General features: G+C 70.7%; 49 protein-coding genes and 1 riboswitch (1 of these 50 only partly in view). Of the genes, 23 read left to right on the top strand and 26 right to left on the bottom strand.

Translation table 11 applies throughout. The features are described 5' to 3' along the window. Positions 1–92 precede the first annotated feature (92 nt). The 3 genes from ACJMNC_RS11360 to ACJMNC_RS11370 are packed head-to-tail and all read right to left on the bottom strand — an operon-like array spanning position 93 to position 2181. Complete coding sequence (locus ACJMNC_RS11360) at positions 93–1298, bottom strand: ArsA family ATPase (protein WP_408948178.1); 1206 nt, start codon at positions 1296–1298, stop codon at positions 93–95. 20 nt (positions 1299–1318) lie between these two features. Continuing rightward, positions 1319–1756: an SRPBCC family protein gene (locus ACJMNC_RS11365; RefSeq protein ID WP_408948064.1), complete on the bottom strand. Its 438-nt coding sequence runs from the start codon at positions 1754–1756 to the stop codon at positions 1319–1321. A gap of 2 nt (positions 1757–1758) precedes the next feature. Then, entirely contained in the window at positions 1759–2181 is a 423-nt protein-coding gene (locus ACJMNC_RS11370; RefSeq protein WP_408948065.1) for a hypothetical protein, read from the bottom strand. A 134-nt stretch (positions 2182–2315) separates the two neighbouring features. Between ACJMNC_RS11370 and ACJMNC_RS11375 the strand changes: the two genes are divergently transcribed. Beyond that, positions 2316–4124 carry an AMP-dependent synthetase/ligase gene (locus tag ACJMNC_RS11375; protein ID WP_408948066.1) on the top strand — a complete coding sequence of 603 codons (1809 nt, stop codon included), beginning with the start codon at positions 2316–2318 and terminating at the stop codon, positions 4122–4124. 42 nt (positions 4125–4166) lie between these two features. On the opposite strand, the gene ACJMNC_RS11380 is transcribed toward ACJMNC_RS11375, so the two are convergent. The 5 genes from ACJMNC_RS11380 to ACJMNC_RS11400 form a co-directional block, all read right to left on the bottom strand. Further along, entirely contained in the window at positions 4167–5285 is a 1119-nt protein-coding gene (locus ACJMNC_RS11380; RefSeq protein WP_408948067.1) for a glycosyltransferase family 4 protein, read from the bottom strand. Beyond that, on the bottom strand, positions 5285–6838 hold the full coding sequence (locus tag ACJMNC_RS11385) for a peptidase MA family metallohydrolase (protein WP_408948068.1): 1554 nt from the start codon (positions 6836–6838) through the stop codon (positions 5285–5287). The genes ACJMNC_RS11380 and ACJMNC_RS11385 overlap by 1 nt, the downstream gene beginning before the upstream one ends. Before the next feature lies 1 nt (position 6839). After that, a complete protein-coding gene (locus ACJMNC_RS11390; protein ID WP_408948069.1) occupies positions 6840–7865 on the bottom strand; it encodes a C40 family peptidase in 1026 nt (341 codons plus the stop codon). Between the two features lie 88 nt (positions 7866–7953). Beyond that, positions 7954–8541, bottom strand: a complete 588-nt coding sequence (locus ACJMNC_RS11395) for a C40 family peptidase (protein ID WP_408948070.1) — start codon at positions 8539–8541, stop codon at positions 7954–7956. A gap of 17 nt (positions 8542–8558) precedes the next feature. Continuing rightward, positions 8559–8763: riboswitch (cyclic di-AMP (ydaO/yuaA leader) on the bottom strand. Between the two features lie 104 nt (positions 8764–8867). Beyond that, positions 8868–9149 carry a hypothetical protein gene (locus ACJMNC_RS11400; protein ID WP_408948071.1) on the bottom strand — a complete coding sequence of 94 codons (282 nt, stop codon included), beginning with the start codon at positions 9147–9149 and terminating at the stop codon, positions 8868–8870. A 164-nt stretch (positions 9150–9313) separates the two neighbouring features. Here ACJMNC_RS11400 and ACJMNC_RS11405 point away from each other — a divergent pair, with 164 nt between their 5' ends. Both ACJMNC_RS11405 and ACJMNC_RS11410 read left to right on the top strand, forming a co-directional pair. Then, the gene (locus ACJMNC_RS11405) at positions 9314–11143 is read left to right on the top strand and encodes a DEDD exonuclease domain-containing protein (RefSeq protein ID WP_408948072.1); all 1830 of its coding nucleotides are present in this window, start codon (positions 9314–9316) and stop codon (positions 11141–11143) included. Between the two features lie 10 nt (positions 11144–11153). After that, the gene (locus tag ACJMNC_RS11410; protein ID WP_408948073.1) at positions 11154–11432 is read left to right on the top strand and encodes an Lrp/AsnC family transcriptional regulator; all 279 of its coding nucleotides are present in this window, start codon (positions 11154–11156) and stop codon (positions 11430–11432) included. 45 nt (positions 11433–11477) lie between these two features. Here ACJMNC_RS11410 and trpD read toward each other — a convergent pair whose 3' ends face one another. Together trpD and ACJMNC_RS11420 are read right to left on the bottom strand one after the other, a co-directional pair. Beyond that, positions 11478–12545, bottom strand: a complete 1068-nt coding sequence (trpD, locus tag ACJMNC_RS11415) for an anthranilate phosphoribosyltransferase (RefSeq protein ID WP_408948179.1) — start codon at positions 12543–12545, stop codon at positions 11478–11480. 61 nt (positions 12546–12606) lie between these two features. Beyond that, positions 12607–12996, bottom strand: coding sequence for a hypothetical protein (locus ACJMNC_RS11420; protein ID WP_408948074.1), 390 nt, complete (start codon positions 12994–12996; stop codon positions 12607–12609). Between the two features lie 226 nt (positions 12997–13222). On the opposite strand from ACJMNC_RS11420, the gene ACJMNC_RS11425 reads away from it, so the two are divergent. The 4 genes from ACJMNC_RS11425 (at position 13223) to ACJMNC_RS11440 (ending at position 17636) form a co-directional block, all read left to right on the top strand. Further along, positions 13223–13834, top strand: a complete 612-nt coding sequence (locus tag ACJMNC_RS11425) for a heme-copper oxidase subunit III (RefSeq protein ID WP_408948075.1) — start codon at positions 13223–13225, stop codon at positions 13832–13834. Positions 13835–13912: 78 nt separating this feature from the next. Further along, positions 13913–14851, top strand: a complete 939-nt coding sequence (locus ACJMNC_RS11430) for a c-type cytochrome (protein ID WP_408948076.1) — start codon at positions 13913–13915, stop codon at positions 14849–14851. Further along, entirely contained in the window at positions 14848–16020 is a 1173-nt protein-coding gene (locus ACJMNC_RS11435) for a ubiquinol-cytochrome c reductase iron-sulfur subunit (RefSeq protein WP_408948077.1), read from the top strand. Before ACJMNC_RS11430 ends, ACJMNC_RS11435 begins: the two co-directional genes overlap by 4 nt. Further along, positions 16017–17636, top strand: coding sequence for a cytochrome b (locus ACJMNC_RS11440; RefSeq protein ID WP_408948078.1), 1620 nt, complete (start codon positions 16017–16019; stop codon positions 17634–17636). The genes ACJMNC_RS11435 and ACJMNC_RS11440 overlap by 4 nt, the downstream gene beginning before the upstream one ends. A gap of 243 nt (positions 17637–17879) precedes the next feature. Here ACJMNC_RS11440 and ACJMNC_RS11445 read toward each other — a convergent pair whose 3' ends face one another. The 3 genes from ACJMNC_RS11445 to ACJMNC_RS11455 form a co-directional block, all read right to left on the bottom strand. Beyond that, on the bottom strand, positions 17880–18485 hold the full coding sequence (locus ACJMNC_RS11445; RefSeq protein ID WP_408948079.1) for a TetR/AcrR family transcriptional regulator: 606 nt from the start codon (positions 18483–18485) through the stop codon (positions 17880–17882). 175 nt (positions 18486–18660) lie between these two features. Then, positions 18661–19077 (bottom strand): cytochrome c oxidase subunit 4, encoded by a 417-nt coding sequence (locus ACJMNC_RS11450; protein WP_408948080.1) that lies wholly within the window; start codon positions 19075–19077, stop codon positions 18661–18663. Beyond that, on the bottom strand, positions 19074–20252 hold the full coding sequence (locus ACJMNC_RS11455) for a cytochrome c oxidase subunit II (RefSeq protein ID WP_408948081.1): 1179 nt from the start codon (positions 20250–20252) through the stop codon (positions 19074–19076). Before ACJMNC_RS11455 ends, ACJMNC_RS11450 begins: the two co-directional genes overlap by 4 nt. Before the next feature lie 326 nt (positions 20253–20578). On the opposite strand from ACJMNC_RS11455, the gene asnB reads away from it, so the two are divergent. After that, positions 20579–22504, top strand: coding sequence for an asparagine synthase (glutamine-hydrolyzing) (gene asnB, locus ACJMNC_RS11460; RefSeq protein ID WP_408948082.1), 1926 nt, complete (start codon positions 20579–20581; stop codon positions 22502–22504). A 79-nt stretch (positions 22505–22583) separates the two neighbouring features. Here asnB and ACJMNC_RS11465 read toward each other — a convergent pair whose 3' ends face one another. From ACJMNC_RS11465 to ACJMNC_RS11475, 3 genes are all read right to left on the bottom strand, one after another. Continuing rightward, a complete protein-coding gene (locus ACJMNC_RS11465; protein WP_408948083.1) occupies positions 22584–23552 on the bottom strand; it encodes a carbohydrate kinase family protein in 969 nt (322 codons plus the stop codon). Positions 23553–23643: 91 nt separating this feature from the next. Further along, the gene (locus ACJMNC_RS11470; protein WP_408948084.1) at positions 23644–23994 is read right to left on the bottom strand and encodes a HesB/IscA family protein; all 351 of its coding nucleotides are present in this window, start codon (positions 23992–23994) and stop codon (positions 23644–23646) included. A gap of 112 nt (positions 23995–24106) precedes the next feature. Then, positions 24107–25201 carry a glycerate kinase gene (locus ACJMNC_RS11475; RefSeq protein WP_408948085.1) on the bottom strand — a complete coding sequence of 365 codons (1095 nt, stop codon included), beginning with the start codon at positions 25199–25201 and terminating at the stop codon, positions 24107–24109. 59 nt (positions 25202–25260) lie between these two features. Between ACJMNC_RS11475 and ACJMNC_RS11480 the strand changes: the two genes are divergently transcribed. The 3 genes from ACJMNC_RS11480 to ACJMNC_RS11490 are packed head-to-tail and all read left to right on the top strand — an operon-like array spanning position 25261 to position 28536. Continuing rightward, complete coding sequence (locus ACJMNC_RS11480) at positions 25261–25941, top strand: DUF3043 domain-containing protein (RefSeq protein ID WP_408948086.1); 681 nt, start codon at positions 25261–25263, stop codon at positions 25939–25941. Positions 25942–25949: 8 nt separating this feature from the next. Beyond that, positions 25950–27734 carry a nicotinate-nucleotide--dimethylbenzimidazole phosphoribosyltransferase gene (cobT, locus tag ACJMNC_RS11485; RefSeq protein ID WP_408948087.1) on the top strand — a complete coding sequence of 595 codons (1785 nt, stop codon included), beginning with the start codon at positions 25950–25952 and terminating at the stop codon, positions 27732–27734. Then, a complete protein-coding gene (locus ACJMNC_RS11490; protein ID WP_408948088.1) occupies positions 27724–28536 on the top strand; it encodes an adenosylcobinamide-GDP ribazoletransferase in 813 nt (270 codons plus the stop codon). The genes cobT and ACJMNC_RS11490 overlap by 11 nt, the downstream gene beginning before the upstream one ends. A gap of 175 nt (positions 28537–28711) precedes the next feature. On the opposite strand, the gene ACJMNC_RS11495 is transcribed toward ACJMNC_RS11490, so the two are convergent. After that, the gene (locus ACJMNC_RS11495; protein WP_408948089.1) at positions 28712–29812 is read right to left on the bottom strand and encodes a branched-chain amino acid aminotransferase; all 1101 of its coding nucleotides are present in this window, start codon (positions 29810–29812) and stop codon (positions 28712–28714) included. A gap of 55 nt (positions 29813–29867) precedes the next feature. Then, the gene (gene gcvT / locus ACJMNC_RS11500; protein WP_408948090.1) at positions 29868–30977 is read right to left on the bottom strand and encodes a glycine cleavage system aminomethyltransferase GcvT; all 1110 of its coding nucleotides are present in this window, start codon (positions 30975–30977) and stop codon (positions 29868–29870) included. Positions 30978–31051: 74 nt separating this feature from the next. Here gcvT and ACJMNC_RS11505 point away from each other — a divergent pair, with 74 nt between their 5' ends. From ACJMNC_RS11505 to ACJMNC_RS11530, 6 genes are all read left to right on the top strand, one after another. Next, positions 31052–32611, top strand: coding sequence for a leucyl aminopeptidase (locus ACJMNC_RS11505; RefSeq protein WP_408948091.1), 1560 nt, complete (start codon positions 31052–31054; stop codon positions 32609–32611). Between the two features lie 242 nt (positions 32612–32853). Continuing rightward, positions 32854–34656, top strand: coding sequence for a 2-oxoglutarate dehydrogenase, E2 component, dihydrolipoamide succinyltransferase (gene sucB / locus ACJMNC_RS11510; protein ID WP_408948092.1), 1803 nt, complete (start codon positions 32854–32856; stop codon positions 34654–34656). A gap of 12 nt (positions 34657–34668) precedes the next feature. Further along, entirely contained in the window at positions 34669–35550 is an 882-nt protein-coding gene (locus ACJMNC_RS11515) for a TIGR01777 family oxidoreductase (protein WP_408948093.1), read from the top strand. Further along, positions 35543–36262, top strand: coding sequence for a lipoyl(octanoyl) transferase LipB (lipB, locus tag ACJMNC_RS11520; RefSeq protein WP_408948094.1), 720 nt, complete (start codon positions 35543–35545; stop codon positions 36260–36262). Before ACJMNC_RS11515 ends, lipB begins: the two co-directional genes overlap by 8 nt. Then, the gene (lipA, locus tag ACJMNC_RS11525; protein WP_408948095.1) at positions 36262–37308 is read left to right on the top strand and encodes a lipoyl synthase; all 1047 of its coding nucleotides are present in this window, start codon (positions 36262–36264) and stop codon (positions 37306–37308) included. Before lipB ends, lipA begins: the two co-directional genes overlap by 1 nt. A 54-nt stretch (positions 37309–37362) precedes the next feature. Then, positions 37363–38115, top strand: coding sequence for a DUF4191 domain-containing protein (locus ACJMNC_RS11530; protein WP_408948096.1), 753 nt, complete (start codon positions 37363–37365; stop codon positions 38113–38115). Here the strand turns inward: ACJMNC_RS11530 and ACJMNC_RS11535 are convergent. Continuing rightward, positions 38112–39551 (bottom strand): amino acid permease, encoded by a 1440-nt coding sequence (locus tag ACJMNC_RS11535; protein WP_408948097.1) that lies wholly within the window; start codon positions 39549–39551, stop codon positions 38112–38114. The two genes, ACJMNC_RS11530 and ACJMNC_RS11535, sit on opposite strands and share 4 nt — an antisense overlap. A gap of 137 nt (positions 39552–39688) precedes the next feature. Continuing rightward, on the bottom strand, positions 39689–40183 hold the full coding sequence (locus ACJMNC_RS11540) for an RDD family protein (RefSeq protein ID WP_408948180.1): 495 nt from the start codon (positions 40181–40183) through the stop codon (positions 39689–39691). Positions 40184–40482: 299 nt separating this feature from the next. Between ACJMNC_RS11540 and glnA the strand changes: the two genes are divergently transcribed. Further along, on the top strand, positions 40483–41916 hold the full coding sequence (glnA, locus tag ACJMNC_RS11545) for a type I glutamate--ammonia ligase (protein ID WP_408948098.1): 1434 nt from the start codon (positions 40483–40485) through the stop codon (positions 41914–41916). A 161-nt stretch (positions 41917–42077) separates the two neighbouring features. Beyond that, positions 42078–43013, top strand: coding sequence for a hypothetical protein (locus ACJMNC_RS11550; RefSeq protein ID WP_408948099.1), 936 nt, complete (start codon positions 42078–42080; stop codon positions 43011–43013). Here ACJMNC_RS11550 and ACJMNC_RS11555 read toward each other — a convergent pair. After that, on the bottom strand, positions 42992–44335 hold the full coding sequence (locus ACJMNC_RS11555; RefSeq protein ID WP_408948100.1) for a flavin-containing monooxygenase: 1344 nt from the start codon (positions 44333–44335) through the stop codon (positions 42992–42994). The two genes, ACJMNC_RS11550 and ACJMNC_RS11555, sit on opposite strands and share 22 nt — an antisense overlap. Before the next feature lie 301 nt (positions 44336–44636). On the opposite strand from ACJMNC_RS11555, the gene ACJMNC_RS11560 reads away from it, so the two are divergent. Further along, positions 44637–45245 carry an FKBP-type peptidyl-prolyl cis-trans isomerase gene (locus tag ACJMNC_RS11560; protein ID WP_408948101.1) on the top strand — a complete coding sequence of 203 codons (609 nt, stop codon included), beginning with the start codon at positions 44637–44639 and terminating at the stop codon, positions 45243–45245. A 69-nt stretch (positions 45246–45314) separates the two neighbouring features. Here the strand turns inward: ACJMNC_RS11560 and ACJMNC_RS11565 are convergent, their stop codons facing one another. Genes ACJMNC_RS11565 through ACJMNC_RS11575 form a run of 3 tightly spaced genes read right to left on the bottom strand, consistent with a single transcriptional unit; the run spans position 45315 to position 50793 of the window. Then, positions 45315–46412, bottom strand: a complete 1098-nt coding sequence (locus ACJMNC_RS11565; protein ID WP_408948102.1) for an esterase/lipase family protein — start codon at positions 46410–46412, stop codon at positions 45315–45317. Further along, on the bottom strand, positions 46412–49426 hold the full coding sequence (locus ACJMNC_RS11570) for a bifunctional [glutamine synthetase] adenylyltransferase/[glutamine synthetase]-adenylyl-L-tyrosine phosphorylase (RefSeq protein ID WP_408948103.1): 3015 nt from the start codon (positions 49424–49426) through the stop codon (positions 46412–46414). The genes ACJMNC_RS11565 and ACJMNC_RS11570 overlap by 1 nt, the downstream gene beginning before the upstream one ends. 29 nt (positions 49427–49455) lie before the next feature. After that, positions 49456–50793: a glutamine synthetase family protein gene (locus ACJMNC_RS11575; RefSeq protein WP_408948104.1), complete on the bottom strand. Its 1338-nt coding sequence runs from the start codon at positions 50791–50793 to the stop codon at positions 49456–49458. A gap of 198 nt (positions 50794–50991) precedes the next feature. Here ACJMNC_RS11575 and panB point away from each other — a divergent pair, with 198 nt between their 5' ends. From panB to ACJMNC_RS11590, 3 genes are all read left to right on the top strand, one after another. Continuing rightward, positions 50992–51834, top strand: coding sequence for a 3-methyl-2-oxobutanoate hydroxymethyltransferase (gene panB, locus ACJMNC_RS11580; RefSeq protein ID WP_408948105.1), 843 nt, complete (start codon positions 50992–50994; stop codon positions 51832–51834). A gap of 101 nt (positions 51835–51935) precedes the next feature. Beyond that, the gene (gene pip / locus ACJMNC_RS11585; RefSeq protein ID WP_408948106.1) at positions 51936–52895 is read left to right on the top strand and encodes a prolyl aminopeptidase; all 960 of its coding nucleotides are present in this window, start codon (positions 51936–51938) and stop codon (positions 52893–52895) included. Continuing rightward, positions 52892–54388 carry a CHAD domain-containing protein gene (locus tag ACJMNC_RS11590; protein ID WP_408948107.1) on the top strand — a complete coding sequence of 499 codons (1497 nt, stop codon included), beginning with the start codon at positions 52892–52894 and terminating at the stop codon, positions 54386–54388. The genes pip and ACJMNC_RS11590 overlap by 4 nt, the downstream gene beginning before the upstream one ends. Positions 54389–54492: 104 nt before the next feature. On the opposite strand, the gene ACJMNC_RS11595 is transcribed toward ACJMNC_RS11590, so the two are convergent. Beyond that, a complete protein-coding gene (locus ACJMNC_RS11595) occupies positions 54493–55422 on the bottom strand; it encodes a hypothetical protein (protein WP_408948108.1) in 930 nt (309 codons plus the stop codon). A 205-nt stretch (positions 55423–55627) separates the two neighbouring features. Then, positions 55628–56875: the 3' portion of an RNB domain-containing ribonuclease gene (locus ACJMNC_RS11600; protein WP_408948109.1), read on the bottom strand. Its footprint extends 183 nt past the window's final position; only the last 1248 of its 1431 coding nucleotides appear in the window; its start codon lies beyond the right edge, outside the window; it ends in the stop codon at positions 55628–55630.

Below are 56875 nucleotides of genomic sequence, written 5' to 3' on the forward strand. Positions count from 1 at the left end.
CGTAGGCCGACGCCACTGACTGTAGCCTCACAGGTTACCCGCCCGTACCGACCGGAACGAACCCCGGGTCACCGCAGCCGGATGCGCAGCGGTCAGCGCCGCCCGGCGCGCTGCGGCCACACCGCCGGGTCCGGGGTGAACTCGACGGTGAGCCGGCCGTGTGCCCACTGCGCCCCGGCCACCGTGCATCGGCGCAGCACCGACGGCAGCCGCACCGGATGCCGGAATCCCGAGACGGTCACCAGCAGGTCGTCGCCCGACCGGCCCAGCACGAGCCTGTCCGGTTCGGGCAGACCCTGCCGCCAGCTCAGCTCGTAGACCGCCTCGAGCCCGGAGCCGCCGCGGTGGACCACCTCCAGCGCCCCCGAACCGTGCGCCCGACCGTCGGGACCGGGAAGGTCCACGGTGAGCCGGCGCAGCCGTGAAAGCCGGTCGAGCGGACCGTCGACGTGCGGCACCGCCGCGATCTGCGGCTGCGCCGGCGCCCCGGAGAGCAGCTCGGCGGCGCACTCGAGGACCGGCTGCGGGTCGAGCCCGCCCGCGCCCGGATTGACCAGCACCGAACGCAGCGGCAGGCCCAGCAGTTCGGCGATCGCCAGTTGATCGGGGCACTGGCGCCGGCCGCGTTCGCCGCCGTCGAGGACCAGGTGCGCGGCCACCGCCGACGGGTCGGCCAGCAGCTCGCGCAGGTCGTCGCAGTCCCGGCCGATGCTCTCCACCGCGCCGGCCAGCTGCGCCAGCGCCGGCTGCTCGGATGCCTGCGCCAGCCGGCGGTGCCGCGGCCAGAGCCGCTCGACGGTGGTGGCCAGCAGGGTGGGCGCCCGCAGCAGCGCGAACGGATCCCCGACGCCGGACAGGTCCACCACGATGCGGTCCCAGCGACCCGAGGTGGCCGCGTCCCGGATCCTCCGCAGCAGCAGGAACTCCTGGGCGCCGGGCAGCGCCGTCATCTCGCCCGGCGCCACCGACGCCAGGGTGCCCACCAACGGCAGCGGATGGCGTCCGCCGGCCACCGTCAGCAGTGCGGCGGTGAAGTCGTGCCAGGCCGATTCCACGGCGGCCAGCGGATCCAGGTGCAGCAGATCCAGTTCGCCGGTCACCGCGACCGGCTCGCCCGGCCGCCGGAACACGCCCAGCTGAGCCGGGAGCGGCGAGCGGGGGTCGAGCGTCACCAGCAGCACCCCGGCCGAGTCGTGCAGCGGCGGCACACCGCCCCGGGTGCGCTGCGCCTGCGCGGCGATCAGGGCGCCGGCTGCGGACAGCACGGACGTCCCCGCGCCACCGGAGCCGAGCAGCAGATGGATGTCGGACAGATCGATCAGCCTTCGACCCTCTTCTTCAGTTCGCCGAGGGCGGTCTCGGTGATCGCCTTCTCCGCGCGTCGCTTGAGCTGGCTGATCATCGGGATCTTCAGATCCACCATCAGCGAATAGGTCACCTTGGTCGAGCCGGGAACCTGCTGATCGAGCCGGTAGCTGCCGCGCTGCCCGCGCTGCAGATCGCTCGAGACCAGTTCCCAGGAGACGGCGGTGCCGTCGGCGGCCCAGTCGTAGCGCAGTTCGTAGGTGTCGGCGAGCACTCCGGCGTCGAGCACGAAGCGCACCACCAGCCCCCGCCCGGCGGCGTCGCGCTCGAGCACGGTCACCTCGCGGGCGGAGGTGACCCAGGTCGGGTAATGCTCGAAGTCGGCGATCACCGCCATGATCGGCGCCACGTCGGCGCCGATGACGATGCTGCGTTCAGTATGGTCGGCCACGCTCACTCCCCCGGACCGGCGACCGCCGGATCGCCGATCCCGCGACCGCTCTCGAGCATCGCCTTGACCTGGAAGGACATCGACTTGCCCGCCACCCGGCGCAGCCGGTTCCGCTCGGCCAGCTCCGCGGCGAGGCGCGTCGGCTCCTGCGGCAGCGGGCCGGTGGGCTCGGCGTGCAGGAAGTAGTGCAGGACGAAGCCGTCGAGGACGGCCTCGCACCAGATCTCCATGGTGCCCGACAGCGGACCGTCGACTTTCCAGCGCACCCCGGCATCGCCGCGATCCTCGACCACGGTCAGCCGCAGATCCGGCCACCATTGACGCCAGCGGGCCCGGTCGGCGACCACGGTCCCGGCCAGTCGCGGCGAGGCGGCGACGAAGGTCTCGTCGGCCACTTGAATACTCGTCACGGACCTAAGCATCACACACCGGTCCGGGAGAGGGAAGCAGCGCCCCTTTCACCGAAACCATGGTGCGCGTCCCTGACGTGGACGCAGGATCGTAGAATACCCGTGGTCGTCATCTGACGAGTATGCCGAAGTCTGGAAGGTGTTTGCCGATGGTTGAGTTCCGCGCCCCCGCCGAGTACACGATCCCGCCGGAGCGGAATGCGACCGACGTCATCTTCGATATCGCCGCCGCCGATCCCGGCAAGACGATCTTCCGCCGCCAGGAGGGCGAGGTCTGGCTGCCGGTCACCGCCGGCGAGGCCACCGCCACCATCACCGCCGTGGCCAAGGGGCTGATCGCCTCGGGGATCACCGAGGGCGACCGCGTCGCCCTGCTCTCGGCCACCCGGATCGAGTGGACCCTGATCGACTTCGCGATCTGGTCCGTCGGCGCCACCCCGGTGCCGATCTACGATTCGTCGTCGGCCGCCCAGATCGACTGGATCATGCAGGATTCGGCGGCCACGGCGATCGTCGTCGAGACGCCCAAGCATCGGGAGATCCTCACCGAGGTCTCTGCCGTCACCGACCAGGTGCAGGTCTTCGAGATCGAACCCGCCGCAGGCCCCGGAGTGATCGAGCTGCTCACCGAACGCGGCAAGGACGTGGCCGACGACGAGGTCACCGCCCGCCGGCGCACCCTGCGCGCCGACTCCCCGGCCACCCTGATCTACACCTCCGGCACCACCGGCCGCCCCAAGGGCGTCATGCTCAAGCACTCGAACATGCTCGGCGAGATCGCCGGCGTGCTCGACACCAGCCTGAGCACCCTGCTCGGCCCCGGCAAGCGGCTGCTGCTGTTCCTGCCGATGGCCCATGTGCTCGCCCGCGCCATCAACCTGGTGGCGCTCGAAGCCGGTGTCGAGGTGGGCTACACGGCCGACATCAAGAACCTGCTGCCGACCTTCGAGGTCTTCCGGCCGTCGCTGATCCTGTCGGTGCCGCGCGTCTTCGAGAAGGTCTACAACTCGGCCCGGCAGAAGGCCTACGACGAGAATCCGGTCAAGGGCAAGATCTTCGATCGCGCCGCCGCCGTGGCCATCGCCTACTCCAAGGCGGTCGACGGATCCGGACCCGGCCCGCTGCTGAGCCTGCAGCACAAGCTCTACAACACGCTGGTCTACAGCAAGCTGCGCACCGCCCTCGGCGGACAGTGCGAGCTGGCGATCTCCGGCGGCGCCCCGCTCGGCGCCCGCCTGGGCCACTTCTTCCGCGGTGTGGGCATCCCGGTCTACGAGGGCTACGGCCTCACCGAGACCACCGCCGCGGTCTGCGTCAACACTCCGGGCCACGTCCGGATGGGCACCGTCGGCCGGCCGATCCCCGGCAACGCGGTGCGCATCGCCGAGGACGGAGAGGTCATGCTGGGCGGCGACGTGGTCTTCACCGGCTACTGGCAGAATCCGGAGGCCACCGAGCAGGCCATCACCGACGGCTGGTTCCACACCGGCGACATCGGGCAGCTCGACGGCGAGGGCTACCTCAAGATCACCGGCCGCAAGAAGGAGATCATCGTCACCGCGGGCGGCAAGAACGTCTCGCCGGCACCGCTCGAGGACATCATCCGGGCGCACCACCTGGTCTCGCAGGCGATGGTCGTGGGCGATCAGCGACCGTTCATCAGCGCGCTGATCACCATCGACCCCGAGGTGATTCCGGCCTGGCTCGAGCGCAACGGCAAGCCGGCCGCGACGCCGATGAGCGAACTGGTGAACGATCCCACACTGCTCGCCGAGCTCCAGACCATCGTCGACGAGGCCAACAGCACCGTCTCGCACGCCGAGGCGATCAAGAAGATCCGCGTGCTCACCAGCGACTTCACCGAGGACACCGGTGAGCTGACCCCCACGCTGAAGGTCAAGCGCAATGTGGTGGTCGACAAGTTCGGCGACGAGATCGAGGCGATCTACGCCAAATAGGCCGCAGCGGGCCGTCGCGGCGGCGGCCCGCTCGCACCGCCGTCAGAGCAGCTGGGCCAGCCGGGCGGCCTGCTGCCGCCACTGCCAGCGCTCGGTGATCCACTCCCGGCCGGCCGCCCCCATCGCCGCGGCCCGCCGGGGATCGGCCAGGAGCTCGAGCACCGCGTCGGCCACGGCCGCCACGTCCCGGCCGTCGACCACCGTCCCGGTCACCCCGTCGCGCACGGTCTCCGGGGCGCCGCCCGAATCACCGGCGACCACCGGGATCCCGGTCGCCGAGGCCTCGAGGAAGACGATTCCGAGCCCTTCCACGTCCAATCCTCCGCCGCGGGTGCGGGTGGGCATGGCGAAGACATCGGCCATCGCATGGTGGGTGGGCAGTTCGGCCGCCGGCACGGTGCCGGTGAACAGTACCGACCCGGCCACTCCGGTCTTCCCGGCCAACTCCTCCAGGTGCTCGCGGTAGGGGCCGCCCCCGACGATGGCCAGCCGCAGTTCGGGCTGAGCCGCCAGCATCTGCGGCATCGCCTTGATCAGGACGTCCTGTCCCTTGCGCGGCACCAGCCGGGACAGGCACAGCACCACTGGAGCCTCGCCGAGTCCGTAGCGTTCGCGCAGCATCGCCCGGCCCGCCGGATCCGGGGCGAAACGGTCCACGTCCACCCCGCAGGGCAGGTACTCCAGCCGGGATCGGCGGCCGAAGGCGGCCGCGAACCGGCCGCGGGTGTAGCGGCTGACGAAGGTGATCACATCGGCGTCGTCGCCGATCGCCCGCAGTACCTGCCGGGCCGCCGGCAGCATCGACCAGCCCACCTCGTGGCCGTGGGTGCTGGCCACGATGCGCTCAGCGCCGGCCCGGCGCAGCACCGGTCCGAGCACCGCGAGCGGCGCTGCGGCGCCGAACCACACGGTCTGGATGTCGTTCTCGCGCACCAGTTTCGCCGCCCGGCGGGCCACCGCCGGGGTTGGCAGCATGAGGGACGTGGGGTGCCGGACCACCCGGTAGCCGGCTGCGGCGTCGTAACTCGCGCAGCCCTTCCATGCGGGCGCGTAGACGATCACCTCGTCGGCCGGCAGATGGGCGACGAGGTTCTCCAGGTACGACTGGATGCCGCCGGGCCGAGGCGGGAAGTCGTTGGTGAGCAACAGGGTCCGCCGCATCACTTCACCTGCTTGCGCAGCCAGTCGCCCCACTGCCGCACCACGGCGGCCCGGTCCCGGCCCAGTACGTCGGTGAACGCCCGATCGGCGGCGTCGTCGCCAGGTGCCGGGGCGATCGCCAGGTACAGCTGCTTGAGCTTGTTCTCGCCGAAGGCCCCGGCCAGGTAGGCGGCGAAGCTCCAGGCGCTCTGGTAGGCCAGCCGGGCCTGATCGGTGCTGACCGAGAACTGTTCGTCGTCGGGCAGCGCCTGCGGCACGGATCCGCCGGCGACGGCGGTCGCCAGATCCGGTGCCACCTCGGTGAACTCACGGTAGGTTCCGCGCCGGCCGAGGTACTCGGCGACGCCCTCGGTCAGCCACATGGGTGCGTCGTCGGCGGTCTGCAGACGGGTCGCCACATGGGTGAGCTCATGCCGCAGGACCACGCCCACCCCGGCGTCGGTCAGACCCAGCGCATTCGGCGAGAGCACCACGCGCTGACCGATCACCTGCTTGTCCTCCCGGTCGATCCGGGAGTAGACGGTCGCGGCGGCGGCCGCCGAGGTCTGGCCGCTCCGGGTGCGCGTGAGCCCGGCGAACTGGTCGTCACCGGCGGTCACCTCGATCACCGCACGGCGCGGCCAGTCCCGGCCCCAGAAGTCGCTGACCACCGTGACCGCCTTCGGCAGGGCGTCCTCCACCCGGGCCACCGCGGCTTCGGTGCCCGGATACGACAGCACCGCCGACTGCCCGCCGTCGGTGCGCACTGACGCGGCCAGCAGCCCCGGGTAGGTCCACGGCCCCACCTCGGCCGGTTGCGCGGACTGCCCGTCCTGCACCCCGGCGTCCGCGGCCAGCGAGCCGTCGCCGAGCAGCTTCCAGTCGTCGTCGTAGCGGGCCAGCGCGAAGGTCTCCGGCAGCGCGATCACCGGCTCGTCCACGCCGGGCCGGCCGGCGCCGCCGAGGGCGTAGCGCAGCGCCACCGGTGCGATCCAGCTGTCGCTGCTGCCGGCCTCCGAGAGTGCCACGTCCAGAGTGCCGTTGATGCGCGGCTCGGCGTCATCCGACGAGCGGATCCGGTAGCCGAAGTGGTTGAGCACCAGCGGGACTCCGCGGGTGCGGGCCGGCGCAGTGCTACTGCCGGCCGACGATCGCGCCGGACGCGACGCGGTGGCGCTTGTACCGGCTGCAGACGGAGTGGTCGCAGTAGAGGGGGCTGTCGCAGACGGGGTGGCGGACGACGGTCTGGCGGACGAGGGGGCCGGCCGGGCCGCGGCGCCGAGCCGGTCCTGCAACCGGTGCAGGCCGGCGCGGAAGGCGTCGGTGGCCAGCGGGTCGATGAGGACGTCGAGGTCGCGGCGATCGCCGCTGAGCACCGCGGCGCTCAGGGCGTCGAGCAGCCGCTGCACCCCCTCGTTGCGCTGCTGCTCGTAGGCGTTCGCCGGGGTGCTGGTGCCGGCCGATTCGGCCGGGGGCGCACCGTCGCCGGAATCACCGCAGGCGGCGAGCGGCATCAGCATCGCCGTCGCCAGGGCGACGGCCGTCAGGCGGCGGGGCCGCGACGATCGCGGCAAGTCAGTACCGTCGCGCGGCGTTGTACGGTCCGCCCTTGTCCACCGGCACCACGGCGACCGGAACGCCGAAGGTCGAGGCGTGGATGACGTAGCCGTCGCCGACGTACATGCCCACGTGGTGGCCGTCCGGATAGTAGATGATCAGATCGCCCGGCCGCAGATCGTCCCGGGCGACGGGCTTGCCGCCGCCGAGCTGCGCCTGGCTGGTGCGCGGAAGACCGACTCCGGCCTGCTTGTACGCCCAGACCATCAGCCCGGAACAGTCGAACTGGTGCGGTCCGGTCGCGCCCCACACATACGGGTCGCCGATCCGGCTGAGCGCGGCCTGCACCGCCACCAGATGGGGCGCGGTGCCCTTGGGCACCGACTTCACATCGAACGAATAGCGCGGTCCGCGCAGCGCGGCCAGTTCTTCACCGGTCATCGCCTTGTACACGGCGCGGATGGTGACGGCTTCGAGCTGCAGCTTGCCCTGCTGCTCCTGCAGTTCGCCGCGGGTCTTCTCGGTGGCCTTGACGGCGGCGGCGGCCTTCGCACCGGTGTCGCGCGCCTTCTTCTCGGCGGCGGCGGCGGCATCGGCGGTCTCGCGCAGGGCCTTCAGGTCGGCGGCGGCCTGGCGGGAGATCACTTCCAGATCGGTCATGTTGTCCAGCAGGCGCTGCGGGGAGTCGCTGACCAGCAGGGCGTACATCCGGTTCACCCGGGCGCCCCGGTAGCTGGCGCGCACCAGCGCGTCGACCTTGTCCTGCGACCCGGCCATCTTCGCCTGCGCGGCCTTCTGCCGCTTGGCGGCGGCGGCCGCCTCCTTCCGGGAGGCGGCGACGATCTTGCGCTGCTTGTCGTACTCGTCCTGGGCCTTGTTCATGGCCTCGGCCGTCTTCTCGGCCTTCACCGAAAGCGCCTTGTAGCGCTTGAGGACCGAGCCCGCGGTCTGCTGCGGCTCGGCCTGCGCGACCGGTGGTGTCACCACGCCGGCCACCACGGCGAGCACCGCGACCAGCGCCGCGATGATCGAGAACCTGCGCATCGTCGTCACTTCCATCCCCTGCCCGAGCAGGGCGAGCAGGCCGCGTCTTCCGCGTCCCGCCCGCCCTGCCGGCGACTGTTCACACCGCTCAGTAGCGACGGATACCGGTGAGGCTCCAGGCCTTGACCTTGTCCTTCTTCACCGGTACGCCCTCGGTCGAGGCGTGGATGAAGGTGCCGTTGCCCACATAGAGGCCGGCGTGACCGCCACCGTTGAAGATCAGCACGTCGCCGGGCTTGGCCGCGGCCAGCGAGGCCACCGGGGTGCCGCCGCCGAGCTGTCCGTAGCTGTCGCGCGGGAGGGTCTTGCCGGCCTGCTTGTACGACCACTGGACCAGGCCCGAGCAGTCGAAGGCGTTGGGGCCGGCCGCACCGTAGACGTACGGGGCGCCGAGCTTGGACTCCGCAGCGCGGACGGCCTTCTTGGCGCGCACCTGCTGGGAGTTCAGCCCCAGCGGACCGTCGTCCTGCTGACCCGGCTTGAACTGGTCCGGGACGGCTTTGTCATCGAGACCCGGGATGTCGAAGTTGCCGACGTTCGGGATGTGCACGGGGGCGGCATCGGCGTGCGAACCGCCGGCCAGCGCGAGGGCGCCGATGGCGATCGAGCCGGTCACGACAGCGGTCTTCACTGCGGTCTGCCCGGTGCTGGGCTGTTCCAAACGGTGTTTGGCCACGGAAATAGTTCTCCTTGTATGTCTCCCTGACCGCCGACCGGGTTAGCTGTCGGGTTCGGGCCGGAAGATGGCCCTACACCTCGGCGGATCGTCCGGGCTGCCGGACGGGTCCACCTCGGCGATTCACCCCGATCCGGGCCGCACGGTATCCACGCGGCCGGAAAAGGTGGTTCCCCGGTTCGCCTTCCGGAGTGCCGGAGGGCGATTAGGCGGTGACTCCCCGGAGCGGCGGTGTGGCCGCTCCTTCTTGGAAGGTCTCGGAAAGATTACGAAACCTGTCCGCCCATGTCTAGCCGCCGGGCCGAACAAGCACTCGGCCGTCTCCGTCAGACCGCTCGGAGGTACTGCCCGGAGAATTCACCGGAAGATCTCTGACCTGTAGCGATGCCGTTCCGGGCGGCCCGGGCGGCGGCCGGTGCGATCAGGGCCGCGGCGACCAGCGCATCGAGCGCCTCGGACATCTCGTGATCGACGCCGGTCAATTGGTCGTCGGGACCGAAGTCCCTGGTCGACGGGGCGAAAAGGACCTGCATCATGCAGTCCGCGCAGGCCCGGTTCCGGGCCGGGCAGGCGGCGCAGTCGATCATCATCTGTGATCTGCCTCTCATCGGGTTGCTTCAGGGCGGTGAGCGGTCGCAACGCAGCCGCCGCGACACGCCGGGCCGGCCGGCAAAGGCTCGACCCGGGCTGGAGACTATCGGCGCCCTCGGACATCGCCCCGGCGGCGACCGCCGTCCCCGCGATGTCCGACGGCGGGCCTACCGTGAATCACATGAACGTGATTCCCCGGACCGGACCCGCCCCGGACGCTGGGGCCCGTAGACCGGCGGCAGGTGCCGGTGAGCAGCTCAGTCTCGCCGACCTGCCCACCGGCGAACAGTTCGCCGCAACCGCCCTCTACGACCTCACGCTCGTGGTCGTCGACCTGGAGACCACCGGCGGCAGCGCCGAACACGACCGCATCACCGAGATCGGCGCGGTCAAGATCCGCGGAGGCGAGGTGCTCGGCGAGTTCGCGACCCTGGTGAACCCGGGCCGGGAGATCCCGCCGCAGATCGTGACCCTGACCGGGATCACCACCGCCATGACCTACGACGCCCCGCCCATCGAGCAGGTCCTGCCGGCGTTCTTCGAGTTCGCCCGCGGCGCGATCCTGGTGGCCCACAACGCCCGCTTCGACGTCGGCTTCCTCAAACGCAGTGCCGCCCGGATGGATCTGCCGTGGACATTCCCGGAGGCCCTGTGCACCGTGGCGATGGCCCGCCGGATCCTGTCCCGGCAGGAGGCCCCGTCGGTGAAGCTGTCGGTCCTGGCCGAGCTCTTCGAGGTCTCGGTCCAGCCCACCCACCGGGCACTCGACGACGCCCGCGCCACGGTCGACGTCTTTCATCGGCTGCTCGAGCGGGTCGGCAACCGGGGCGTGCGCACGTACGCCGACCTGCGCAGCTATCTCCCCCGTGCCGGGGCGGATGTGCGGGCCAAACGGACTCTGGCCGACGGACTGCCGCACCGGCCGGGCGTCTATCTCTTCCGCGGACCGGGCGACGAAGTCCTCTATATCGGGACCGCCGTGGATCTGCGCCGCCGGGTCGGCTCCTATTTCTCCGGCGACGCCCGCGCCCGGATGTCCGAGATGGTGCGGCTGGCCCAGCGGGTCGATCACGTCGAATGCGCCCACGGCCTCGAGGCCGGGGTCCGCGAACTGACCCTGCTCGGGGTCCACAAACCGGTCTACAATCGCCGCTCCCGCAGCCCGCACGGCGGCTGGTGGATCACCCTCACCGCCGAGCGCTTCAGTCGCCTCAAAGTCAGCCGCACCCCGGGCCCCGATGCGCTCGGCCCGATCTCCGGGCGCGCCGCAGCCGCCGACATCGCCGACGTCATCTCCGGAGCCGCCGGTCTGCGCACCTGCACCACCCGGCTCACCCGGGCCGACCATCACTGGTGCGAGGGCCCCGGCAACGCCGAGACACTCCCCGATCCGCTGGCCGCCGCCGTGCCGGGCCTGTGCCGCGCCGCCGGCGACCGGCCGCAGACCGTGTCGGACTATCTGCTCCGGGTCTGCGCGGTCCAGGATCTGTTCACCGGCCGCTCCGACGCGCTGCTCACCGATCTCGCCGCCCGGCTCGAGCGGCTCGCGCAGCTGCGCCGATTCGAGTCCGCCGCCCGCGCCCGCGACCGGCTCGCCGCCACCGTCGACGCCCTCGACCGGTGTCAGCGTCTGGCCGCACTGGCCCGGGTGGCCGAGCTGGTGCTGGCCCGGCCCGACGGCACCGGCGGCTGGGAACTGTCGGTGGTCCGTTACGGCCGGCTGGCCGCCGCCGGCCGCGCCGCCGCCGGGGTGCCCCCGATGCCGGTCGTCGATGCCCTCGTCGCGTCGGCGACGACGGTGCTCCCGCCCACCCCCGATGCGGGACCGCTCGCCGGCGCGCCCGCCGAGGAGACAGGCCTCATCGACCGCTGGATGCGCGAGCCGGGAGTCCGGCTGGTGCGCAGCACCGAACCGCTGCACTGGCCGAGCCGGGCCGCGGCCCGGTGGGCCGGCTTCTCACGCACCGCCCGCGCCGCGGTCGCGACCGCCCCGGGCGCCGCGACCGGCTAACGTGGCAGGCATGATCACCGCCATCGTCCTCATCGGCGCCGACATCCACCAGATCCCGGAGACCGCGCAGGCCGTCGCCGACATTCCCGGGGTCACCGAGGTCTATTCGTGCGCCGGCGACGTCGACCTGATCGCCAAGATCCGGGTGCGCAGCCACGACGAGATCGCCGAGGTGGTCACCGGCCGCATCAACCGGCTGCCCGGGGTGCGTCACAGCGCCACCCACATCGCCTTCCGCAGCTACTCCAGCAGCGAGGTCGAGGGCGGCTTCTCCATCGGCGACGACTGATCCCCCAGACCTCCGATCCCTGCCGCCGCCCCGACGCGGGCCGGCTCAGCCGGCCAGCGAGGTGCTGAGCGCGGCCCACTCGTCCAGCCGCTGCTCGGCCGCGCCGGAGTCGAGCACCCGGCCCACCCGCTCGGCGGCCTCCCGCAGCGCCGCGGTCAGTTCTCCGGCCTCGAAGAGCCGGTCCTGTTCGTAGGCGACCACGGCGGCGGCGGCATTGAGCACCACCGCATCGCGCACCGGGCCCCGGGCGCCGCGGAAGAGTTCGCGGGCCGCCTCGGCGTTCACCTGGGCGTCGCCGCCCTGCAGCGCCGAGAGCTCCACCAACTCGATGCCCAGGTCCCGGGGGTCGACGGTCTGCTCACGGACCTGACCGTCGACGATCTGCCAGACGGTGGACGTGGTGGTGGTGGTCAGCTCATCGAGGCCGTCGTCGCCTCGCACCAGCAGCACCCGGTTGCCGCGCTCGGCAAAGGTCTGCGCCAGCACCGGCGCCAGATCGACGAAGGCGCAGCCGATCAGGCCGGCCGGCGGATCGGCCGGGTTCGTCAGCGGACCGAGGACGTTGAAGACGGTGGGCACGCCGATCTGTTTGCGCGGCGGGCCGGTGAAGCGGAAGGCCGGATGGAAGACCGGAGCGAAGCAGAAGCCGATACCCACCTCGTCCACGCACCGGCGCACCGCCTCCGGGCCGAGCGAGATGGCCACGCCCAGCGCCTCGAGCACGTCTGCGCCGCCGCTCTTGCTCGACGCCGCCCGGTTGCCGTGCTTGATCACCGGCACTCCGGCCGCCGCCACCACGATCGAGGTCATCGTCGAGATGTTCACGGTGTGTGAGCGGTCGCCGCCGGTGCCGACGATGTCGAGCGCCGGACCGGCCAGCTGAACCCGGTTGGCCATGGCCAGCATGGTGTCGGCCAGGCCGCGCAGTTCCGCCGGCGCGGCGCCCTTCATCTTGATGCCTACTCCCAGCGCCGCGATCTGTGCACCGGTGGCCGCGTCGGACATGATCTCGCGCATCGCCCACGCGGCCTCGTCCACGGTCAGATCCAGACCGTCGGTGACCCGCCCCAGCACATACGGCCAGGACAGGTCGGCGGGGGTCGGCGGGACGATCCCGGACTGGGCCGGACCGGTGGACTGCGCGCCAGAATGTGCTGAGGTCACGGAGCCCAGCCTAATCGCCGGGTGCGCCCTGTCCGTCCGCGACGTCCATTACCGCCCAGCCGGCGCTCACCCCGCCGTGCCGCGAGGCCAGACTCGCCATCCGGGAGCGCTCCTGCGAGACGGTCCGGGCGTCCACGCGCTGCACCCGCACCAGCACGGTCGGCTCCAGCCCGGCCGGGGCGGACGGATCCTCCGGGAGTTCCGGCCCGGGGACGTACTGTTCCTGAGCCGCGAGACCGCGCGCCGCCTCCGAGGCACCGGACGGGAGCCAGAGGAGATGCCGCAGGATCACCGGCCGCTCCGGGTCGACGCCGGCCCCGGACAGCACGGTCGAGCTCGCCGCCGCGTCGTCGTAGCTCAGCACGATCGGCCGGGCCCGCCGATCGTCGGGCTCCAGCACGGGCCGGCCCGTGCCCCGTCGCCGACTGAAGCACCCCATCGCCGTACCACCTTTCCCGGCCGCGCAACCCGCGTCTGCGGGGCGTGCTGCACTCACTGTGCCCGATATGGCGGGACACGCCGGAGCCGACCCCCCGCACAGTGCACCACCAGCAGAGATGCAAAGTTTTCCGACCAATTTCGGACCCGAGTGGGCACGGCTTACTACGAACCGTCATACTTCTCTTGTGACTAGCGCTGTGGGTACTTCAGGAAACGCCATCACCTCGCGCGTGCACTCGCTGAACCGTCCGAACATGGTCAGCGTCGGCACGATCGTCTGGTTGTCGAGCGAGTTGATGTTCTTCGCCGGCCTTTTCGCGATGTACTTCGTCGCCCGGGCCAATGCGTCGGACGGCTGGCCTCAGCCGCCGACCGAGCTGAACCTGGGTCTGGCCGTACCGGTCACCACGGTGCTGATCCTGAGCTCCTTCACCTGCCAGTTCGGCGTCTTCGCCGCGGAGCGCGGCGATGTCTTCGGCCTGCGCCGCTGGTACACCCTCACCCTGGTGATGGGCACCTTCTTCGTTCTCGGTCAGGGCTACGAGTACCTGCACCTGATCGAGCACGGCACCACGCTCTCCTCCAGCGCTTACGGCTCGGTCTTCTACATGGCCACCGGGTTCCACGGCCTGCACGTGATCGGCGGCCTGATCGCCTTCGTCTTCCTGCTGGTGCGCACCAAGCTGTCGAAGTTCACGCCGGCGCAGGCGACCGCGGCGATCGTCGTGTCCTACTACTGGCACTTCGTCGACGTCGTCTGGATCGCCCTCTTCGTGGTCATTTACTTCATTCAATAGGCCCCGGCGGCCTTCGGACGGCCGGCCCCGGGCCGACGTCCACCGAAACAGTCCAAAACGCTTAGTAGAGAGTCACCGATGAGATCTTCTCCACCGAGTCCGTCCGAACCGCTCGACGGCGGCCCGGACGCCGCAGTGAGCGATTCGACCGCCGGGAACGCCAAAGACGCCGGCCGCCGCGCCAAGTCGCGCCGTAAGCTGCGCCGTCGCGCCGGCGGCACCGCCTTCCTGCTGCTCGGCCTGGCCGTCACCGGCCTGCTGGCCGCCCTGCTGTCGCCCAAGCCGCAGGTCGCCACCGCGGACTCCAACCAGGCCTCCCTGGTCGCCGCGGGCAAGCAGCTGTACGAGACCTCCTGCATCACCTGCCACGGCGCCAACCTCGAAGGCGTGAAGGACCGCGGTCCGTCCCTGCTCGGCGTCGGTGACGCCGCGGTGTACTTCCAGGTCTCCACCGGCCGTATGCCCGCCGCCCGCGGTGAGGCACAGGCCCAGCGCAAGCCGGAGAAGTTCACCGAGGCGCAGATCGATCAGCTCGGCGCCTATATCCAGGCCCTCGGCGGCGGTCCCCGGGTCAAGTACGAGACCAACCCGGACGGCTCGATCAAGTACAACGACCAGGGTCTGCCGGTGCTGGCGATGGGTTCGCTGCAGGGTGACGACCTCGGTCGCGGTTCCGAGCTCTTCCGTCTCAACTGCGCGTCGTGCCACAACTTCACCGGTCGTGGCGGTGCGCTCTCCGGTGGTAAGTACGCTCCGCCGCTGAGCGGGGTGAACGAGCAGCAGCTCTACACTGCGATGGTCACCGGACCGCAGAACATGCCGAAGTTCTCCAATCGGCAGCTCTCGGTCGAGGAAAAGAAGGACATCATCGGCTTCATCCGGTACGCGGACACCTCCAACCCGATCGGCGGCTTCGGCCTCGGCGGATTCGGCCCGGTTTCTGAGGGCATCGTCATGTGGGTTGTCGGCATCACCGCGATCGTCGCCGGTGCGATGTGGATTGGATCACGAAATTGAGCGCAACGAGTAACGACGTCCCGTCGGACGACCAGCTCGACGCCATGTCGCGCGATGACAAGGTCCGCCTCGGCACCAATCTGGACGGCGTGGAGATCATCCACCGGGAGCCGCGGTTCCCGGAGCCGGACACCCGGGCCGAGAAGCGCTCCGAGTTCACCGTCGCGATCTGGTTCGTGCTGTCCGGTCTGCTCGCCCTGGCCGGCTTCGGCCTCTTCATCTGGAACCGGTGGGAATTCACCATGCCGGAGGAGGACGGGTACTGGGCGTACACCTTCTACACCCCGGCCCTGGGCGTCTCCTTCGGTCTGGCGATCCTGTTCTTCGGCTTCGGTGTCATCCAGCTGACCAAGCGGTTCATCCCCGCCGAGATCGCGGTTCAGGACCGTCACGACGGCGGCTCGAACGAGGTCGACAAGCAGACCATCGCCGCCGAGCTGGACGACACCCTCGACAGCACCACCCTCCCCCGCCGCAAGATGCTCATCGGCTCCGCGGCGTTCGGTCTGGGTGCGCTGGCCTTCTCCGGCGCGATCGCCGCGATCGGCGGGTTCATCAAGAACCCGTGGGCCGAGCGCGAGAAGGCGCCGCTGTGGCACTCCGGCTGGTCGCCGATCTACAACTCGCCGGCCGACCCGGAGGAGACCGTCTTCCTGCGCCGTGACACCGGCAACCCGTACCAGGTGGCCCTGGTACGGCCGGAGGACCTCGACGCCGGCGGCATGGAGACCGTCTTCCCGTGGCGCGTCTCGGACGGCTACGGCGAGAACGAGGAGTCCCGTCACAAGCTGCTCCAGGGGCTGCGTGCGGCCCGCAACCCGGTCATGCTGATCCGGCTGCGGCCCGAGGACGCCAAGCGCGCGATCAAGCGTCGCGGGCAGGAGAGCTTCAACTACGGCGATTACTTCGCCTACACCAAGATCTGCAGCCACCTCGGTTGCCCGACGTCGTTGTACGAGCAGCAGACCAACCGGATCCTCTGCCCGTGCCACCAGTCGCAGTTCGATGCGCTCGAGTACGCCAAGCCCGTCTTCGGACCCGCCGCGCGTGCCCTGGCTCAGCTGCCGATCACGGTGAACAATCAGGGGTACATGGTCGCCAACCGTGAGTTCAACGGCGGCGAATTCATCGAACCCGTCGGACCGGCATTCTGGGAGCGTAAGTCATGACGATCGCCGACCGCCTCGCCACGCAGGCAGAAGAGGTCGACTCGCGGTACCACCTTGCGGCCGGCGTCCGCCGCCAGATCAACAAGGTGTTCCCCACCCACTGGTCGTTCCTGCTCGGTGAGCTCGCGCTGTACAGCTTCATCGTGCTGCTGCTCTCGGGCGTGTACCTGACCCTGTTCTTCGACCCGTCGATGGCGCACGTCACCTACGAGGGCGCCTACCAGCCGCTCAACGGTGTGACCATGTCGCGCGCCTACGAGACCGCCCTGAACATCTCCTTCGAGGTCCGCGGTGGTCTGTTCGTGCGGCAGATCCACCACTGGGCCGCGCTGCTGTTCGCCGCGTCGATCATCATCCACATGATGCGCATCTTCTTCACCGGCGCCTTCCGGCGGCCGCGTGAGGCGAACTGGGTCATCGGCTGCTTCCTGCTGCTGCTGGCCATGTTCGAGGGCTTCTTCGGATACTCGCTCCCGGACGACCTGCTCTCGGGCACCGGCGTCCGCGCCGCCATGAGCGGTATCGTCCTGGGCATTCCGCTGATCGGCACCTGGATTCAGTGGGCGCTGTTCAACGGCGACTTCCCCGGCGACATCATCATCCCGCGCATGTACGTCCTGCACGTGCTGATCTTCCCGGCCATCATCCTGGCCCTGATCGGTGCGCACCTGGCGCTGGTCTGGTACCAGAAGCACACGCAGTTCCCCGGCCCGGGCCGCACGGAGAAGAACGTCGTCGGCGTCCGGATCCTCCCGGTCTTCGCGGCCAAGGGCGGCGCCTTCTTCGCCATCACCTTCGGTGCGCTGGCGCTGATGTCGGGTCTGTTCCAGATCAACGCGATCTGGCTGATCGGCCCCTACAACCCGGCACAGGTGTCGGCCGGCTCTCAGCCGGACATCTACATGATGTGGACGGACGGCTTCGCCCGCCTGATGCCGCCGTGGGAGCTCTACCTGGGCAACTACACGATTCCGGCCATCTTCTGGGTGGTCGTGGTGATCGGTGTGATCTTCGGTCTGCTCTTCGCGTATCCCTGGATCGAGAAGAAGCTGACCGGCGACGACGCCCACCACAACCTGCTGCAGCGTCCGCGTGACGCTCCGGTCCGCACCGCTGTGGGCGCCATGGCGCTGTCGTTCTACATCATCCTCACGGTGAGCTGTATGAACGACGTGATCGCGCTGAAGTTCCACATCTCGCTGAACGCGACCACCTGGATGGGCCGTATCGGTCTGCTGGTGATCCCGCCGCTGGTGTACTTCATCGCCTACCGCTGGGCCCTGTCACTGCAGCGCAGCGACCGCGAGGTGCTCGAGCACGGTATCGAGACCGGCATCATCCGGCGCCAGCCGGTGGGCGAGTACATCGAGCTCCACCAGCCGCTGGGACCGGTCGACGATCACGGTCACCCGATCCCGCTGCCCTACCAGGGCGCGGCGCTGCCGAAGCGGATGAACAAGCTCGGCTCGGCGGGTGCCCCCGGCACCGGCACGGTGCTGGTGCCCGACTCCGCCGAGGAGCAGGCGCTCAACGAGCGGATCGCGCACGAACAGCACGAGGCCGAGAAGAAGGCCCTGCAGGAGCTGCAGGAGAAGGGCGGGAACCCGCTCGCCTGATCACGGCACACGCTCGGCGAAGGCCGCCTCATCTCCGGATGGGGCGGCCTTCGCCGCATCCCGGCACTCCCCTCCCCCACCGGGTGGTCGATCCACCGGGAACGTCGTGCGCCGGCGGACCGTCCCCGCGGCACGGATCGTCCCCGCTGTGCGGATTCTCGAGGTTCGTACCCGGCGCACGGCGCCGGTGGTGCCGGTGGCTACCGGGCTCGGGCGAACGGCGTGTCAGGCGTGTCAGGCGTGTCAGGCGTGTCCGGACACGTCTGCGCCGGCCAGCACCAGCTGTGCAGCGGCGATGATCCGGTCGGCGGTCTGCTCGTAGCTCAGGTGGCCCATCCCGGCGTGCACCAGTCCCCCGGAGTACAGCATCTCCAGGGCGTCGACCACCGGGCCCGGATCGGCGGGGTCCACTCCGACCGCCTGAGCGAGCCGCTGACGCAGGAAACCGCCGACGCGCAGCCGCAGGTGCTCGACGTCCGGATCGGCGCCGAGCAGCGCCACGGTGACCGCTCCCCCGAGCTGGCCCTCACCGGCCACCACCAGCGAGACGCTGCGCAGCACGCCGGAGACCCTGTCGATCAGCGGCAGTGCGGGATCCGGCTCGGGCACGCCGTCGACCAGGCGCCGCCAGAAGACCTCGGCCACCAGATGTCCCTTGGAGGAGAAGTAGGTGTAGGCGGTGGCCGGTGCGACTCCGGCCCGGCCCGCCACCGACCGGACGGTGAGACCGTCGTAGCCGTCCTCGCGCAGCACGTCCACGGCTGCCGCGGTCAGCTTGGCGACCGTCTCCGCCTGCTGGCTGGTCAACCGTCGGCGGGTGGCTTCCTGAGCAGTCGCATTGCTGGGCATGGCTCTACGCTAGCGCAGAATCGAACACTGGACCAGACACTTGTCCAGATAGTGTTCCAGGTGACGCCGGGACGGCCGATGGGTCGGCGGTCCCGTTCAGATGCCCGCCGGTACGACGACGCCGCCCCGGACGCGGACGTCCGGGGCGGCGGGAGAGCTCGTGGTGACGCTCGGCTCAGTGCTTCTCCGGTCCCACGTGGTACTCGAAGACCAGACCGCAGACGCCGGCGACGATGAAGCCGGCGGCACCGACCGCGAACCAGAAGTTCGAGGTGGCGAAGCCCACCGCGAAGAGCGCGGCCGAGCCGGCGATGACGATCGGCCAGTAGCTGTGCGGGCTGAAGAAGCCCAGCTCGCCGGCGCCGTCTTCGATCTCGGCGTCGTCGTAGTCCTCCGGGCGGATCTCCACCCGGCGCGCCACGAACCGGAAGTACGTGCCGGCGATCAGCGACAGGCCGGCCGAGAAGAACAGGCAGGCCGCGCCGGCCCATTCCACACCGGTCCGGTAGTAGAACGTGCAGACCGTGTAGATCACGCCCATGATCAGGAAGAACGCGGCGATGATCTCAAAGAGGCGGGCTTCGATCTTCACTTGTTTCCACCTTCCGTGGTGCAACCGGCGATGGCCGTGTTGTTCGCGTCACCGATGGTCTTCGGGGCGTCCTGGTTGGAGACGCGGCGCGTGTCGAACGGCAGCGTGACGACCGAGGTGGGCACCTGGCAGACGGCCTGCAGGGCTTCGGCGTTGGTCATCGTCTCGCCCTTGTCGGCGGCAGCCTTACGCAGCTTGATGTAGTCGGCGAAGGTCTCCTTGCTGACCGCGCGCACCTCGAAGTTCATCATCGCGTGGTAGGTGCCGCACATCTCGGCGCAGCGGCCCACGAAGGCGCCCTCGCGATCGATCTTGCTGATCTGGAAGACCGGATCCTGGTGGTTCTGCTCCGGGAAGGGCATCACGTCGCGCTTGTAGATGAACTCGGGAACCCAGAACGAGTGGACCACGTCGGCGGCGGCGAGCCGGAACTCGATGCGGGTGTCCACCGGGAGCACCAGGATCGGGATCTCCGAGGAGCTGCCGATCGTCTCGACCTTGTCGAAGGTCAGGTAGTCGCGGACGTCGTCGTTGCGGCCGCCGGCCGGGCCGGACATGTCGATCTTCTCGCCGTCGTGCTCGTGGTAGTCCGGCACCTGCAGGTCGAAGGGGCTGCCCTTGGTCGCCTCCGAGGAGGAGATGACCTGCTCGCCCTGACCCTCGACGTCACCGTCGAGGCGGACCGAGTTGTAGCCGAACTTCCAGTTCCACTGGAACGCGGTGACGTCGACGACGACCGCCGGGTTGTCCTTCTTCTCCTCGACATTGCTCTGCACGATGACCGTGAAGTAGAACAGCACGGCGATCAGCACGAACGGGATGGCCGTGTAGGCCAGCTCCAGCGGCACGTTGTAACCGGTCTGGCGCGGGAAGTCCTCTTCGAGGCCGCCGCCGCGCTTGCGGCGGTGGAAGGTGATGGTCCAGAAGATCAGACCCCAGACGAGCACACCCATCGCGAGCGCGGCGATGACCGACCACTGCCAGAACTGCCGCATATCGTGGGCTTCCGGAGTCACCCCCTCCGGCCAGCCGAAGCGCATGGCCTCATCCGCACTGCACCCGGAGGTGACCAGGGCGATGACGGCGAGCGCAGCGAGTGCACCGAGTCGCTTGACCGTTCGCGACGGGCTGGCGCCGCGCCGGGCCGACGAACGTCCACCGTGTGTCAATTTCACGCCTTCCTGGGAGACAGGGAGCTGCCGGGTCCGAGAATGACCGCCGCTCGATCACCGACCGTCGAGTCGAGACTCACCCCGTCATTCTCGCACCATGTACTACGCAGCGTAGACCAACACGGCGAACTGATCGCGATTGGGGTTGGCGCACGTGTCACCGACGGGCGCACGCTGGGCCGACACCCCCTCCGGCGACGCGCCGGACGGCGCGTCGGCGCGGTCCCCGTTCGCCTCACCCGGCCGTTCTGCGGCATAGTGGACGCGCGCGCGACGTCTGTCCGGACGCCGCGGACAACCTTCCCGATCATGCAAGGGGCAGTGGAAACGTGTGCGGTTTGCTCGGAATGCTCACCAGCGATGCCTCGGCGGGCTCCTCCGCCGATCTGATCGCCACTGCGGCCGAGCGGATGCGCCATCGCGGCCCCGACGAGACGGGCACCTGGCACGACGACCACATCGTGCTCGGCTTCAACCGGCTCTCGATCATCGACATCGAGCACTCCCATCAGCCGTTGCGCTGGGGCCCGCCGGAGGAGCCGGAGCGCTACGCCCTGGTCTTCAACGGTGAGATCTACAACTACCTGGAGCTGCGCGCCGAACTGCAGCGCAAGCACGGCGCCGTCTTCGCCACCGAGGGCGACGGCGAGCCGATCGTGGCCGGCTTCCACTACTGGGGCCCGGAGGTGGTCACCCGGCTGCGCGGCATGTTCGCCTTCGCGCTGTGGGACACCACCACCGACGAGGTCTTCCTGGCCCGCGATCCGTTCGGGATCAAGCCCCTGTACCTGGCGCACGGGCCGCGCGGCACCGCCTTCGCCAGCGAGAAGAAGTGCCTGCTCGATCTGCTCGAGAGGCTCGGTCTGGACGAGAGCCTCGACCCGCGGGCGATCGAGCACTACACGGTCCTGCAGTACGTCCCCGAACCCGAGTCGCTGCACGCCGGGATCCGCCGGCTCGAATCGGGCAGCTACGCCACCCTGCGCCCCGGACAGGCCCCGCAGACCACCCGCTACTTCGTGCCCCGCTTCGCGGTCCGGCCGTTCGCCCATCCCGGTGAGCAGGCCCGCTACGATCAGATCGCCGACGTGCTGCGCGACTCGGTGGCCAAGCACATGCGCGCCGACGTCACCGTCGGCTCGTTCCTCTCCGGCGGCATCGACTCGACGGCGATCGCGGCCCTGGCCATCCAGCACAACCCGGATCTGATCACCTTCACCACCGGCTTCGAGCGCGACGGCTATTCGGAGATCGACGTGGCCGCCGAGTCGGCGGAGGCGATCGGCGCCCGGCACGTGGTCAAGGTGGTCTCCCCCGCCGAGTTCATCGAGGCGCTGCCGAAGATCATCTGGTACCTCGACGATCCGGTGGCCGACCCGGCGCTGGTGCCGCTGTACTTCGTGGCCGCCGAGGCCCGCAAACACGTCAAGGTGGTGCTCTCCGGCGAGGGGGCCGACGAGCTCTTCGGCGGCTACACCATCTACAAGGAGCCGCTCTCGCTGAAGTCCTTCGACCGTCTCGGACCCGGACTGCGCCGCCTCGCCGGCAAGCTCTCCGACCGGATCCCGGAGGGCACCCGCGGCAAGAGTCTGCTGCACCGCGGCTCACTGACCCTCGAGGAGCGCTACTACGGCAATGCGCGCAGCTTCGACGACGAGCGGCTGCGCCGGGTGCTGCGCGACTACCGGCCCGAGTGGCGGCACACCGACGTCACCGCCCCGATCTACGCGATGAGCGAGGGACTCGATCCGGTGGCGCGCATGCAGCATCTGGATCTGTTCACCTGGCTGCGCGGCGACATCCTGGTCAAGGCCGACAAGATCACCATGGCCAATTCGCTCGAACTGCGGGTGCCGTTCCTGGACAAGGAGGTCTTCGCGGTGGCCGAGCAGCTGCCGTTCGACGAGAAGATCGCCCACGGCACCACCAAGTACGCGCTGCGCAAGGCGCTCGAGCAGATCGTGCCGCCGCATGTGCTGCACCGGCGCAAGCTGGGCTTCCCGGTGCCCATCCGGCACTGGCTGGCCGGCACCGAGATGTACGACTGGGCGCGTGAGCTGATCGCGGCCTCGGACACCGATCACATCGTCGACAAGGCCTTCGTGCTGCAGATGCTCGACGAGCACCGGGCCGGCACGGTCGACAACAGCCGCCGCATCTGGACGGTGTTGTGCTTCATGATCTGGTACGGCATCTTCGTCGACGGCACCATCGTCCCGCAGATCGAGGAGCGCGACTACCCGGTGCGGCTGTAGCCGGCCCGGGCGTCGCGCTCCCCCGCTCCTGCGGTGCACCCGCCGGGCTCACGGTGCCGACGGGGTTCTCAGAACCGGTCTAGAGGACGGCGCGGATGTCGGCGGCGGCCGCCGGGCCGTAGGCCTCGCTGATGCGCTCACTCGCCGACTCCACATCCCAGGTCCAGCCCTGGGTGGATTCGCATTCGAGGACCAGGGTCGCGACCATCGCACCGAGCTGGGCGGACCGTTCGTAGCGCAGGCCTCGGGCCAGGCCGGTGAGGAATCCGGCCCGGAAGCCGTCGCCCACCCCGGTCGGATCCTGCGCGTCGCGCACCGGCACCACCGGGACGTGGAGCTGTTCGCCGTCGCCGATGATGTCGACGCCCTTGCTGCCCAGCGTGGTGATCCGGGTGCCGACCATGGCGGCCACCTCGGCCTCGGACAGGCCGGTCTTCTGCTGCAGCAGACCCCACTCGTACTCGTTGGTGAACAGGTACTTCGCGCCGTCGATCAGGCTGCGGGCGGTGTCGCCGTCGAGCCGGGCCAGCTGCTGGGACGGGTCGGCGGCGAAGGCGATGCCCTGGTCGCGGCAGGTCTGGGTGTGCCGGACCATCGCGTCCGGGTCGTCCGCGCCGATCAGCACCAGATCCGGGGTGCCGGTCTCGGCGAAGAGCGCGGGCAAGTCGATGTCACGGGCCTCGCTCATCGCCCCCGGGTAGAAGAAGGCCAGCTGGGCCATGGTCTCGTCGGTGGTGCACATGAACCGGGCGGTGTGCGCGGTGGTCGACTCGGCCACCCCGCGGCAGTCCACGCCGTGCTCGGTCAGCCAGGCCCGGTAGTCGGCGAAGTCCTGGCCGGCGGCGCCGATCAGCAGCGGCTGCTCGCCCAGACTGCCGATGGCGAAGGCGATGTTGCCGCCCACGCCGCCCCGGCGCACCACCAGATCGTCGACGAGGAAGCTCAGCGAGATGTGCTCGAGCTGGTTGCTCAGCAGCGATTCGGAGAACTTTCCGGGGAACTTCATCAGGTGGTCGGTCGCCAGCGACCCGCATACGGCAGTGAACATCTGTCCAACATATCGGTCCGTGAACGCGTGAGGCCGTCCACCCCACGGGGTGGACGGCCTCACACCGCTCCGCTGTGCGGAACGCTGCGTGTCAGTTGAACGAGTCGCCGCAGGCGCAGCTGCCGGTGGCGTTCGGGTTGTCGATGGTGAAGCCCTGCTTCTCGATGCTGTCGACGAAGTCGATGGTGGCGCCCTGCACGTACGGGGCGCTCATCCGGTCGACGGCCAGCTTGACGCCGCCGAACTCGGAGACCAGGTCGCCGTCGAGGCTGCGGTCGTCGAAGAAGAGCTGGTAGCGCAGGCCGGCGCAGCCGCCGGGCTGAACGGCGATGCGCAGCGCCAGGTCGTCGCGGCCTTCCTGATCCAGCAGGCCTTTGGCCTTCGCTGCTGCCGAATCGGTCAGCACGACGCCGGTCGCAGTGGTCTCGTTGGCTGTGGTCATTGGTTGTGCTCCTTACTGACAGTGCACCCTTGCCGGCAGTGCGGTCGAGTCTGCGAGTCTGTCGGACGGCTTGCGTAGGCGGACTCTGGTGTCAACGGTACCGCGCCCGCGCCTATTCCCGCACCGGTGCCGTGCTGTCGGCGTCGTCACCCGGCGGGCGGGAGGCGGCGATGTGCGCGGCGAGATCGGCCAGTGCCGCTTCGGCGCCGGCCAGCGCCGACTGCGGCGAGCCGGTGAACTCGGCGAGCGAGAAGACCTCGCCGAGGCGGCGGCAGGCGGCCGGCTCGAGGGCCACCTGGCCGGCCAGCACCAGCACCGGCACCCAGGCCTCGGCGGCTTCGGCGGCCACCTGGGCGACGAGCTTGCCGCGCAGGGTCTGCGCGTCGAGCCGGCCCTCCCCGGTGAGCACCAGGTCGCCGGCGGCGATCTGCGCTCGCCGGTCGCTGAGTTCGGCGACCAGAGCGGCGCCGGAGACCCGGCGCGCCCCGCAGGCCAGCAGGGCGGCGCCGAGTCCGCCGGCCGCCCCGGCACCGGGCAGGTCCTGCACCGTCACCCCGGTGTTCTCCTGCAGTTCGCGCGCCCAGCCGGTCAGCCGCTGCTCGAGTTCGGCGACGGCCGGCGGGTCGGCGCCCTTCTGCGGGCCGAAGACCGCGGCCGCCCCGGCGGGCCCGAGCAGCGGATTGTCCACGTCGCTCGCGGCGATCAGTTCCACCCCGGCCAGCCGGTCGCGGGCGGCGCCGATCCCGCCGAGCGCCCCGCACATCCCGCGGCCGCCGTCGGTGCAGGCGGACCCGCCCAGGCCGATCACGATCCGGCCGGCACCGGCCCGCAGCGCGAGCTCGATGAGTTCGCCGACCCCTTCGCTGCCGGCGGTGAGCGCCGTGTCCGGGGTGGGCGGGCCGTCGAGCAGGTGCAATCCGCAGGCCTGTGCGGCCTCGAGGTAGGCGGTCCCGTCGTGCAGGAGGGTCTGCGCGGTCACCGGCCGGCCCAGCGGTCCGGTCACCGTCGCGGCGTGCAGCGGCCGCCGCAGCGCGGTGGCGAGGACCTCGAGGAAGCCCGGTCCGCCGTCGGACTGGGGAGCGAGCACGAGGGTGTCCTGCGGCCGGCTCCGGTGCCAGCCGGCCGCCATCGCCGAGGCCGCTTCGGCGGCGCTCAGCGTTCCGCCGAAGGAATCGGGCATGATCGCCACTCGCCGCCGCGTCGTCATGGGCGGGAGTATAGGGACCGCACGCCCGCTGCCCGCGGCCGATCGCCTACCCTCGTGGTGTGAAGTTGCGCAGGACATCCGGCTCCGACGAGCCCGCAGAACCGCAGACCGAGGACACCTCCGCGCAGGCCGGGAACGACGACGAACAGGACGGTGCGCCGCGCGGCGGTGCCACCACCCCCGGCAAGGGCCGTCCCACCCCCAAGCGCCGTGACGCCGAGCGTGCGCGCCGCGGTCCGGTGGCGCCGCCGCCCACCACCCGCGCCGAGGCCCGCGCCCGCAAGAAGGAGCTGAAGAACAAGCTCAGCAAGAGCGAGCGCAAGGAGCTCGCCGCCGAACAGCGCGCGCGCCGCTCCGAGCAGCGCGAGAAGATGATGGCCGGCGACGAGAAGTACATGATCGCCCGCGACCGCGGCCCGGTCCGCGCCCTCGCGCGTGACATCGTCGACTCGCGCCGCAACTTCGCGGGCCTGTTCATGCCGTTCGCGGTACTGCTGATCGTCGCGATGCTGATGCCCAACATGGCCTTCTTCATCAACATCGCCATGCTGCTCTTCGTGGTCCTGATGGTGATCGACTCGATCATCCTGGGCCGGCTGGTGAACAAGCGGGTGCGCGAACGCTATCCGGACACCACCGACACCGGTTTCCGGCTCGGCTTCTACGCGTTCACCCGGGCCATGCAGCTGCGCATGATGCGCGCGCCGCGGCCCCGGGTGTCGGTGGGCGAGGCGGTCTGACGCCCGCGATGCGCACACTGATCCTCGGAGGCACCCGATCGGGCAAGTCCACGCGTGCCGAGCAGCTGGTGGCCGGTGCGGCCCAGGTCCGCTATCTCGCGACCGGCCGGCCCGCCGGGGCCGGTGACGCCGACTGGGACGAGCGCCTGGCCCGGCACACCGCGCGCCGGGACGGCCGCTACCGCACCGTCGAGACCCTGGCGCTGGCCGACGAGCTGCGCGCCGACCCGGACGTGACCACGGTCATCGACGATCTGGGCAACTGGGTCACCCGGCTCCTCGACGAACTCGGCGGCTGGGAGGACCGGTCGGTGGATCTGGCCGAGCCGACCGGCCGGCTGTGCGCGGCCGTCGCCGAATTCCGCGGCGACCTGGTGATCGTCAGCAACGAGGTGGGCATGTCGGTGGTCCCGGACACCGCCGCCGGCCGCCGGTTCCAGGACCTGCTGGGCATCACCAACAGTTCGGTGGCCCGCGCCTGCGAGCGCCTCGAACTGGTGGTCGCCGGACGCGTCCTGGCGTCCTCGGCCGCGCCGGCCGACGAACCGCTCTCGCCGCCCGCGGAGCCGGAGCCCGCCACCGAGCCCGCTCCGGCGTCCGGGCCGTCCCCCGTGGACGCGACCCCCGTGCCTGAGACCCCTATACCCGAGACCGCTGTGCCCGCGGCCTCTGTGCCCGCCGCTGCCGTGCCCGCCGCTGCTGTGCCCGCCGGACTCCTCGGCTCCGGCGCCGACGTCGACCCCACCGATGCGGAGGTCTTCGCGCCGGTGGAGTTGCCCGACGACGAGGTGGCCGATGCGGCCCGCGCGCGCCAGCTGACGCTGACCAAGCCGGCGGGTTCGCTCGGCCGACTCGAGGAGCTGGGCGTCTGGGTGAGCTCCTGTCAGGGTCTGTGCCCGCCCCGCCCGCTGCGCGCGGCGCAGGTGGTGGTCTTCGCCGGCGATCACGGGGTGGCCCGCGACGGGGTCTCGGCGTTCCCGCCGGAGGTGACCGCGCAGATGGTGGCGAACATCGCCGCCGGCGGCGCCGCGGTCAACGTCCTGGCGCGCCGGGCCGGTGCCACCGTGCACGTGGTGGACATGTCGGTGGACTGCGAGGACCCCGATCCGCAGGTGGCCGCCTACAAGGTGTGCCGGTCCAGCGGGGATCTGCGGCGCGGCGCCGCGATGACGCTGGCGCAGGCCCGTCAGTCGGTGGCCGCCGGCCGCCGGATCGCCGATCGGCTGATCGATGCGGGTGCGGATCTGCTGATCGCCGGTGACATGGGGATCGGGAACACCACCCCGTCGGCGGTGATCGTCGGCACGATCACCGGCAAGGAGCCGGTGGTGGTGGTCGGCCGCGGCACCGGAGTCGACGACGAGGGCTGGAAGCGCAAGACGGCGGCCATCCGCGACGGCATGCGGCACGGCCGCCGGCATCGGCACGATCCGCTCTCCCTGCTCGCCGCGGTCGGCGGAGCCGATCTGGGGGCGATGGCCGGATTCCTGGCGCAGGCCGCGGTGCGCAAGACGCCCGCGATCCTCGACGGCCTGGTGGTCACGGCCGCCGCCCTGCTCGCCAACGAGCTGGCGCCGGGCGCGACGGCCTGGTGGCAGGCCGGACACCGATCCACCGAGCCGGCGCACGGCTTCGCCCTCGAAGAGCTCGGACTCACCCCGATCGTCGACATGTCGATGCGGCTCGGCGAGGGCACCGGGGCGGTGACCGCACTGCCCGTGGTGGCGGCGGCCGTCGACGTGCTGGCCGATATGGCGACCTTCGCCGAGGCCGGCGTCGCCGATGGCGACTGACCACCGCTCACCGGCCGGCCCGCTGACCGGGCTGTGGTCTGCGCTGTCCTGGCTCACCGTCCTACCGCTCCCCCAGCCGCAGCACGCCTGGAACCGGCATACCGGCGGCGCGGCGATCGCCGCCGTCCCCGTCGTCGGGCTGCTCCTCGGGATCACCGCCGCCGCAGCGGCTTTCGGCCTCGCACACACCTCCGTGCCGTCGACCGTGATCGGCGTGCTGCTGGTGGTGCTACTCGCCCTGAGCACCCGGGGCATGCACCTGGACGGGCTGGCCGACACCGTCGACGGGCTGGGCTGCTACGGCGATCCGGAGCGGGTCCGCGCGGTGATGCGCAGCGGCGACGTGGGTCCGTTCGGGGCGGCGGCGCTGGTGCTGGTGCTGGTGCTGCAGGCCCTGTGCCTGGCCGCGCTGGTCGACGCGCACCGCTGGTACGCCGTGGTGCTGGCGGTGCTGATCGGCCGGGTGATGGTGGTGCTCGCCTGCCGCCGCGGCCTGTCGTCGGCCAACCCGGACGGTTTCGGCGCCCTGGTGGCCGGCACTCAGCGCTTCTCGATCGCGGTGTGGTGTGGGTTCACCGCCGCCGCGGCGCTCGCCGCGGGCTGGCTGGACGCGCCGATCGCCCCGGTGGCCTTCGCGCCGACTCCGGCGGTGACGGCACTCGCCGCGCTCGCCGCCGCCTGCGCCGGCACCTGGCTGCTGACCCGCCACTGCGCCCGCCGGCTCGGCGGCATCACCGGCGACGTCCTCGGCGCGGTCATCGAGCTGTCCACGGCCGCCGCCCTGGTGATCCTGCTCGTCTAGCGACGAGGCGGAATCGACCCGCGCGCCCCACACGACACACGCCGCTGCGCAATTTCCAGTTCGCGCACTCAGCCCAGGCAGCGAACTCAGAATAAGTCCGCGAACCGCAGCCCGGCAGAGTCGAACGAAGGTCGATCGAAAGCTCACCCGAGCGAAGGTGCGTGGACGGATGCCCTTACGGGTGCAGGGTCGTCATCCAGCCGTGGGTGTCGGCGAAGGTTCCCCGCTGCAGGCCGGTGAGAGTGTCGCGCAGCGCCCGGGTCACCTCGCCGGTCTCCCCGTCGCCGACGAGGTAGTCGTCGGTGGCGCTCTTGACCCGGCCGACCGGGGTGATCACGGCAGCGGTGCCGCAGGCGAAGACCTCGCTGATCTCACCGGAGGTGACGCCGTCGCGCAGCTCGTCGGTGCTGATCTTGCGTTCTTCCACCGGATAGCCGGCGTCGGCGGCCAGGGTCAGCAGCGAGTCCCGGGTGATTCCGGGCAGCAGCGAGCCCGACAGCTCCGGGGTGACCAGGCGGGCGTCGGAACCCTTTCCGTAGACGAAGAACAGATTCATGCCGCCCATCTCCTCGATGTAGCGGTGTTCGAGCGCGTCGAGCCAGACCACCTGATCGCAGCCCTCTTCGGCGGCCTGCGCCTGCGCGAGCAGCGAGGCCGCATAGTTGCCGCCGAACTTGGCGGCGCCGGTGCCGCCCGGCGAGGCGCGCACGTATTCGGTGCACAGGTAGACGCTCACCGGCTTGACCCCGCGCGAGAAGTACGCACCGGCCGGCGAGGCGATGAGCACATAGCGGTAGTGGTCGGCGGGCCGCACGCCGAGGCTGGGCTCGGTGGCGATCATGAAGGGCCGCAGGTACAGCGACTCCTCGCCGCCGGCGCCGGGCACCCAGGCGTTGTCGATGTCGAGCAGCGCGCGCAGCGAGCCGACGAAGTCGTCGACGGGCAGTTCGGGCATGGCCAGTCGCCGTGCCGAGGTCTGGAACCGCTCGGCGTTGGCCTCGGGCCGGAACGCGGCGATGCTGCCGTCCGGCTGCCGGTAGGCCTTGAGGCCCTCGAAGATCTCCTGCGCGTAATGCAGCACCATGGCGGCCGGGTCGAGCGCGATCGGACCGTACGGGGTGACCCGCGCCGCATGCCAACCGCGTTCGCGGTCGAAGTCCACCGTCACCATGTGGTCGGTGAAGTAGTTGCCGAAGCCCGGAGCCTGCAGAATCTCGGCTCGACGATTCTCCGGAACGGGCTGCGGATGGTCGGTGCGGACGAACTCCAAGGTCATTGCTCTAGAGTAGCGCCGCGTCACAAGCGAGTTTCCGGCGCGTCCCGGCCGGACGTCAGACGTGACTCTCGACGAACGGCGGAATGATCACCTCGCAGGCGATGGCCCGTCCGCGCACGTCCACGCTCACCTCGTCGCCCGGCTTGACCCCGGCCAGGGTGTCGAGGAAGGCGAGCGCGATGCCCACCGACAGGCTCGGCGAGAAGGTCCCGGAGGTGCATTCGCCGATCTGCTCGCCGCCCGGGAACAGGTGCACGGTGCAGCCGGCCCGCAGCACGCCGCGGCCGAGCGCGCGCAGCCCGTACAGGCGGCGGGCGGGCCCGGCCTGCTTCTCGGCCAGCAAGGCGTCGCGGCCGAAGAACTCGGGTTTGTTCCAGCCGACCGCCCAGGAGCTGCGGGCCTGTACCGGGGTGATGTCCTCGGACAGTTCGTGACCGTGCAGCGCATAGCCCATCTCGGTACGCAGGGTGTCACGGGCGCCGAGGCCGCAGGGCAGGCCGCCGCGTTCGCCGACCTGAGCGATCAGCACGTCCCAGACCGCACCCGCATCGGACCAGCGCGGCAGCACCTCGTAGCCGTGCTCGCCGGTGTAGCCGCTGCGGCACACCCGGACCGGCAGGGCCGCACCCTCCGGGTCGAGGACGGCGTCGGCGAAGGCCATGTACTCCATGCCGCTGGGCAGCCCGAGGGCGTCGAGCACAGCGGCCGACTGCGGCCCCTGCACGGCGAAGACGGCGTAGTCGCGATGCTGATCGGTCACCGTCACCGAGTCGCCGGCGGCACCGGCCAGGGCGGCGACGACGGCGGCGGTGTTGGCCGCGTTGGGGACCAGGAAGACCTCGTCGTCGCTCACCAGGTAGGCGATCAGGTCGTCGATCACGCCGCCGGATGCGTTGCAGCACAGGGTGTATTGCGCCCTTCCGGGGGTGATCTTGTTCAGGTCGTTGGTCAGCGTCGCATTGACCAGGTCGGCCGCGCCCGGTCCGGCGACCAGTGCCTTGCCCAGGTGGCTCACGTCGAACAGCCCGACACTCGAACGGACGGCCTTGTGCTCGGCGGCGGTGCCCTCGTAGGAGACGGGCATGTTCCAGCCGCCGAACTCGGCGAAGGATGCACCCAGGGCGGTGTGGCGGTCGGCGATCGGTCCGGCGAGCAGTTCAGTCATGAGTGCCACGGTAGCCGGTCCTGGCCGCCGAGACTCCCCGGCCGCGGTGTGCCGGTGTGGCAGAGTTGACTGTCGTGAGCAGCAACGACTTCCTCGACCGCAGCCGCGGTCCGCGCATCGACCTGACCACCGCCCTCGCCAAGGACGACGACGTCCTGGTGATCGGCCTGCTGACCCCCGCGAACGGGGACTCCGGGACCGCTGAGGGTGCGTCCTCCCCGACCCTGGTGACCGGCGAGGACCTCGTCGACGACGAGACCGCCGAGGCGCTCGCCGCGGGCCTGCACGCGCTGGGGGCGACCGGCGCCGCCGGCGAGGTGCACCGGCTGCCGGCCCCGTCCTCGCTGCCGGTGCGACTGGTGCTCGCCGTCGGCCTGGGCGGCGCGGACGCGGTCACCGACGACGGGATCCGGCAGGCCGCCGGGAACGCGGTGCGCGCCCTCGACGGCGCAGGCACCGTGGTGCTGACGCTCGCCGCCGCCGGCGAGGACCCGCAGGCCGCCCTCGCTGCGGCCGCCGAGGGCGCCTATCTGGGCGGCTACCGCTTCGACGAGTTCCGCTCGGCCAAGTCGGCGCCGGCCACGTCGGCGCCGGCCGCGGTCTCGCTGCTGGTGCCGGCCAAGACCAAGGAGGCCAAGGCCCGGCTGGCCCAGGCGGTCATCACCGCCGAGGCGGTGGCGCTGGCCCGTGACTTCGTCAACACCCCGCCGAATGTGCTGTGCCCGGCCGAGTTCGCCGAGCGGGCCCGTGCCGCGGGCGCCGCGGCGGGCCTGGACGTGGAGGTGCTCGACGAGCAGGCGCTGGCCGACGGCGGCTACGGCGGCATCGTCGGCGTGGGGCAGGGCTCGTCGCGGCCGCCGCGCCTGGTGCGGCTCAGTCACCGGCCGGCCAAGCCCGCCGCCTCGGTGGCCCTGGTGGGCAAGGGCATCACCTTCGACACCGGCGGCATCTCGATCAAGCCCGCCGCGAACATGGACCAGATGACCTCGGACATGGGCGGCGCGGCCGCTGTGGTGGCCACGGTGATCGCCGCCGCCCGGCTGAATCTTCCGGTGGCGGTGACCGCGACCGTCCCGATGGCCGAGAACATGCCCTCGGCCACCGCGCAGCGCCCCGGCGATGTGCTCACCCAGTACGGCGGCATCACCGTCGAGGTGCTCAACACCGATGCCGAGGGCCGGCTGATCCTGGCCGACGCGATCGTGCGCGCCTGCGAGGACGAGCCGGACTATCTGATCGACACCGCCACCCTGACCGGCGCGCAGATGGTGGCGCTGGGCACGCGCACGCCGGGGGTCATGGGCACCACGGAGTTCCGGGACCGCGTCGCCGCGCTGAGCCAGCAGGTCGGCGAGAACGGCTGGCCGATGCCGATGCCGCCGGAACTGCGCGCCGACCTCAACTCGCGGGTCGCCGATCTGGCGAACGTCACCAACAACCGGTGGGGTGGAATGCTCGCCGCCGCAACATTTTTGAAGGAGTTCGTCGCCGACGGCGTGGCCTGGGCGCACGTGGACGTGGCCGGCCCGGCGTTCAACACGTCGGCGCCGTGGGGCTACACCGCCAAGGGCGGTACGGGTGTCCCGGTGCGCACCATGATCGCCGTCCTTCAGGACATCGCCGAGCACGGCTGACAGGCCCACAGCCGGGGCTCCGGGAGGGGCCGGCGGAGGCTACTCGCGGGTTCTCACCTTCGCGCTGAAGGCGCTCCCGCATAGGAGTAGGGTTTGTGCCAGGCGTCACCAGACTCGCTTGCTTCGGGGTGCGCGCACGATCTGTGCGCACCCCGCCGCTTGCAGTAGACCCCGTCGTTCCGCACCACCGAGCGGATCGGCGACCGGCACAAGTTCACGAGCGCAATAGGGAGCAACACGCAATGGCCTTCTCCGTCGAGATGCCCGCACTTGGTGAGAGCGTCACCGAAGGAACCGTCACTCAATGGCTCAAGCAGGAAGGCGACACCGTTGCGGTCGACGAGCCCCTGCTGGAGGTCTCCACTGACAAGGTCGACACCGAGATCCCGTCGCCGGCCGCCGGCGTCTTGGTGAAGATCGTCGCGCAGGAAGACGACGTCGTCGAGGTGGGCGGTCAGCTCGCCGTGATCGGTGAGGCCGGCGAGTCCGCCGGCGACGCACCCGCCGCGGCGGAGCCGGCACAGCCAGCTGCTCCGGCCGAGCCCGCCGCCGAGCCTTCTGCCCCCGCCGAGCCCGCCGCCCCCGCCGAGCCGGCTGCTCCCGCCGAGCCCGCTCCCGCCGCTGCGGCTCCGGCGGCGCCGGCCGGTGGCAACGAGGTGACCATGCCGGCTCTCGGCGAGTCCGTCACCGAGGGCACCGTCACCCAGTGGCTCAAGAAGGTCGGCGACACCGTCGCCGTCGACGAGCCGCTGGTGGAGGTCTCCACCGACAAGGTCGACACCGAGATCCCCTCGCCGTTCGCCGGCGTGCTGACCGAGATCTTCGCGCAGGAAGACGATGTGGTCGAGGTCGGTGGCAGGCTGGCCCTGGTCGGTGAGGCCGGCGCCGCACCGGCGGCGCCCGCCGCCGCACCGGCACCCGCGCCCGAGCCCACCCCGGCTCCGGCCCCGGAGCCGGCCAAGGCTCCCGAGCCCGAGCCGGCCGCCGCCCCGGCTCCCGCTCCCGCCGCCCCGGCGACGCCGGAGCCCGCTCCCACCGCCCCTGCGCCGGCCGCTCCCGCTCCCGCTCCGGCCGCCGAGGCTCCGAAGGATCTCGAGGCCACCCCGTACGTCACCCCGCTGGTGCGCAAGCTGGCGGCCGAGCACGGTGTGGACCTGGCCACCGTCACCGGCACCGGCGTGGGCGGACGCATCCGCAAGCAGGATGTGCTCAGCGCGGCCGAGGCCGCCAAGGCTCCGGCGGTACCGGCCGCCGCCGCACCGGCAGCACCGGCCGCGGCCCCGGCGGCCGCCGCACCGCAGGCCAGCCCGGAGCTGGCCGCGCTGCGCGGAACCACCCAGAAGATCAACCGCATCCGGCAGATCACGGCGGCCAAGACCCGCGAGTCCCTGCAGTCGAGCGCACAGCTCACGCAGGTGCACGAGGTGGACATGACCAAGGTCGCCACCCTGCGCAAGCAGGCCAAGGCGAGCTTCGCCGCCAATGAGGGCGTCAACCTCACCTACCTGCCGTTCTTCGCGCAGGCGGTGGTCGAGGCTCTGAAGGTGCACCCGAACATCAACGCCTCGATCGACGAAGAGGCCAAGGAGATCACCTACCACGCGAACGTCCACCTGGGCATCGCGGTCGACACCGAGCAGGGTCTGCTCTCCCCGGTGATCCACAACGCCGACGATCTCTCGCTGGCCGGCCTGGCCCGCGCGATCGCCGATATCGCCGACCGAGCCCGCAACGGCGGCCTCAAGCCGGACGAGCTAGCCGGCGGCACCTTCACGATCACCAACATCGGCAGCCAGGGCGCCCTGTTCGACACCCCGATCCTGGTTCCGCCGCAGGCGGCCATGCTCGGCACCGGTGCCATCGTCAAGCGTCCGGTGGTCCTCACCGGAGCCGACGGCACCGAGTCGATCGCCGCCCGGTCGATGGCCTACCTGCCGCTGACCTACGATCACCGGCTGATCGACGGCGCCGACGCCGGCCGTTTCCTCACGACGGTGCGCCAGCGCCTCGAAGGCGGCGAGTTCGCAGCCGAACTCGGCCTCTAAGGACCGCGCGGCATGCGCGTCGCGATCGCGGGAAGCTCCGGCCTGATCGGTTCGGCGCTGGCCGAGTCGCTCACCGGTGCCGGACACGAGGTGTTCGCGCTGGTGCGGCGGTCGGCCGCGTCCGACCGGGAGATCCCCTGGGATCCGGAGACGGTCGGGGTGCCGCCGGGCGCCCTGTCCGGGATCGACGCGGTCGTCGGACTGGGCGGGGTCTCCATCGGCGATCACCGGTGGAGCGGCCAGGTCAAACAGCAGCTGCGCGATTCGCGCATCATCCCCACCACGGTGCTCGCCGAGGCGGTCGACGCGGCCGGGGTGCCGGTCTTCGTCAGCGCCAGCGCCACCGGCTTCTACGGGGACACCGGTGAGCGGGCCGTCGACGAGTCGGCCCCGCGCGGCGAGGGCTTCCTCGCCGATCTCGTCGCCGACTGGGAGGCCGCGGCCGCCGGCGCGGCCGGGGCCCGCGTGGTCACCCTGCGCACGGCGCCGGTCCTCGCCCGCAGCGGCGGCATGCTGAGCCGGTTGCACACCCTGTACCGGGCCGGGCTCGGTGCCCAGCTCGGCGACGGCCGGCAGTTCCTGTCCTGGATCTCCCTGCCCGATGCGGTGGCCGCGATCGGGCTGGTCCTCGGCGACGATGCCGTCGCCGGACCGGTGAATCTGTCCGCGCCGCAACCGGTCCGGTACCGGGAGTTCCACCGGGCGCTGGCCCGCCTCTGGCATCGCCCGCGGTATCTGCGGGTGCCGGCGGCGGTGGCCCGGATCGCGGCCGGGGAGATGGCCGGGGGAATGATCCTGGCCTCCTCCCGTGTTGTTCCCGGTGTGCTCTCCGCCGCCGACTTCCCGTTCACCCATCCCTCGCTGACCGCTGCTCTGGAGTACACCCGTGGCTGACACCGTCTCCCCCGCCAAGGCACGGCCGCGCACCGGGATCCGGGCCAGTTCCGCACCGCTGGAGTTCCGGCGGCTCGGCGTGGTCGACTACGAGACTGCCTACGCCCTGCAGCACGAGCTGGCCGCCCAGCGCGCCGACGGCGAGCTGGATCACGATGTGGTGCTGCTGCTCGAGCATCCGTCGATCTACACCGCGGGCCGGCGCACCGAGGACTCCGACCGGCCGGTCAACGGCGCGCGGGTGATCGACGTCGACCGCGGCGGCCGGATCACCTGGCACGGCCCGGGCCAGCTGGTGGGCTATCCGATCGTCGCGCTCGCCGAGCCGCTCGACGTGGTCGAGTACGTGCGCCGGGTCGAGGAGATGCTCATCGGCGTGTGCGCGGACCACGGGCTGAGCACCGAACGGGTCGAGGGCCGCTCCGGGGTGTGGGTGCTCGACGAGGCCGGCGAACGCAAACTCGGCCAGATCGGGATCCGGGTCTCGCGCGGGGTCACCCTGCACGGCTTCGCGCTCAACGTCCACCCCGATCTCAATGTCTTCTCGGCGATCGTGCCCTGCGGTATCGCCGACGCCGGGGTCACCTCCCTGGTCGCCGAAACGGACGTCCCCACCACCCTCGGGGACGTCTCCGACAGTGTCGAGGCCCGGCTGACCGCCTGCCTCGACGATCCCCTGCCACCGACAACTACGAGCGTAGGATCGACATAGTGACTGCCGCGCAAGACTCTTCCCCTGTTCAGGCCACCCGCCCGCCCGAGGGCCGGAAACTGCTCCGCCTGGAGGTGCGCAACGCCGAGACCCCCATCGAGCGCAAACCGAAGTGGATCAAGACGCGCGCGACGATGGGGCCGGAGTACTCCGAACTCAAGGGCCTGGTGCGCAGCGAAGGGCTGCACACGGTCTGCGAGGAGGCCGGCTGCCCCAACATCTACGAATGCTGGGAGGACCGCGAGGCCACCTTCCTGATCGGCGGCGAACAGTGCACCCGGCGCTGCGACTTCTGCCAGATCGACACCGGCAAGCCCGCCCCCCTCGACCGCGATGAGCCGCGCCGCGTGGCCGAGTCGGTGCAGGCGATGGGTCTGCGGTACTCGACGATCACCGGCGTGGCCCGCGACGACCTGCCCGACGAGGGCGCCTGGCTGTACGCCGAGACCGTCCGCAAGATCCACGAGTTCAACCCGGGCACCGGCGTGGAGAACCTGATTCCCGACTTCCACGCCAAACCCGATCTGCTCGCCGAGGTCTTCGACGCCCGGCCCGAGGTGCTCGCGCACAACCTTGAGACGGTGCCGCGCATCTTCAAGCGCATCCGGCCGGCCTTCCGCTACGAACGCTCGCTGGACGTGCTGACCCAGGCCCGCGACTTCGGTCTGGTCACCAAGTCCAATCTGATCCTGGGCATGGGCGAGACGCCCGAGGAGATCCGGGAGGCGCTGCGCGACCTGCACGACGCCGGCTGCGACATCGTCACCATCACCCAGTACCTGCGGCCCACTCCCCGGCATCATCCGGTCGAGCGCTGGGTCAAGCCCGAAGAGTTCGTCGAGCACTCCGACTACGCCCGCGAGCTCGGCTTCGCCGGGGTCATGGCCGGCCCGCTGGTGCGGTCGTCGTACCGGGCCGGACGGCTCTACGCGCAGGCCATGGCGCATCACGGCCGGACGCTCGATCCGGCGATGGCGCACCTGGCCGAGCAGGAGGGCGGCACCGCGCAGGAGGCCACCTCGGTGCTGGCCCGCCTCGCCCGCTGACCGGCGCCCACCGCCGCCACCCGGGGCCGCCGGGCACACCGTAAACTGGTGCGCATGGCAAAGGACTCCCCGGCGACGAAAGAAGCCAAGAAGGCCGCGAAGCAGGCCCGTAAGGCACAGAGCAAGGAACGCCGCCAGCAGATGTGGCAGGCCTTCCAGATGCAGCGCAAGGAAGACAAGGCGCTCATCCCGATCATGCTGGGCGTGCTGGTGGTCTGCACCGCGGCCTTCGCGCTGTTCGGGAAGTTCGTCTTCGGCGGCCTGTGGTTCATGCTGGTGCTGGGTCTGCTCGTCGGTGTGCTCGGCGCGTTCATCGTCTTCGGCCGCCGCGTCTCGCGAACCGTCTACAAGAAGGCCGAGGGCCAGCCCGGCGCCGCCGGCTGGGCGCTGAGCAATATGCGCGGCCAGTGGCGCGTCCAGCAGGCCGTCACCGGCACCTCGCACCTGGATGCGGTGCACCGGGTGATCGGCAAGCCGGGCGTCATCCTCATCGGCGAGGGCTCGGCGAGCCGGGTCAAGCCGCTGCTGTCCCAGGAGAAGAAGAAGGCCGCGCGCGTGGTCGGCGACACCCCGATCTACGAGATCATCGTCGGCAACGGCGACGGCGAGGTCCCGCTCGGCAAGCTCGAGCGCCATCTGCGCAAGCTGCCCGGCAACATCGACCGCAAGCGGATGGAGGCCCTCGACGGCCGGCTGTCGGCCCTGAAGAGCAAGGGCGCGGCCGGCCCGGCCATGCCGAAGGGCCCGATGCCCCAGGGCGCCAAGATGCGCGGCACCCAGCGCACCGCCCGCCGCCGCGCAGGCTAGGCCCGGCTGCGCTCGATCTCGGCGAGCCGCCGGCGGGCGATCCGGTCGGCGCCGCGCGACCAGAACAGGTAGCCGATCACCACCAGCGAGAACCAGACCGCGCCCACACACAGAGCCATCCGGCCGTCGTGGTCGAAGAACAGCAGCACGAAGACCAGCAGCAGGAAGGCCAGCGCGGCGACCGTGGTGTACGGCGCACCCGGCACCCGGTAGTCCGAGGCCGGCAGTTCCCCGCGGTTCACCCGGTGCCGGTAAACCATCTGGCAGAGCAGGATGGTCGACCAGACCACGATGATGCCGACCGTGGAGACCGCGGTGATGTAGGCGAAGGCGTGCGTGGGGTCGATCACGTTGACCACCACGCCGAGCACCATCATCGCCGCACTGAGCACGATGCCGGCCACCGGAACCTTGCGTGAGGAGAGCCGCTGGAGCGCTTCGGGGGCATCGCCGCGCTGCGACAGGGAGCGCAGCATCCGGCCGGTCGAGTAGATCCCCGAGTTGCACGACGAGAGCGCCGCGGTCAGCAGGATGAAGTTCACCAGGCCGGCCGCCCCCGGCAGGCCGATGTAGGAGAAGACCTCCACGAACGGGCTGTGCCCGTTCTCGTAGGCACGCCACGACCGCACGGACAGGATCACCGCGATCGAGCCGACGTAGAAGATGCCGATGCGGAACGGCACCGTGTTGATCGCCTTGCGCAGCGTCACCCGCGGATTCTCCGCCTCGCCGGCGGTCACGCCTACCAGTTCCACACCCACATAGGCGAACATCACGATCTGCAGGCTCAGCAGGGCGTTGGAGAAGCCGGTGGCGAAGAAGCCGCCGTCGTTCCACAGATTGGTCACCGACGGCCCCGACTCCGGCCCGAAACCGGAGATCGGCAGCAGCACACCGATACCGACGATGATCATGCCCAGGATGGCGGTCACCTTGATCGCCGAGAACCAGAACTCGGCCTGCCCGAACAGCCCCACCGAGATCAGGTTGGCGCTGAAGAGCACCAGCAGGGCTACCAGCGCGGTCACCCAGACCGGGATCGACGGCCACCAGTAGTTGATGTACTTTCCGGCCACGGTGATCTCCGCCATACAGGTGGTGGTCCACACCGCCCAGTACGTCCAGCCCTGGCTGAAACCGGCGAAGCGGCCGAGGAATTCGTCGGCGTACTCGCTGATGCCGCCGGAGATCGGCCGGTAGATGAGCAGCTCGCCGAGGGCCCGCATGACGATGAAGATCGCCAGCCCGGCCAGTGCATAGGCCAGCAGCAGGGCCGGTCCCGCCTTCTCGATGGCGCCGCCCGAGCCGTAGAACAGGCCGGTGCCGATCGCGCCGCCGATAGCGATCATCTGGACCGTGCGCGCGCTCAGCCCCCGTTGATAGCCCTCGTCGCGTTCCGGGATGGTGCTGTAATCCAGCTGCCGCTCAGATTCCATGCGAGCAATTTACGCGCCGACGGCCCCGCTGTCGCGCAGGGCGTGACCGGAAAGTCCCCGCACCAGCAGGGATTTCCGGACTATTCGCCGATACCGGACAGGTCGACCGGAGGACCCGGGCCCCGGGCCGGGAACGGTCAGCGGGTGCGGACGATACCCGTGCCGGTGGCGCGGTCGTGCATGGCCCGGCCGTTGTAGTCGTTGATCAGGGCCGGCACCACGAAACACACCAGCAGCTGCCGGAAGAACGCCCGGATCACCCCGACCGCCATCCGCGGCGTCTTCCCCTCCGCCTCCCGGCCGATCTGCTCGGGCGGCAGATCCAGCCGCGCCACCCGGGTGCCCACCACGAACTGCCCCGGCGAGAAGCCGAAGACGGTCACCGACACCACGCCGATCACGAACCAGATGCCCAGCACCAGGGTGCCGATCATGCCGTCGTCGTACGGCAGGAAGATCAGGGCGAGCCCGTAGGCGATCAGCCAGTCCACCAGCAGACCCAGCACCCGCGTCCAGCCGCCGGCCAGCGATCCCGGCCCCGACTGCGGCAGACCCAGATCCGCGCCCCGGTACTCGACGTCGTCGTTGGCGATGTACGGACCGGTCAGCCAGCTGCCCGCCGCTTCGCGCATCTGACCGCCGGTACCGGCGTTCTTGCGGGGCCGGTTGGAAGAACTCATAGACCTCATCGTAGTCAGCCGGCGCGATCACCTCGAATCCGCCGAAGCTCGCCCGGCCCGGGCGGGTAGGGTCGGTATGGCCATTTCGCGGCAACAAAACGACTGCCGTGTAACACGGGGGAAACATATGGTTGACCGATGGGCAATGTCGCCTGCTTAGCGTGATGGCAAGATTCACGCCAGCTACCACGCCGGTGTGAGTTGGCGGCCAGAGAGGTTCTGGTCGCGACCGAAAAAGGAGTCCGGCGAACGTGTACACCACGAACGAAGAGCTGCTCGAAGGGATCAAGGCCGAGGGCGTCGAATACGTCGACATCCGCTTCTGCGATCTCCCCGGCACCATGCAACATTTCTCGATCCCCGCTTCGGCATTCACCGAGGACGTGTTCGAAGAGGGACTGGCCTTCGACGGCTCGTCGGTACGCGGCTTCCAGTCGATCGACGAATCGGACATGATGCTGCTGCCCGATCCGGCGACCGCCCGGATCGATCCCTTCCGCAAGGCCAAGACGATGAACCTCAGCTTCTTCGTCCACGACCCGTTCACCCGGGAGGCCTACAGCCGCGACCCGCGCAACGTCGCCCGCAAGGCGGAGGACTACCTCGCCTCCACCGGCGTCGCCGACACCTGCTTCTTCGGCGCCGAGGCCGAGTTCTACATCTTCGACTCGGTGGCCTACGGCTCCGAGATGAACGGCACCTTCTACGAGGTCGAGTCGGTCTCCGGCGCCTGGAACACCTCCGCCCCGACCAACCCGGACGGCAGCCCGAACCTGGGCTACAAGGTCCGCCCCAAGGGCGGCTACTTCCCGGTGGCCCCGTACGACCACTACGTCGACCTGCGCGACGAGATGTCGACCAACCTGACCAACGCCGGCTTCACGCTCGAGCGCGGCCACCACGAGGTGGGCACCGGCGGCCAGGCCGAGATCAACTACAAGTTCAACACCCTGCTGCATGCGGCCGACGACGTGCTGCTGTTCAAGTACATCATCAAGAACACCGCCTGGCAGAACGGCAAGTCCGTCACCTTCATGCCCAAGCCGCTGTTCGGTGACAACGGCTCGGGCATGCACGCCCACCAGTCGCTCTGGAAGGACGGCAAGCCGCTCTTCCACGACGAGTCCGGCTACGCCGGCCTGTCGGATCTGGCCCGCTACTACATCGGCGGCATCCTGCACCACGCCCCGAGCCTGCTGGCCTTCACCAACCCGACCATCAACTCGTACAAGCGCCTGGTCCCCGGCTACGAGGCCCCGATCAACCTGGTCTACAGCCAGCGCAACCGCTCGGCCTGCGTGCGGATCCCGATCACCGGCAACAACCCGAAGGCCAAGCGCCTCGAGTTCCGTTGTCCCGACAGCTCGGGCAACCCGTACCTGGCGTTCGCCGCGATGATGATGGCGGGCATGGACGGCATCAAGAACAAGATCGAGCCGCACGAGCCCGTCGACAAGGACCTCTACGAGCTTCCCCCGGAGGAGGCCAAGTCCATCCCGCAGGCCCCCACCTCGCTGGCCGCGGTGATCGACCGCCTCGAAGAGGATCACGACTACCTCACCGCCGGCGGAGTGTTCACCGAGGATCTCATCGAGACCTGGATCAGCTACAAGCGGGAGAACGAGATCGAGCCGGTGCAGGTCCGTCCGCACCCGTACGAGTTCCAGCTCTACTACGATTGCTGATTCCGTCTCCGACGGAGGAATTGCTGATTCCGTCTCCGACGGAGTGACTGCTGATGCGCCCAGCACTCCCCGATCGACCCGTCCGGCACACACCGGGCGGGTCGATCGGCATCGGACACTGCTAGCCTCACCTGTCGACGATCGAGACGAGGAAGAGAGATATGGGCGGCAGACACCGCGCACCGGCTCCGGCCCGGCGCGAAGCGCGTGCGCGCCTGCCGCGCCCCGGCCGGCCGGTCCTCCTCCGCGCCGGGGCCGGTCTCGCGTGCACCGCGATGATCGTCACCGCCGCAATCGCGGTGGGCGGCGACGGCGACCCCGCCCCGCCGCCGCAGCCGGCCGCCACCGGCACACCGGGGCAGCGCCTGCAGGCCGGTTTCGACGCCCTGCCGCTGAGCGTGCCCACCGGCGTGGCCATCGTCCCGGTCGGCGGCGGCACGCCGATCCTGCTCGGCGACCGCCCCGCCCAGGCCGCCTGGTCGACCATCAAGGCGCCCCTGGCCCTGGCCGCCGAACGCGACGGTCACGCCGGCCCCACCGAGGAGAGGGCCGTGATCGACTCCGACAACCGCTCGGCCCGTGTGCTCACCACCCGGCTCGGCACCCCGGACGAGTCGGTCCGGAAGGTGACCGCCGTACTGCGCGAGGGCGGCGACGAGCGGACCGTGCTCCCCGCACCCGAGGGCGACGAACACCCCCACCTGGGCGACACCGTCTGGTCGCTGACCGATTCAGCGGTCTGGACCGCGCACCTGCCGTGCCTGCCGGGCAGCGACCACGTCCTGGATCTGATGCGCCGGGTGAGCAAGGTCCAGAACTGGGGTCTGAAGAAGATCAGCGGCCACGAAGTCGCCGTCAAGGGCGGCTGGGGCGAGGAGGCCGACGGCGGCTACCTGGTCCGCCAGATCGGCGTGCTGACCCTGCCCGACGGCGGCCGGGTGGCGATCGCCCTGTCCGCCCACGCACCCCGCATGCGCTTCGAGACCGGCGTCGCCGACGTCGGCACCGTGGGCCGCTGGCTCGGACAGCACCTGGACGTGCTGCCCGGTGGGCACTGTCCGGCCGCGGCCACCTCTCAGCGCGGCGAACCCAGGTAGCGCTCGAGGCTGTCGTCGAGCTCGTCGAGCCAGGCGGTGTGGTGCTTGACGCTCTTGGTGCCGGTCATCACCGACTTGTAGGTGTAGTCGCGGTAGCCCATGATGTCGGCCGCCTTGTCCTGCTTCCAGGCCAGGAACACCTCCACCACCCCGTCGACGTCGAACGACGGGTAGTCGGTCTGGGCGATCAGATCCTTGACGTATTCGCCCTGGAAGACGATCTCGTCGGCCGGTCCCCCGATCGCCTCGAATCGCGTGCGCCACAGACGCATCGACTCCTCGCGGTCGGCGGCACCGGGCAGCGGCGCCCGCCCCAGGATCAGGTCGCGCACATACCAGGCCTGTGCGTCGAACATGTTGAAGGTGAACCACTGGTCCTGCGCACCCACATAGAACAGCTGCGGATTGTCCTGCCACACCACCCCGCGGTACAGGCCCTCCGGGTAGACGGTGTTCGGCGAGTCCAGGGCCAGCGCCTCCGGCAGGAACGGGTACTTGTGCAGATACCCGGTGCACAGGATCACCACGTCGACGTCCTTGGTGGAGCCGTCGACGAAGTGCACGGTGTTGCCGTCGAAGCGCTCGATTCCCGGCCGCTCCTCGAAGCGTTCGGGCCAGTCGTAGCCCATCGGCGCGGTCCGGTAGCTGGCGGTGACCGAGCGCGCGCCCATCTTGTAGGCCTGGCTGCCGATGTCCTCGGCCGAGTAGCTCGACCCGATCACCAGCACGTCCTTGCCGGCGAAGCCCTCGGCACCGCGGAAGTCGTGGGCGTGCATCACCGGACCGTGGAAGGTCTCGATGCCCTCGAAGTCCGGGAAGTTGGGGAAGGAGAAGTGGCCGGACGCCACCACCACGTAGTCGAAGACCTCGGTGCTGTCCGCACCGGTCGGCAGGTGCGCGGTGGTGACACTGAACTGCCGGGTGTCCTCGTCGTAGTCCACCCAGCGCACGGCCGTCTCGAAGCGGATGTACCGGCGCACCCCGGCCCGGTTCACCCGCCCGGCGATGTAGTCCCACAGCACCGGCCGCGGCGGGTACGAGGAGATGGGCCGGCCGAAGTGCTCGTCGAAGGAGTAGTCGGCGAACTCGAGGCCCTCCTTGGGCCCGTTGGACCAGAGGTTGCGGTACATGCTCGAATGCACGGGCTCGCCGTACTGGTCGAGTCCGGTGCGCCAGCTGTAGTTCCACTGCCCGCCCCAGTCGCTCTGCTTCTCGTAGCAGACGACCTCCGGGACGTCGGCGCCGTCGGCGCGGGCGGCCTCGACGGCCCGCAGCATGGCCAGGCCGCTCGGACCTGCTCCGATGATCGCCACTCGTGTCATTCTCGTACCTCGCGTTCGCTGTCGTCTCGTTCCGTATGTGCGCTGAGAGCTGCTGCGGGCGCGCAGCATTCGCCGCGAGTCGGCGAGAAGAGAGCGGCCCCGGCGGCGCGAGCCGCGTTCACGTCGGGGCGGGCCCACGTCGGTGGGCGGCGACCTTCTGGCGGTGACCGGGCGCGCTGCGCACTCGAGCATCAAAAAGGCACACTGACTATATCAACTCCCGTTGACCGGTTGCGGCCCGGGCCACCGCGGCCGCTCGACGCCGACGGCCCCACCGGCCGGTTCGGTAGGATCAGCGGCTATGAAACTCAAGTCCACGATCGTGATCTCCGCCGCCGCCTGCATGCTGGCCCTGGCCGGCTGCTCGGACGACGACTCCTCGTCCTCGGCCGAGTCGGCGGCCACCACGCCGAGCGTCGACGTCACCCACACCCAGCCGCAGCTCGACGGCGCGACCTGCCCCACCGGCAAGCCGGCCCCGGGCACCGCGCCGCAGTGGGAGGTGAAGGGCACCACCGGTTCGGTGGCGGTGATCGGCCAGACCGACACCACCGCCCCGCTGATCACCGTCACCACCCCGTTCACCGTGGACAAGACCGAGGTCAAGACTCTCGACGCCGGTGACGGCGCCGAGGTGACCGACGCCTCGACTGTCAACGTCTGCTACGAGGGCGTCAACGGCCGGACCGGCGAGGTCTTCGACAGCGCCTACCAGCGCGGCGAGCCGGCGGAGTTCCCGGCCTCCGGCGTGGTCGAGGGCTTCCGTCAGGCGCTCGTCGGACAGAAGGTGGGATCGACTGTGGCCGTGGTGATTCCGTCGGCCGACGGTTACCCGCAGGGTGATCTGCGGGTCGACATCCGGCCTGGTGACACAATCATCTTCGCGCTGAAGATCCTCGACGCCCAGTAGGGTCGTCGCAGCTCTCGTTCTCCGGCCGGGCCGGAACCGGACCGCAGCGTCCGGCTCCGGTCCGGCCGGTCACTTCTCGGTGGAGAACGGGATGATGAACGCCGGGGCGCCGCCGCGCCGGCCGGCCACACTGCTGCCGAAGAACGGTGCCACCAGATCGCAGGGCACCACTCGGTCGGGGGTGTCGTCGAGCGCGTTGAGCACGAAGGCCGCCGCCCGCCGCGAGCCGCAGATCGCCAGATGGTCGGACAGGTCCTTGGCGCACCCCTCCTGCACGACGATGTTGTGCACGGTGGTTCCCGGCGGTCCGGGCACCTGACCGGAGGTGTACGGCCGCACCAGCTCGTCGTGCATGGTGGAGATGTTGGTGTACTCGATGCCCGGCAGATACGGGCTGCCGCCGGAGTTCATCTTGGCGATGAACGCCGAACCGTCCATCATCTGCGGCAGCGCCTCACAGGGCATGATCACCGCCGGATCCAGGCCGAGCCGCTTGGTCACCGGTGCCAGCGCATGACTGGTCGGATCCAGCGCCTCCGAGCCCTCCCACAGCGGAGCGAGCGAGATGTACTTGCGGATCTTGCCCTCGCCGCCGAGGAACTTGGCCCAGTAGTTGGGCACCAGGGTGCCCTGCGAATGGCCGACGACGTCGATCTGATCCGAACCGGTCGCCGCCATCACCTTCTCGGCGAACTCGCCGAACTCGGCCGCGCTCTCCTCGATCGGCCGCATGCCGCCGAGCGCCGAGATCGGCCAGTTGGCGTGCTCGATGGACCCGTAGGTGAGGGTGAAGACGGAGAAGCCGGCCTCGGTCAGCAGCGGCACGTAAGTGCCCCAGTTGGTCTGGCCGCCGCCGGCGGTGCCGTGCACCAGGATCACCGGGACGGGATGGATCTCGTTCGGCGGCGCGTCCCACAGGTTCGACCCCGGCAGCGAGCCGCCCGGATGCGCCAGTTCGGGCGCGATCCCGGAGAAGAAGTCGTAGATGACCTTGTTCTTGGCCTCCTGGTCCTCGGTGTCGGCCCGCACGACGAACGACTCCGGAAACAGTTTGGCCACCTCGTGGGCGATCACCAGGGCCGGCTGGGTGAGCTTCTGCCCCACCAGCAGCGGCACCGTGACCACATCGCTGAGGATGCGGCCCAGAAGTTTGCGCGACGACGACATCAGGCTCCGAAGACCTCCACCACCACGGCTTTGGCGCGCCGGGTCACGCGCATGTAGTTCTCCAGGAACTCTAGCGCCTCGTCCTGCGGCCAGCCCGCCGCATAGGCGATCGCCCGGAGCTGCCGGCCGGGGCCGGGCAGCTGGTCGACGGGTTTGCCGCGCACCAGCACCAGCGCATTGCGTGCCCGCGTCGCGGTGAGCCAGGCGTCCTTGAGCAGCCCCACCTCGTCGGCCGGCAGCAGTTCGGCCTCGGCGATCGCGTCGAGGGTCTCGAGCGTCGGCGTGCGGTGCAGCGACGGATACTCGTGCGCGTAGCGCAACTGCATCAGCTGCACGGTCCACTCGACGTCGGCCAGGCCGCCGCGGCCGAGCTTGGTGTGGGTGGCCGGATCGGCGCCGCGCGGGAGCCGTTCGGCATCGACCCGGGCCTTGATCCGCCGGATCTCGCGGACCGCATCCGCCGACACCCCGCCCTCCGGATACCGGATGTCGTCGATCATGTGCAGGAAGGCCAGCCCCAGGTCGGGGTCTCCGGCCACGGCGTGGGCGCGCAGCAGCGCCTGCACCTCCCAGGCCTCGGCCCACTGGTGGTAGTACGCGCGATAGGAGGCCAGGGTCCGGACCACCGGCCCGTTCCTGCCCTCCGGCCGCAATCCGATGTCCACCTCCAGCGGCGGGTCGGCGCTCGGACTGCCCAGCAGCGAGCGCACCTGATCGGCCACGCTCAGCGCCCAGCCGATCGCCTCGGTCTCGTCGACGCCCTCGACCGGCTCGCACACGAAGAGCACGTCGGCGTCCGAACCGTAGCCCAGTTCCCCGCCGCCGAGCCGGCCCATCCCGATCACCGCGATCGCCGCCGGCGCCTCGCCCCCGCGGCTGCTCAGCGAATGCTTGATCACCTTGGCCAGCGCCGCGCCGAGCACCGAGGCCCATACCGTCGAGAGCGCCTTGCACACCTGCTGCACGTCCATCAGCCCCAGCAGATCCGCGGAGGCGATGCGCGCCAGTTCGGCGCGCCGGTGCGAGCGGGCCACCGCGATCCCCCGCTGCAGGTCCGGCTGACGCATGGTCGAGGCGATCAGCCCCTTGACGACGTCGTCGGAGGTCACCTCGCACAGTTTGGGCCCGGTGGAGCCGTCCGAGTACAGCTGGATCACATCCGGTGAGCGCATCAGCAGATCCGCGACGTACTCGGAGGTGCCCAGCACGTGCATCAGCCGCTGCGCCACCACGCCGTCGTCACGCAGCAGCCGCAGGAACCATTCGGCGCCGACCAGCTCGTCGCACAGCCGCCGGTAGTTGAGCAGACCCGCATCCGGGTCCGGGGTGTCGCTGATGTGCTCGAGCAGCCCCGGCAGGATCAGCAGCTGGATCTGTGCGCGCCGGCTGGCCCCCGAGGCGAGCGCCTTGATATGCGCCAGCGCCCGGTCGGGCATGGCGTAGCCGAGGGCGGCCAGCTGGCGTTCGGCGGACTTGTTCTGCAGGTACAGCGAGGCCTTGTCGAACCGGGTGACCGCCTCGAGCAGTGGCCGGTAGAACAGCTTCTGGTGCAGCTCGCGCACCCGCCGGTTCTGGTGCTTGAGCTCGCGGCGCAGCACGGTGGCCGCATCGTCGGACCCCTCCGGACGGATGTGCGCGGCCCGCGCCAGCCAGCGCATGGCCGGTTCGTCGGCCGGCTCGGGCAGCAGGTGGGTGCGCAGCATCCGCTGCAGCTGCAGCCGGTGTTCGAGCAGCCGCAGGAACTCGTAGGAGGCGTGGAAGTTGGCACCGTCGGTGCGGCCGACGTAGCCGTGCTGGATGAGCACGTCGAGCGCCTCGAGCGTCGAGCGCACCCGCAGGTTCTCGTCGACCCGCCCGTGCACCATCTGCATGAGCTGGACGGCGAACTCCACGTCGCGCAGCCCGCCCGGCCCCAGTTTGAGGTTGAGTTTGCGCTCCTCCTCGGGGATGAGCGATTCGACGCGCCGGCGCATGGCCTGCACGTCCGGCACGAAGTCCTCGCGTTCGGCGGCCTGCCAGACCATCGGCGAGGTGGCCGCCACGTAGTCGGCGCCCAGCGCCAGGTCGCCGGTCATCGGCCGGGCCTTGAGCAGCGCCTGGAACTCCCAGGTCTTGGCCCAGCGCCGGTAGTAGGCCACATGCGATTCGAGGGTGCGGGTCAGCGCCCCGCGCTTGCCCTCCGGCCGCAGCGCCGCATCCACCTCGAAGAAGGCCGCCGAACCGATCCGGACGAACTCGCCGGCCAGCCGCGCCGAGGTGGTGTCGGCCGGTTCGGCGACGAAGACCACGTCCACGTCGGAGACGTAATTCAGTTCCCGCGCACCGCATTTGCCCATCGCGATCACCGCGAGACGGCCCTCGAGCGGGTCGTCGCCGAGCACCTCGGCGATGGCCACGGACAGCGCCGCGGTGAGCGCGCCGTCGGCCAGATCCGCGAGCCGGCCGCCCACCTCCGGCAGGAACAGCACCGGCTCGTCCTCGACCGTGGCGGCCAGATCGTGTGCGGCCAGCACCAGCATTTCGTTGCGGTAGGCCACCCGCAGCGCGTTGATCGCCTCGGGACCGGTCACCGCGGCCCGGTAGAGCAGATCCCCGCGCTCCTGCGCGCCGGGTTCGGCGACCGCGCCGACCGCCTCGAGCAGCCGCCCGCGCACCGTCGGCGCGTCGTCGAGGGAATCGGCCCGCAGCAGCCGCCAGGAGTCCGGTTCGGCCACCAGATGGTCGCCGAGCGCATCGGAGGCGCCGAGGGTGGCCAGCAGCCGGCCGCGGAAGGAGGTGTCGCTGCGCAGCAGGGTGTCGATCTCGGCCCAGTCGGCGTCCGGGACCGCCGACCGCAGCCGCACCAGCGCCCGGAGCGCCAGATCGGCGTCTGCGGCGCGGGAGAGCGCCCACAGCAGGGCCACGTCCCCGGTGCCGGTCCAGCCGAGCTCGGCCAGATCGTCGCGGGCGGTGGGTTCGAGCAGCCCGAGACGTCCCGGACTCGGCACGGACGAGCGGCCACTTCGCACAGTCACACCGTTGAATCTATCCTGTGGACCCGCCCTTACAGGGGCAGGTAGTTCTTCAACTCGTACGGAGTCACCAGCGCCCGGTAGTCGGCCCACTCCGCCCACTTGTTGCGCAGGAAGTAGTCGAAGACGTGCTCGCCGAGGGCTTCGGCGACCAGTTCCGAGCGTTCCATCGCGTTCAGCGCCTCGGCCAGCGACGCCGGAAGCTCCTCGTAGCCCATCGCCCGGCGCTCGCCCGGGGTCAGCGCCCACACGTTGTCCTCGGCCTCTTCCGGGAGCTCGTAGTCGTTCTCGACGCCCTTGAGACCGGCGGCGATCAGCACCGCGAAGGTCAGGTACGGATTGCAGGCCGAGTCCGGGGTGCGTACCTCCACCCGGCGCGAGGACGCCTTGTTGGGCGTGTAGAGCGGCAGCCGCACCATCGCCGAACGATTGGCCCGGCCCCAGGTGGCGGCGGTCGGCGCCTCCCCGCCGTGCACCAGCCGGCGGTAGCTGTTGACCCACTGGTTGGTCACCGCGCTGATCTCGTTGGCGTGGCGCAGGATGCCGGCGATGAACTGCTTGCCGGTCTCCGAGAGCTGCATCGGATCGTCCGGATTGTGGAAGGCGTTCGACTCGCCCTCGAACAGGCTCAGGTGCGTGTGCATCGCCGAGCCCGGGTAGTCGCTGAACGGCTTGGGCATGAAGGTCGCGCGCACGCCGTCGTTCATCGCCACCTCTTTGACCAGGTAGCGGAAGGTCATCACATTGTCGGCCATGCTCAGCGCATCGGCGTAGCGCAGGTCGATCTCCTGCTGCCCGGGGGCGCCCTCGTGGTGGGAGAACTCCACCGAGATGCTCATCGCCTCGAGCGCCTCGATGGCGTGCCGCCGGAAGTTCGGCGCGGCATCGTGGACGGCCTGGTCGAAGTAGCCGCCGTTGTCGGCCGGGGTCGGCGCGCTGCCGTCGGTCGGCGCATCCTTGAGCAGGAAGAACTCGATCTCCGGGTGCACGTAGCAGGTGAAACCCAGGTCGGCGGCCTTGTTCAGCTGCCGGCGCAGCACATTGCGCGGGTCGGCCCACGACGGGCTGCCGTCGGGCATCGCGATGTCGCAGAAGATGCGCGCCGACGACTGCTTGCCGTCGGCCTTCCACGGCAGCACCTGGAACGTCGACGGATCCGGCTTGGCCACCATGTCGGCCTCGAAGACCCGGGAGAAGCCCTCGATCGCCGAGCCGTCGAAGCCGATGCCCTCGGCGAAGGCCCCTTCGAGCTCGGCCGGAGCGATCGCCACCGACTTGAGATATCCGAGGATGTCGGTGAACCAGAGCCGGACGAACCGGATGTCCCGCTCCTCGAGCGAGCGCAGCACGAATTCCTGTTGGCGGTCCATACCGTGACCTTAGGCGTGGCCTGTTACGGCCGTGTTACGCATCGCGGGATCGGCGCCGGTCCGGCGCACGCACGGACTGTGAGGAAGACCACTGGTCCACCCCTGCCGCCGGCTGCGCCCCGGTGGAAGAATCGGCGGTGTCCACACCAACCCGGGTACCCGCACTCCGCGGGACTCGAGGCAGAAATGAGGAACACCATGTCCGCAGCCCCGGTCTACGGTTCGTCGGCACCGGCATCCGCCACTCGCCGCGTCACCCGCATTCAGCATCTCGCGCAGTGGAAGGCCGAAGGCCACAAGTGGCCGATGCTCACCGCGTACGACTACTCCACCGCCCGTATCTTCGACGAGGCCGAGATTCCGGTCCTGCTGATCGGCGACTCCGCCGCGAACGTCGTGTACGGCTACGACACCACCGTCCCGATCACCATCGACGAGCTCATTCCGCTGGTCCGCGCCGTGGTGCGCGGCGCCCCGCACGCCCTGGTGGTGGCCGACCTGCCCTTCGGCAGCTATGAGGCCGGACCGCAGCAGGCGCTCGAGTCGGCCGTCCGGTTCATGAAGGAGGGCGGTGCGCACGCGGTCAAGCTCGAGGGCGGCGAACGGATCGCCCCGCAGATCGCGGCCCTGACCGCCGCCGGCATCCCGGTCTGCGGACACGTCGGCTTCACCCCGCAGAGCGTCAACACCCTCGGCGGCTACCGGGTGCAGGGTCGCGGCGACGGCTCCGAACAGCTCATCGCCGACGCCATCGCCGTCCAGGAGGCCGGCGCCTTCGCGGTCGTGATGGAGATGGTGCCGGCCGAGATCGCCGCCCAGATCACCCGCAAGCTCACCATTCCGACCGTGGGCATCGGCGCCGGCAACGAGACCGACGCCCAGGTGCTGGTGTGGCAGGACATGGCCGGCTACACGCAGGGCAAGACCGCCAAGTTCGTCAAGCGCTACGCCGGGCTCGGCGACGATCTGCTCGCGGCGGCCCGCAGCTACGCCGCCGAGGTGACCTCGGCGTCGTTCCCGGGCCCCGAGCACTCCTACTGATCCGCTCGGCCGATCATCGCATCAGCCCGGTCCGGCACTGCCGGACCGGGCTGATCCGTCGGCGGCGCACCGGATTTCGGAACCCTCAGTAGGCTGAGGTCATGCGTGAGCTCTATCCACCCCTGGACGCCGACGAGACCGGTCTGCTGGACGTGGGCGACGGTCAGCTGATCGCCTGGGAGACCTCCGGCAACCCGGACGGCAAACCGGTGGTCTTCGTGCACGGAGGGCCCGGCGGCGGCACCTCCCCCGAGCAGCGCCGGTTCTTCGATCCGGCGCGCTACCGGATCGTGCTCTTCGATCAGCGCGGCTGCGGCCGGTCCCGCCCGCACATCGCCGACGGCGCCGATCTGTCGGTCAACACCACCGCGCATCTGATCGCCGACATGGAGAAGCTGCGCACCCGTCTGGGTATCGACCGCTGGCAGGTCTTCGGCGGCTCGTGGGGTTCCACGCTGGGCCTGGCCTACGCCCAGGCCCACCCGGAGCGGGTCACCGAACTGGTCCTGCGCGGGATCTTCCTGCTCCGGCGCAGCGAGATCGACTGGTACTACAACGGCGGCGCCGCGAACCTGTTCCCCGATCGGTGGGAGGAGTATCTGGCGCCGATCCCGGAGGACGAGCGCGACGGCGATCTGGTGGCGGCCTACCACCGCCTGCTCACCGGTGACGACCGTGCGCTGGCCCAGCGCGCGGCGAGCGCATGGAGCCGCTGGGAGCACACGACCAGCTACCTGCTGCCGCACGCCGACTCCGGCGACGGCGGACCGGCCGATCTGGCCTTCGCGACCATCGAGAACCACTACTTCGTCCATCACGGCTTCCTCGACGACGGCCAGCTGCTCGACGGGATCGGGGCCGTCGCGCACCTGCCGGCGGTGATCGTGCAGGGCCGCTACGACGTGGTGTGTCCGATGCGCAGCGCCTGGGATCTGCACCGGGCGTGGCCGACCGCCGAGCTGCACATCGTCGACGATGCCGGGCACGCCTCCTTCGAGCCGGGCATCGTGCACCATCTGATCGAGGCCACCGACCGATTCGCACAGGAAGAACACCGATGAGTGCCCACGAGTCCCTCGAGACCGAGCTGAAATTCGACGTCGACGCCGCCACCGCACCGCCCGACCTGGCCGGCCTGGTGCCCGGCGGCGGCGCCGACGCGCCGGTGCACCACGAGTTGGTGGCCACCTACCTCGACACCGCCGGCCACGATCTGGCGACTCGCAAGATCACCCTGCGGCGCCGGACCGGCGGCACCGACGCGGGCTGGCATCTGAAGCGGCCCGGCGAGACGGCGATCAAGGGGGTCACCGCCCGCCGCGAACTGCAGGTCAGCTTCGACGAGGCGCCGGCCGACGGCCCGGTGCCGGGCGTCATCATGGACGCGATCACCGCCATCGTGCGCGACCGCGAACTGATCCCGGTGGCCACCATCACCAATGAGCGGACCGTGACCGTGGTGCGCGACGCCGACGGCGCCTCGCTGGCCGAGTTCTGCGCCGACCAGGTCCTGGCGCACGCGCAGCAGAGCGGGCGCACCAGCGAGTGGGCCGAGTGGGAGTTCGAGCTCACCGGCGGCGGCCGCTCGCTGCTCAAGCAGGCCCGCACCCTGCTCCGCCAGGCCGGCGCCCGGCCCGCCTCCTCCGAGTCCAAGCTGGCCCGGGCACTGGGCACCGAGCCGCACACCCACCGGCCGGCCCGGCTGCGCCCCGGCTCGACGGGGCTGGATCTGGTGGTGCACGCGCTGGCCGGGCACCGCGACGCACTGCTCACCATCGACCCGCAGGTGCGCCTCGGCACCGAGGACGCCGTGCACCAGCTGCGAGTCACCACCCGCAAGCTCCGGTCGGTGCTCACCTCGTATCCTCAGGTGCTCGCCCCCGAGCCGGCGGCGACGGTGATCGCCGAACTCACCGAGCTGGCCGGACTCGCCTCGGCGGCGCGCGACCTGGAAGTGCAGGTGGAGATCAACACCGAACTGCTGGCCGGCGAGCATGCCCCCGACGAGCTGCGCCGCGTGCTGATCGACGACGAGCAGCGCCGCCAGGAGCGGGCCCTGCGCTCGCTCCAGTTCGCCCTGACCACCCGGCGCTACCTGTCGCTGCTCGACGCCGTCGACGAGCTGATCGGCGATCCGCAGTCCGGCCCCGATGCGCAGCGCCCGGCCGAGAAGGTGGCCCGCGACGGCGTCGACCACGCCCGCACCCGGCTGCACAAGGCCGAGCGGAAGCTGCGGAAACTCGAGCCGTGGTCGCCGGACTGGGTGCAGCAGGTGCACCGGATCCGCAAGCGCGCCAAGACGGTTCGCTACACCGCCGAGTCCGCGGCCCCGGTGGGCGGCAAACGTGCGCGCCGCGCCGCGCGCGAGGCCTCGCAGATCCAGAAGCACCTGGGCCTGTTCCAGGACACCGTGGTCAACCGGGAACGGATCGCGCAGATCGCCGCCTCGACCACGCTGTCGGCCGAGTCCCAGTTCGTCCTCGGCCGCCTCGACGCCCGCGAGGAGGCACGCGGCCGCGCCGCGGTCGACGCCTACCTCAAGGCCCGCCGCTGACTGTCCGGCCCACAGGCGGCCGCACCCACCGGCGTCCGCGACACGCAATCCGGTACGCGACTGTGCCCACAGTCGCGTACCGGTCCCGGTGTCGCGGACTGGGGTCACAGCAGGCCGACCAGTGCCAGTTTCCGGCGCACCCGAGGCACCCAGAGCCGGCGCTCACAGTCGTCCCAGATCCCCCGGGTCACCTGCAGACCCAGCTCGCGCAGCCCGTCCTCCCGGCGCTTCTCCCTGATCACCGCGTCGGCGACGCTCTCGCCGGGACGCAGGCAGCGCGTGTACTTCCCGAGCCCGTCGAACTCGCCGACCAGCCGGCCCTCCCAGTCGTAGTCGACGTACGCATCGGCGCCGCCGGGCAGCACGTAGTGCACCTGCAGCCGGGGCACCGGCAGGCCGGCCTCGATGATCTGAGCGCGCGCCCACGACTCCCCCGGATTGTCCGACAGCGAGTCCCCGTACAGCAGCGCCAGCCGGATCCGCGCACTGCCGCGCCGCTGCCGTTCGGCAGCCACCCCGGCCAGCTCGTCCCGGCCGACACCGAGCCGGAGTGCGGCGTCGACGACGGCCAGCGCCTGGGCGAAGCTGCCCTGACCGGCCACGTCGACGGCAGTCCGGGCCAGGCCGGTGACCGGCACCCCGTCGACCACCACCACCGCATCGCCGGCCGTACCGACGTGGATGTGGCGCAACCGCTGGATCCGTCCGCCGTCGTTCCGGCCGCTGAGCACATGGATCCTGCGCAAGTCGGGCTTGAGCATCGGCAGCCGGTGCACGGCCGCCGCCGACTGATGGCTCAGCACCGGGCCGTCAGCGGGCTGCGCCAGGCAGCGGTACCGGTAGAGCGCGGTGCGCCGCTGGACGGCACCGCCGTTCTCGTCGTCGTTCAGTGCTGAGGCGGGCAGGTAGACGCCCGGTGTCACGGCCAGCAGCGCACCGGACCGCACCAGCGCGCTGATCTGATAGCGGCTGAACCCCGCCCCGAGCAGCAGTGCGCGCGGGACCAGCCCATGGACGTCGACCGGATAGCTCATCTCCCGAGTGCAGCACCGGCGGCCCGCCACGGACAGGGCGCCGTCCACCGGAGCGGCCCCAGCGGCGCCGGCGTCCACAGCCGCTCGCGATCGGGTCCGCGAGCGACGCCCGTCTGCTAGAAGGGACGTCCGCGACACCGAGACCCGAACGCGCGTGTGCACAGGGTCGCGTCCCGGCGGTGGTGTCGCGTCGAGCGCGTCGCCGCTACTCGGGTACCTCCGCGAAGGCGATCGTGCCGGCGGCCGGGTCGGCGGCGGTGACGGTCACGGTGCATTCGCTGCCCGCCGACGGGGCCGGCGCGCACGGACCCACGACGGCCGGCTCGGGGATGAAGATCTCGGCGGGACGTTTGCCGTCGGCGTCGCGCATCACGGTCGCGCCGAACCGGGCGCCGAGCTGATCGGCGAGCACCGTCGCCTCCGCCAGGTCGATGCTCTTGCGCGCGGCGGTCGACGAGACGGAGTCGGAGCCGCTCATGATCGAGCCGAGGTCCGGCAGCGCCGCCGCCACCCAGTCCGGTGCCGGCTCCCCCGCCGCGATCGACAGGCACGCCTCGGTGGCGAACCGGTCGGCGAGCCGGCGCAGCGGCGCGGTGACGTGCGCGTACAGTCCGCCCACCCCGGCATGCACGGACTTGTCCACCGGCGGCGTCCGTTCACCGGCGCCGAGCGCCCGGTACCCGGCTCCGCGCATCAGGCGCAGTCCGGCGCTCATCAGCGCCAGCGTGCTCGGCTCGCCGGGTGTCAGGCCGGCGAGGAACTCCCCCGGACTCGCCCCGTCCGGCCACGGCACCCGCAGATTCGCGGCGACGGCGCGCAACTCGTCGACGGCCTCCCCGGAGGCGGCGGGCAGGGTGCGCAGCAGTCCCAGCCCGGCGTCGAACATCATGGCGCCCGCGCACATCCCGGTCAGCAGCGAGACCTGCTCGTTCCACTTGTCCACCTCGGTGCGCGGGGCCAGCCGCAGCGTCCACCGGCGGCTGTGCCCCGGTCCTGCCGGCACCACCTCCTGGTCGGGCAGATCCAGTTGCACCGCGCCGCGGTCGAGCGCCCACCGGCTGCGGGTGGCACCGAAGCCGGGCAGGCCGGCGATCGCCGGGTGCAGCCGGCCGGCCGCGTGGTCGGCGCTCACCCCGGCGTAGTCGAGCCGGGCCCGCGATCGCACGGTGGCGCGCTGCACGTGCACCTCGCCGGTGTTCCCGTCGCCGTCGACGCCGATGGTCCACAGCACGGCGGCACGGTCCCGGTCGGGCAGCAGGGAGCCGGCGTTCTCGGACAGTTCGCGCGGATGCAGCGGCACGTTGCCGTCCGGGAAGTACACGGTCTGCCCGCGCCGGCGGCTCTCCTCGTCGATCGCGCCGCCGGGCACCACCAGTGCCGCCACGTCGGCGATCGCATAGTGCACCAGGAAACCGTCCCCGTCGGACTGCACCCGCAGCGCCTGGTCGAGGTC

Source organism: Gordonia sp. VNK21, assembly GCF_046098115.1.
Taxonomy (GTDB): domain Bacteria; phylum Actinomycetota; class Actinomycetes; order Mycobacteriales; family Mycobacteriaceae; genus Gordonia.

What these genes read in the sequence shown, in the direction of transcription:
- ACJMNC_RS11375 (WP_408948066.1), top strand. Translation starts at nt 2,316, where the DNA reads ATGGTTGAGTTCCGCGCCCCCGCCGAGTACACGATCCCGCCGGAGCGG.
- ACJMNC_RS11380 (WP_408948067.1), bottom strand. Translation starts at nt 5,285, where the DNA reads ATGCGGCGGACCCTGTTGCTCACCAACGACTTCCCGCCTCGGCCCGGC.
- ACJMNC_RS11390 (WP_408948069.1), bottom strand. Translation starts at nt 7,865, where the DNA reads ATGCGCAGGTTCTCGATCATCGCGGCGCTGGTCGCGGTGCTCGCCGTG.
- ACJMNC_RS11400 (WP_408948071.1), bottom strand. Translation starts at nt 9,149, where the DNA reads ATGAGAGGCAGATCACAGATGATGATCGACTGCGCCGCCTGCCCGGCC.
- ACJMNC_RS11405 (WP_408948072.1), top strand. Translation starts at nt 9,314, where the DNA reads ATGAACGTGATTCCCCGGACCGGACCCGCCCCGGACGCTGGGGCCCGT.
- ACJMNC_RS11410 (WP_408948073.1), top strand. Translation starts at nt 11,154, where the DNA reads ATGATCACCGCCATCGTCCTCATCGGCGCCGACATCCACCAGATCCCG.
- ACJMNC_RS11430 (WP_408948076.1), top strand. Translation starts at nt 13,913, where the DNA reads ATGAGATCTTCTCCACCGAGTCCGTCCGAACCGCTCGACGGCGGCCCG.
- ACJMNC_RS11440 (WP_408948078.1), top strand. Translation starts at nt 16,017, where the DNA reads ATGACGATCGCCGACCGCCTCGCCACGCAGGCAGAAGAGGTCGACTCG.
- ACJMNC_RS11445 (WP_408948079.1), bottom strand. Translation starts at nt 18,485, where the DNA reads ATGCCCAGCAATGCGACTGCTCAGGAAGCCACCCGCCGACGGTTGACC.
- ACJMNC_RS11465 (WP_408948083.1), bottom strand. Translation starts at nt 23,552, where the DNA reads ATGTTCACTGCCGTATGCGGGTCGCTGGCGACCGACCACCTGATGAAG.
- ACJMNC_RS11470 (WP_408948084.1), bottom strand. Translation starts at nt 23,994, where the DNA reads ATGACCACAGCCAACGAGACCACTGCGACCGGCGTCGTGCTGACCGAT.
- ACJMNC_RS11475 (WP_408948085.1), bottom strand. Translation starts at nt 25,201, where the DNA reads ATGACGACGCGGCGGCGAGTGGCGATCATGCCCGATTCCTTCGGCGGA.
- cobT (WP_408948087.1), top strand. Translation starts at nt 25,950, where the DNA reads ATGCGCACACTGATCCTCGGAGGCACCCGATCGGGCAAGTCCACGCGT.
- ACJMNC_RS11490 (WP_408948088.1), top strand. Translation starts at nt 27,724, where the DNA reads ATGGCGACTGACCACCGCTCACCGGCCGGCCCGCTGACCGGGCTGTGG.
- ACJMNC_RS11495 (WP_408948089.1), bottom strand. Translation starts at nt 29,812, where the DNA reads ATGACCTTGGAGTTCGTCCGCACCGACCATCCGCAGCCCGTTCCGGAG.
- gcvT (WP_408948090.1), bottom strand. Translation starts at nt 30,977, where the DNA reads ATGACTGAACTGCTCGCCGGACCGATCGCCGACCGCCACACCGCCCTG.
- sucB (WP_408948092.1), top strand. Translation starts at nt 32,854, where the DNA reads ATGGCCTTCTCCGTCGAGATGCCCGCACTTGGTGAGAGCGTCACCGAA.
- ACJMNC_RS11515 (WP_408948093.1), top strand. Translation starts at nt 34,669, where the DNA reads ATGCGCGTCGCGATCGCGGGAAGCTCCGGCCTGATCGGTTCGGCGCTG.
- ACJMNC_RS11530 (WP_408948096.1), top strand. Translation starts at nt 37,363, where the DNA reads ATGGCAAAGGACTCCCCGGCGACGAAAGAAGCCAAGAAGGCCGCGAAG.
- ACJMNC_RS11535 (WP_408948097.1), bottom strand. Translation starts at nt 39,551, where the DNA reads ATGGAATCTGAGCGGCAGCTGGATTACAGCACCATCCCGGAACGCGAC.
- ACJMNC_RS11540 (WP_408948180.1), bottom strand. Translation starts at nt 40,183, where the DNA reads ATGCGCGAAGCGGCGGGCAGCTGGCTGACCGGTCCGTACATCGCCAAC.
- ACJMNC_RS11550 (WP_408948099.1), top strand. Translation starts at nt 42,078, where the DNA reads ATGGGCGGCAGACACCGCGCACCGGCTCCGGCCCGGCGCGAAGCGCGT.
- ACJMNC_RS11555 (WP_408948100.1), bottom strand. Translation starts at nt 44,335, where the DNA reads ATGACACGAGTGGCGATCATCGGAGCAGGTCCGAGCGGCCTGGCCATG.
- ACJMNC_RS11560 (WP_408948101.1), top strand. Translation starts at nt 44,637, where the DNA reads ATGAAACTCAAGTCCACGATCGTGATCTCCGCCGCCGCCTGCATGCTG.
- ACJMNC_RS11565 (WP_408948102.1), bottom strand. Translation starts at nt 46,412, where the DNA reads ATGTCGTCGTCGCGCAAACTTCTGGGCCGCATCCTCAGCGATGTGGTC.
- ACJMNC_RS11575 (WP_408948104.1), bottom strand. Translation starts at nt 50,793, where the DNA reads ATGGACCGCCAACAGGAATTCGTGCTGCGCTCGCTCGAGGAGCGGGAC.
- panB (WP_408948105.1), top strand. Translation starts at nt 50,992, where the DNA reads ATGTCCGCAGCCCCGGTCTACGGTTCGTCGGCACCGGCATCCGCCACT.
- pip (WP_408948106.1), top strand. Translation starts at nt 51,936, where the DNA reads ATGCGTGAGCTCTATCCACCCCTGGACGCCGACGAGACCGGTCTGCTG.
- ACJMNC_RS11590 (WP_408948107.1), top strand. Translation starts at nt 52,892, where the DNA reads ATGAGTGCCCACGAGTCCCTCGAGACCGAGCTGAAATTCGACGTCGAC.
- ACJMNC_RS11595 (WP_408948108.1), bottom strand. Translation starts at nt 55,422, where the DNA reads ATGAGCTATCCGGTCGACGTCCATGGGCTGGTCCCGCGCGCACTGCTG.